We start from the raw sequence: 57,671 nt of genomic DNA, 5'->3' as shown, positions 1-57,671 counted from the left end.
TCAGCGATGCATTGACCATCCGCAACAGCAAATTTATAAACAATACTCACTATTCTGAGGATGGGTGGGCAAATTTTAGAGTTTCTGGATGGACAGATGAACCTGCTGCTGTGGTGGACTTAGATAACTGCCTGTTTGCTGCAAATGTTACCTACGGAGGAGCAAGGGACATCAATCTTGGCAGGCTATCGGGTTTGAGTATTACCAATTGTACCTTTGCTAATAATGTTGGAACATATCCTGATTTCCTGTATTTATTGAGTGTTGACTCAAGCAGAATCGTGAATAGTTTGTTTAGTAATAATAGTGCCGCCTACGAGATTAGAACTGCTGATAATACTCTTGTGGAGAACTGTCTCTTTTCTCGTACTAATGACATCTACAGGACATACAACGGGATGCCATTGAATTGGGGCAGTCATAATATCACGGGAGCTAATCCCTTATTTGTTGGAACTGATCCTTCTCTTCCAACTTCCTACTATCTGTATGCCGATGATGTGAATGGATATTCTCCTGCCATTGACGCAGGTACCCTTAATCCGGAGATTCTGCCTTGGGGCTATACGATTCCCCAATATGATGCCTTTGGTTTTAACCGGGTCTATGGAGCCGGGATAGATATTGGTTGTTACGAATCCCCGGGTTACACAGGTTGTGAAGAAGAGCTTAACTCACCAGCAAGTGATCTGCAATTGGCAAATTATCCTAATCCCTTCAATCCCAGCACTACGATCTGTTATAGTGTACCCAAGGATGGTGAAGTTAGTATTAATATCTACAACGCCAAAGGACAGCTTGTAAAAACTTTGGTAAACGAGCAGAAGAATTTGGGAATCCACAGTGTAGTATGGAATGGTAATGATAATAATGGCAACAAAGTATCATCTGGCATATACTTTACCAGAATTATCGCTGATGGAAAGACCTTGACAACTAAGATGCTGATGCTAAAATAGCATTTGTATATTAATGTGGAGCGGTGACAAGCCACCGCTCCCTGATAAAATAAGTGGAGATAGCATGAAAAGATGTTTCACCTTGGTAATAATCCTGCTGCCATTGATCTGTTTAAGCGTTCCCAGGTTGCTATCGTTATGGCAAAATTAGGTAGGCATGGTCTCATATCAAATGTCACAAATTGATATATGTAAGTAATGATTAGGTTAATATTAAGACATGGAAATAATATGGTGAAGGTGAAAAATGAACCTAAGATCGATCCGTAATAATGCTAGAATGTTACTTCCGTATTTGAAAAAGCACATATATATGCTATCAATAGCATCTACATTGGCAATTTTTTGCGCATTTATGGTCTTACCTTTACCTCTGATAACCAAACATCTTCTGGATGTAAGCATACCTAAGAATGATATTAAGGAATTTGTTATTATTGGACTACTAATTCTCGGCTCAATAAGCTTAATCGGAGTATTACAGTTTCTAAGTGACAAGATATTCTTCAAGTGTAACCAAGAGATTATCTTCAGTATTAAAAGAGACCTTCTTAACCATGTTTTTTTTGCTCCAATCAGCGAAACCAATACACGAGGTTGGGGTTATTATATATCCCGTATAGAAGATGACACTGAGAGAATAAAGGACCTCTTTGCTGACAACCTTTTAAATATATTCACAACCACTTTGAGAGTAATCATTACTCTAATAGCATGTTTCTTTCTATGTTATCAGCTTACTTTGATCTTTATCCCGATATTGCTTGTAGTTACATTGAAAACGGTTCGCTATTTAAAAAATATTAATCAAGAACTGCAAGTATTATATGAGAAACAGGCTGAGAAATCAGAAAATCTAGGTGAGTCCCTTAATCTGTTGACTTTTTGTCAATATTCTGCAAATTTCAGCTATCCTTACAACAAATATGTTAACACTATGGGGCTATATCTGTCTTCATTACAAAAGTATACTTTCTTCACCTATACATCACAAATGCAAAATGTTATCATTATTTCTGGATTGATGAACGCAGTTGCTTTTGGGATAGGTGGAGTATTTATTGCTCTCGGTTATACTACTATTGGATCACTCTTCGCATTTCAAAACTTTGTATTCAATGTCTCTGGAGGAGTACAAAGCCTTGTTAGCATGATTTTTAATCTCGAACAGGCCAGTGTTTCATTTAGTAGAATTAATGAAATCAAAAGCCTACCCCAGGAAGTGCCTGATCAAAATGCAAATAACCTGAGGATTAACTCTATAAGACTCGAGAATATCACTGCAGGATATAATGATACTCCAGTAATGGAGAGTGTTAGCTTTGAAGTTCATCAAGGTGATAAAATTTTAATAAGCGGACATTCAGGATGTGGAAAATCTACTATTTTGAAAACTTTAGCTGGTTTCCTAAAGCCGATTTCTGGTAGTATCTACTTCAATGATACCCTCGTTAACATGCATGATATGTGCAATTTCAGGCCGAAGATGGGTGTTGTTGAGCAGGAACCTTACATAGCGGACGATACTGTCAGCAACAATATCAGGATCGTATCACCAGAAAGTAGTGATGAAAATGTTATGCAAGCTGCAGACAAGGCTTATGTATCAGAATTTACAAACAATAACAACCTTGGATTGGACATTTCTGTAGGACCCAATGGCAATAAACTCTCAATAGGTCAAAAACAACGCATAGCTATAGCGCGCGCAATTATAAGAAAACCAGATCTGCTGTTATTGGACGAACCTCTTTCTAATGTAGACCCTCGTAGCGAGGAATTTATCCTGGAAACTATCAGGGATATGCCATCGGATACGATCGTGTTCATGGTATCCCATAAACCAGTGAAAGAAGGCATATTCAACATAAAAATCAATATTGATGATAAAAAGATCATGTTTACCGTATAAATGTATATGTTGCCAATACATTTTGCCATGATCTGTTACTTGTTAACCACATGATGAAGCAATATTTCAGTTGCTAATACAATTTCGCTTGCACAATTACAATAAACGATTATATTGTCTTCAGAGTTTACAAACTGGAAGTAAACTTGAACCGCGTCCATCCAAACAGCCATAAACGATGCAGTTAGCGGTGATATAGTTTTAGTTCATCCAGGACGCTACTTTGAAAACATAGACCTTTCCAATAAGAGCAATCTCATTCTAACATCCTTGGAATATACAAGTGCCGATACCAGCTACATCAGCAGCACGATAATAGATGGTAGCAATGGCAATACATCTACCATCCTCTGTTATGAAAATGTGGTTGATTGCACAATAAGAGGTTTTTCCATTACGGGGGGTAAGGGTTATGAATTCCCAAGTGCGGCAAATCTCTTCCAGGTGAAGTAGCGGCAGTATACTGATTTACCGGAATAACACAAACAATTAGGAACCTGGATATTTTTGACAATCATACTACTAAGAACCTGAGAAACAATGAGTTGAAATGGATACCAATATATGGGACTCAACTGAATTTCTGATTGACAGAATGATAATAACCTAAAAGTAGTTTTGTTATCATTATCACATCCGAAAAGCATACAGATTTATAGGATAACTCAATAATATAGTTATTATAGGCAGGCGAATGATTACTGACTTCCATGCAAAGGACTATGCATACGAGCTTAGCCGTATTGGAGAAGCAGGTGTAAATAGAGTAGGTAGAGCTCTATTTGATGCCTGTGTTGATCTAAATCCCCATCAGATTGAAGCCCTGTCTCAGCGAATGAAACAAAAAACTAAGGTTACCACTCTTTTCACAATCTACTGGAAAGTAGTGCTAATTGAGGAAGAATATTTGAAAAGGATGTGGAGTACCGAGGAGGTGTAAGATGGAACAAAAGAATCTACCTGCAAAAAGCGAGTTTTTACTCTATCAAAGCAAAGATGGCAAGACAAAGATTCAGACGAGGATTTATAACGAAAGTATCTGGTTATCCCTAAAAGAGCTCTCGGAACTGTTTGGAATTGATAAGTCAGGTATTAGCAGGCACTTAAAGAACATTTTTGAAACAGGAGAATTGACTCGGGAAGCAGTTGTTGCATTTTTTGCAATAACTGCAAGTGACGGAAAAACATATAAAGTAGAGCATTTCAATCTGGATGCCATAATATCCATCGGTTATAGAGTGAACAGTATTATAGGTACCCATTTTCGGCAATGGGCAACCCAAAGGTTAAGGGAATATATAATCAAGGGCTTTACTTTGGATGATGAACGCCTGAAGCAAATGGGAGGTGGCAATTACTTTGATGAGTTGCTTGCCCGTATCAGGGATATCCGCTCCTCAGAGAAAATATTCTGGCGTAAAGTGCTGGATATTTATGCTACCAGCATAGATTATGACCCCAGGGCAGAGGTTTCCCGGGACTTCTTTAAGGTCATCCAGAACAAGATGCACTGGGCAAGTCATGGACATACGGCAGCAGAAATCATCTATGCCAGAGCAGATGCCCAAAAGCCCTTTCTGGGGCTCACCAGTTGGAGTGGAGAACAGCCACGGAAGACAGATGCCGAAATTGCCAAGAACTACCTGAATGAGCAGGAACTGGATATCCTGAACCGGATTGTCACTATGTATCTGGATTTTGCGGAATTACAGGCATTAAACAGGAAACCTATGCGGATGCAGGATTGGATTATCAAACTGGACGAGTTTCTTAAACTGAACGGCAGGGATATTCTGAAACATTGTGACAAGGTATCTCACGAAGAGGCACTGCAAAAAGCCCGCCTGGAATATGACAAATGGCAGCAGGAACAGCTTACCCATCCGACTGAAGTGGAAAAGCACTTTGTGGAAGTGGTTGAAGAAGTGAAACAACTGGAAAAGAAAAGCCCCAAGAGAAAAAAGTAATGGCACGCAAAACTACTCTAAAAACCCATAAATTTACCAATAAACTGATCCTAAAGTAATCCTTAGTTGCTGGATACTGTCAGGGACCCCCAAATAAGAGCTAAAGCTCCGAGGTTATGATCCAGAAGAGTATCTAAAGAAAAATGTGGTTTTTATGGAAGACCCTAGTTACATAGATAGTATGATTAGTTTAATAATATAATCTATCTTATATAGTTTTCATCTTGATCTTACATAAGTATTTTCCGGTCCACTGCGGATTCCGGTGCAAGTAGGGATCCGGATAAAATTTAGCTGCAGGTCTGTATTTCCAAGATAGTAATCAGCATACAAAGTCCTTGACTGAAATACTTGTTTGGGAGATATTGTTTTTGTTTTTCAGATGAAGAGAAAGGACGAAATTCAAGGTAGCGAAGCGAATGAAAAAAAATAACGCAGGCAAAAGTGTTCTGAAAGGGGGATTTCCTTTTGCGGTTTTTGTATTAAGCGCAATTTTGGGAATTGCTTCGCGCAAAGGAGCAAATATTTTGCCGCAATTTTTTGTTGCTTATACCGGCGATACAATGTGGGCTTTGGCTTTTTTTGCTATTTTTAGGTGGCTTTTTCCCCGGCAAAGAAATTGGGAGATAGGGCTGATTACCTATAATTTTTCCTGTTTAATAGAGCTTAGTCAATTGTGGCATCCTGCCTGGCTGGAAACAATTCGTGCCACGCTTATCGGGGGTTTGCTTTTGGGTTTTGGTTTTCGGATAAGTGACCTGTTTTGCTATTTTGCGGGATGTCTATTGGGTTTTTGTATATTTTCCTTAGGTAAAAGCAGGGGGAAGCGATGCAGCATTATCCGGAGAAGTAAATTGCTTAAAAGAATAACCCTTTCCTCTTTTTTTGATTGACGAAAATGCTCTCTTTGGCTAAAATGGAATAAAATATGTTTAGAGATAAGGATAGATAACCTTGGAGGTAAAAAAAATGCTGCAAGGAACTTATGTTGCCCTGATTACTCCTTTCAAAAATGGCAGTATTGACTGGACTGCTTTGGAAGACCTTATCCAGTTTCATCTGGATAATGGAACAACCGGTATCTTACTTTTAGGAACAACTGCGGAAACAAGTGCTTTGGCTTCCGATGAAAAAGATGCTCTGTTGCGTTTTGCTTTGAGAAAGATTGACGGCAAGTTACCTGTGATAATTGGCACGGGAACAAACAATTTGCATCAGACCCTGGCTGCCACTCAAAAAGCAAAAGAACTGGGAGCTGATTATGCTTTAATTATTACTCCCTATTACATCAAGCCCACGCAAAAAGGAATGCTGGAATACTTTGGCACGATTGCTTCCAAAGTAGATATTCCCATTGTAATTTATAATGTCCCTGGAAGGACGGGAGTAAATATGACCGCAGCTACGACTGTTGAACTGGCAAAGACCTATCCAAACATTGCAGGAATTAAAGAAGCAACCGGAAATTTAGTGCAAGCAACTCAAATTGTGCGTGATGCCCCGGAAAATTTTTCCCTTATGTGTGGAGAAGATGCTTTGAACCTTCCTTTAATTGCAGTTGGTGCGAAAGGAACTATTTCCGTTACAGCTAATGTGGCTCCTAAACTAATGAGTGAACATATAGCTACTTGTTTGCAGGGTGATTTTGTTACTGCTGCTAAACAACATCAATATTTGGCTCGCTTAAATGAAATGATGTTTATTGAAACCAATCCTATTCCCGCAAAAGAGGCACTGGCAATGATGGGAATAATATCTTTGGTTTTCCGCAGTCCGATGTGTCCTTTACTGGAAAATAATCGTGCTCTGTTAAAACAATGTTTGCAGGACTATAAATTGATATAAGAGGTGATAAATGAAACAAAAAAAGTTGCTCTCCGGCTTCCAGCTGATTGAAAAAAGGGAAATTAAAGAGATAAAGACCACTGCTTACCGCTATCAGCATTTGCAAAGCGGCGCTGAACTTATTCACTATCAATGCGCTGATAATAACAAGGTTTTTATGATTGGATTCAAGACAGTTCCGGAAAATAACAGCGGCTGTCCTCATATTTTGGAACATTCTGTCCTAAACGGAAGTAAAAACTACCCCGCCAAAAGTACTTTTATGGAACTGGTTAAAGGAAGTATGAATACTTTCGTTAATGCTATGACTTTTTCCGATATGACCTGCTACCCCGTAGCCAGCACAAATGATAAGGATTTTATAAATTTGATGCGGGTTTACCTGGATGCAGTATTTTTTCCCAATATATACGCTGAACCTAATATCTTTCACCAAGAGGGCTGGCATTTGGAATTAACTGCTGAAGATGCTCCCCTGAATTATCGCGGAGTTGTTTATAACGAAATGAAAGGTGCTTTTTCTTCTCCGGAAAGTAATATCGGCAGGAAAAGCAAACAGGCACAATTCCCTGATACACCTTACGGTTTTGAAAGTGGAGGCGATCCTGATGCGATACCGGAACTTACTTATGAAAAGTTTCTTGCCTTCCACAGCAAATATTATCATCCCGCAAACAGTAAAATAACCCTTTACGGAGATATGGATATTGAGCAGGCGCTTAAAGTTATTGATGAGGAATACTTATCCCAATTTGAAGATAATCAGCAAAAAGTGCAAGTTCCGCTGCAAAAACCCTTCAGTAAAACCAAAGTTTTGAATATGGAAATCCCCGTTGAAGAAGGCAAAAATATTGAAGACCAATATTATCTTTCTTTGAACTGGACTTATGGACAAATTACCGATAAATATCTGCCTCAAGCATTAAAAGCATTAGCCGAAATGCTGATGGATAGCCCTGCTTCACCTTTAAAAAAGGCAATTCAGGAATCCGGCTATGCCAAAGACAGCTCAATTTCCGTGGATGAAGATATGCTGCAACCAACTATCTTTCTTCTGTGTAAACAAGTGAAACAGGAAAACATTGATGCCCTGGCAAAACTGATTAAGCAGGAATTGAAAAGAATAGCGAAAGAAGGTTTGGATAAAAACCTGATTGAGGCAGTAATCAATAAAACGGAATTTTCCTTGCGGGAATCTGAATATAGATACTATCCCAAGGGTTTGATTTATGCTCTTAATTCCCAAGGACTTTGGATGCATAACGGCAATCCTTTGGATAAACTTGCCTTTGAACCAATGCTGAAAGAACTGCGTAAGGGATTGAAAGAACCCTATTTTGAAGAATTGCTGGAAAAGGCATTGCTGAAAAATAAACATTCCAGCCAAATTACCTTTGTTCCTGTTCCCGGTTTAATTCAGAAAATGGAACAGGAAACCGCTGATAAATTAGCTGCGCTGAAGAAAAAAATGAAGAAAAAAGAAATCGCCAAACTGATTGAATTTAACCGGCAACTGGTAAAATGGCAGGAAGAACCCGAAAAAAGAGAGAATCTGGAAAAGATTCCGATGCTTTCTTTAAAAGACCTTAATCCTCAAGCCAAACGCTATCCCACTGAAGAAGAAACCTGGAATGGAATTAAGGTGCTGAAACATCCGGTAACCACAAATGGAATTGTCTATTTTAAGACCTACTTTGACCTTGCTTATGCAGAAGAAGAAGACCTGCCCTGGATTGAACTTTACACTCAATTAGTGGAATGGATGAACAGCGAAAACTATAGCTATACCAAACGCGCTACGGAAATTGACAGTAATACCGGTGGAATTTATTTGGATATAGCTCTTTTTAACAGTTACCAAACCCCGGATGATATTTTGCCCAAGATTGTTTTACGCGGTAAGGCGGTTAAAGATAAATTCGGAAAAATGATGGAGCTTTCCTCCGACTTTGCCTTAAAACCGCTATTTGAAGAACCGGAACGCTTAAAAAAACTGCTGGCGGAATTAAAAGCCAAAAGTGAAGCAATGCTACCTTTCAGGGGACATAATATTGCCATTCAAAGAATGCTGAAACCACTTTCCCAGCTTTACCACTGGACAGATATCACTCACGGATTGGGATACTACCATTTTTTGTGTGACCTGGTAAGTAATATGGATTCCGCCATAGACGAAATAATTGAGGAACTGAACTGGATTAAGAAGACCTTCTTTACTACTCATAATTTACTAATCAGTATTACTGCCGATGCAGAGCTTATTCCTTCTGCCGTAGATGAATTGGGAACTTTGGTAGATTCCATTTCCCCGGAAGCATTTGCTCCTGTGGAAAGTCATTTTGCCGTGCGGGATTTTAACGAAGGTATTTATGCCCCGGTGCAAGTTCAATTCTGCGCTAAAGGGGGTAACTTTTTCCGCAAGGGATATTCCTACAGCGGAAAACTGAGAGTGCTGAATAATATTTTAAAAAACAACTATCTATACCAGGAATTGCGTGTGAAAGGTGGCGCTTACGGTAATATGAGTGATTTTACTTTGGGCGGTTATGTATTCTTTGTTTCCTACCGCGATCCGAACTTAAGAGAAACCCTGGAAATATATAATACCATACCCGAATTTTTAAGGAATTTTGATTGTAATAAACGGGAATTTGATAAATACATCATCGGGGAAATATCCTTGTTAGATTTTCCTCTAACTCCTGAAGGAATTGGCGATAAAGCCGATGAGGATTATATTACCGGCTTCACTTTTGAAGATAGACAGCAAATCAGAGATGAGGTGCTTGCCGCAAAAATTGAAGATATAAGAAACTATGCCGAACTGGTGGAAGCGGTTATGAGCAAAAATCATTATGCTGTTTTCGGCTCGGAAACCAAAGTGAAAGAAGCAGCCGAACTTTTTGATGCGATAATCCCTGCACTTAAATAGCTTCAGGTTACTCTCCGGAGGGAAATGAAACAAAAAGATAAAAAGAAGACAAGACGCTGGACGGAAAGAATAAAAAATGTCCAAATACCTGATCCGGATTTACTGGATGACCTAAAAGAAAAGGCAGAATTTAAGACCGCTCGCATCAGTACAAAAGCAAATAAGTCCTATAAAGAAGGACTGGAACTGGTGACAGGCAGAATTCTGGAAATTAAAAGTAACTACCGCTATGTGGTAGATATTAACGGTGAAAAAGTAATAGCCAAAATGAGCGGACGCTTGAAACAATTTTTGTATCAAAGCCATACAATTGCTGCTGTAGGTGATTTTGTAGCCGTTGATATTGCCCCTGCTGCCGAAAAACGCATTGAAAAAATTTTGCCTCGGTGCTCAGCTCTAATTCGTTATGGGACAGGAAGTTTTCAAAAAGAGATTATCCTGGCAGCTAATATTGATCAGGTAATTATCACTTCCTCCTGGAAAAAACCAAGATTTAAAGCAGGACTGATAGACCGCTATCTTTGCATTGTAGCTATTCAGGGTTTGGAACCGATTATAGTCATTAACAAAATAGACCTTCTAAAAAAAGAAGAGGAAGATGAATTGGCAAACCAAATTGCCTATTACCAAAGTTCAGGTTATACTTTAATTTGCACTTCTGCGGTTACTGGTAGCGGGATGCAGGAATTAAAGGAATTGCTGAAAGATAAGGAATCGGTGTTTACAGGGCACTCGGGAACCGGAAAGACCTCTTTGATAAACTATTTGGAACCCTCTTTAAATCTTCCTACCGCAGAGGTTAGTGATTATAATGAAAAAGGTAAACATACCACTTCCCAGTCAACTCTAATTCCCTGGAGCTTTGGAGGTTATCTGTTAGATACCCCCGGCATAAAAACCATCTCTTTACACAGTGAAGATAAACAACATATCCCTAAGGTTTTTCCCGGTTTTAACCGCTTTTACAGTAAATGCAAATTCAACAATTGCCGCCATATCAATGAAGAGGGCTGTGCTGTTTTGGCAGCGGTGGATAAAGGTATTATTCCTTATGAACGCTACGATAGCTATCAATATCTATATGCGAGCTTATAATGCAGAACTTTGCCGTTTACATCAATCCTGCCTTCAGCGATAAAAAAAGTATCTACAACTTGCTGGAGAAATTGCGTAATCATTCCGATGTAAATTTCTTCAGCATAGATACCATTCCCGATTTACCTAAAGAACTGTTTAAACCCTTGCCCAAACCGGCAAACCGGAAACACATAGATTGCATTCTGGTTTTCGGAGGAGATGGCACTATTTTGAAAGCCAAGGACTTGGCTCTTTTAACCGGAGCTCCGATTTTAGGTATTAATCTCGGCTATTTGGGTTTCCTTTCGGAAAGTGTGCTGCCGGAAATTGCTTCTTCCATTCAGAATTTAAAACAGGGGAAATACCGTCTCCTGCAAAGAATGTTGATTGAATGCCGTTTGAAACGCGAGAGGAAAATTATCTATGAAGCATTGGCATTAAACGATGTTGTAATTCATAAAGCGGAAAGCCCGGGACTAATTCACATCAGAATTAAAGCCGGTGGACGCTATGTTTTTGATACCCGTTGCGATGGAGTGATTGCTGCAACTCCTACCGGTTCAACTGCTTATTCACTTGCAGCCGGGGGTCCTATTTTAGCTCCGGAAATGAAGGCAATTGTTCTGGCACCGCTCAATCCCCATATTTTAGCTATCAGGCCTATGGTTTTTCCAGCAACGGAACATCTATTGATGAAGGTTTACGGCTTAAGCCAAGCAGCAATGCTGCAAATTGACGGTCAAAACTCTCAAGCCATTTTGGAAGGGGATGAAGTTTTAGTAACCGCCTCAGAACGCAGCGTTTCCTTTATAAAACTCTCTAATCGGACTTTCTATCAAATCCTGCGCAGGAAATTGAATTTAGGCAAGTAATGTTAACCGAGCTTTATCTGAAAAACTATCTGCTGGTGACTGAATTACGCCTTACTTTGGATAAGGGCTTAACTATTATCAGTGGTGAAACAGGAGCCGGTAAATCTATTCTGGTGGGCTCAATTTCTTTAATTTGCGGAGAGAATTTACCCGGCATTGAGGCATTTGATAAAAGCCAGCCCATTTATCTGGAGGCAACTTTTAATATTAAACAAGCTAAAGAACTTAATTGCTTCCTTACGGATAACGGTATAGAAACGGAAGACGAGCTGATTGTAGCCAGAGAAATAAGCCCTAACGGCAAATCTGCCTACTTTTTGAATTGCCGCAGAACAGCTGTAAGTTTACTGAAAGAATTGAAGAATTACCTGATTGACTTTCATCACCAGCGTGATCAGCAACTCTTATTATCACCTGCCTATCAACTTGATTTACTTGATTCTTATGCCGGTCTGTTACCCCTGCGAGAGGAATTTGCCACTTCCTATAGAGAAATGAAAGCAGCAATGAAAACACTGGAAGAACTGAAAGCAGAAACAGATAAGCAAAAACAGATAAATGACCTATACCGCTATCAATTTGAAGAACTGGAAAATGCCAAGTTACACATCAATGAAGATATAGAACTGCAAAACGAATATGAATTGCTTTCTCATACCGGGGAAATAACAGAACTCTGCGAACAAATTACTGCCGAACTTTTTGAGGGGGAAAATAGCGTTTTTGATGTTCTTAGCGGTTACTTAACCAAACTGAAACACTATGAACACTTCAATGCAGATATAAAAAATGCCGCCGATTGTCTGCAACAGGCATTGGAAAACCTGCAGGAAGCAGCTAATAATCTTTCCGGTACCAAAGAAAAAATCTCTTTTGATCCTCTGCGTTTGGAAAAAATCCAGGAGCGTTTGGATTTAATCAATTCCCTGGCGTATAAACATAAAGTTCGCAGTATTGAAGAATTGCTGCAACTTTTTACGGAACGCGCTGCCCAAATTGCCTCTTTTGCAGATAACGAAAAGAAAATTGCGGAACTTACCCAAATCCTGCAAAAGGACTTTGCCTTCCTGCAAAAAAAAGGCGAAGAACTTTCCTGCAAAAGACAAAAATCAGCGGTAGCACTTAGTAAGGAACTACAGGAAAATATCCGCACTCTAAGCATTCCCGAAGGAATATTGGAAATTAGGATTGACAAAAAAGCTGAGGATAATTTTTTAATTTCAGAATACATATCTGCCGTTACAGAGAGCGGACAGGATAGCGTGGAATTTCTTTTTTCAGCTAATCCTGGTTTTGAATTAAAATCTCTGGCTGCAGTAGTTAGCGGTGGTGAATTATCCAGAATTTTGCTGGCAATTAAAAAAGTTCTGGCATCCCGATTAGAGCCCAAACTGATTATTTTGGACGAAATTGAAGCAGGAATTGGAGGCAAAACGGCTACCAAAGTAGCTGATTTTATTGCCCAACTGGCAGAAATGCAACAGGTGCTTTGTATTACCCACCTGGCACAAATTGCTGCCAGAGCATCTACGCACCTGGTAATAGAAAAATTCACCCAAGGGGAGAAAAGCTTTGTGGATATACGCAAAGTGGAAACTGAACAACGCTTGGAGGAAATAGCCAGAATGCTGTCCGGAAAAATAACTTCCACAGCACTAAAACATGCAGCAGAACTAATAAAAGATATAAATAAAAGAGGTTAATGTGAATAAGAGACAAAAACGCAGAGTAAAAGGGATTGCGGTATTTATCGTGTTCCTTGCCTTGGCTGCTTCAATTGTTCAATGGCAAGATAAAGCAGGTAAACATGAGACCTACGATTTTAAGCCCGCTCAGAATGATTATCGTGACCTTAAATTTCTTAATAAAGCGCAAATATCATTTTCTTCTCCCAATATTGATCAAGCGAAAACAGTTATAGATAAAATCATTAGCGAACATTCCCTCAAACAGATAAGAAAGCAAAGTGAAAGCTCGTTTGGTGCTTATATTTTCAGTGTTCCTAAAAGAGACCTTCCTGTCATTATAGAAAAATTGCATCGCGTTGGTTCAATAAATTCACAAGCAGAACATATTGATACTGCCTTGGTGAACATTGATTATGAAAGTGAACTTGTTCGTTTACAGGGTTATGATAAAGAACAGACAGAGTTAAATAATGTCCGCTTTCCTACCGATACTCAAAACAGGCGCAAAGAAGAGTTGCATTCACTAATCCAAAACACGCGCTCCAATCTGGATAAGCTGAAGGAAGCAGATAATGTTCTTCTCTTTATCACCTTGGTGCCACAACAGAAAACCAGTTCAATAGAAGTAACAATTAAATCTTTAGCTCTCATTTTTATTAACTGGCTTATTATTTTTGCCGTGGGAGCCGTTCTTATTTATTACGGAACCCGTTTGTTGATGTATTTTCTTTCCGCTTTAGGAGTAAAAGGTATTGGAGCTGGAGGTTTAGGCAGTTCTTATCGTTATGGTGGATACGGAGGTTATTATAATCGGTATTACAATCGCTATAATTACGGTCATGGCAAGCGGAAAATTAAACGGATTTATAAAGACAAAAAAACTACTCCTGAACCTGAAGATGAAAATAATATAAAGTTAGAAGAAGGAAAGCAGTAAATGCAACTATCTCCTTGGCAGATATGGATGATTCTTGGAATAGGGTTTATCATCATTGAGATTTTTGATCCTGCCTTTTTCTTTTTTTCGCTCGGAATTGGAGCTATTGTAACTTCTCTGCTTTCTTTGATTCCTTTTTTGGGAAATAGTGTTCCCCTGCAGATTCTAATTTTTGCCGTTCTCAGTTTTATCTCCTTTCTTCTTATGCGCAAGCTGGGTAAAAAGCTTTTATCCAAACCGGGTGGCAATACCAATGTGTATGCTTTAAAAGGGCAGAATGGCTTTGTTACCAAAGAAATTCCTGAAGAGGGGAAGGGCTATGTAAAAATTGGAGGCGAGGAATGGTCTGCCATTGAAATTGATAAGAAGGCAGTGGAACTTGGAGCTAAAGTTATAGTAGAAGGTATTGAAGGTAACAAAGTAATAGTTAGAAAAATCCAGTAAGAACTTTACTCCCTGGCTATTTCCTTTTAAAGAGTGAGGTTTAGTATATCTCTATGCCCTACGCGTTTTTTTATAACCTCAAAATTCTCTTAGTCCTGTTTATCCCATACCTATTTTATCAATTTAATCCGTGATACTTATAGAGAATCTTATACTCCAACCCGCTTACAGAATTCGGCTATAGGGCATTTTTCGCATTTGGGTTTGCGGGGAGTGCACAAATTTTGTCCAAAAGCAACCAGATAGGAATTGAAATTCAGCCAGTATTTCAGCGGCAGTTTTTGGCGCAGGGTCATTTCGGTTTCCAAAGGTGTCTTTGTTTTAATATAGCCCCAGCGATTGCAAATTCTATGCACATGAACATCTACGCAGATGGCAGGTTTTTGAAAAGCAACGGCACGCACAAGGTTAGCCGTTTTTCTACCAACGCCTGGGAGCTCCAGTAACTCATCTATTTCTGCAGGAATTATGCCCCCAAATTTTTCTTTCAGCACCTTGGGTAATTCCTTCAAATGTTTAGCTTTAACTCTATGAAAGCCAACAGGAGTGATTAGAGCATCCAATTCATCCAAGGGAATATTTTCCAGGTCTTCCGGTTTTTGCACTTTGGTAAAAAGCTTTTCCGCTGCTTTAGCGGTAGTTTCATCTTTAGTTCTGGCGCTAAGAATGGTAGCTACCAGCACTTTGAAAGGGTCTTCAGTTTTAATTTGAATAAGGTCAACAACGGGTGTTTTAACACTGTAAAAGTGTTCTTGCAGGCGAGTTAGAACAATGTCTATGTCTTTGTTTTGCATCATATCTCCTTTATCTTAAGTGGCAGCAGAGATGCCGGTAAAAAAAGTTATTGCCTAAAAAATGGCTTTCATAAATCTTGTCAACCGAGAAGGAGAAATAGATGTGTGGACGTTTTGCCCAAGTTATTAAAGATCAAGAACTGAAAAAGATGACTGATGAACTGAAGCTCAAAGAGAGCCAGGAACAGCTTGAATTGAACTATAATGTTGCTCCTGCTAATACTGTAGCTGCAGTAGTTGCCAATAGGGATATCCGTTATCTGGGTTTTTTCCGTTGGGGTTTAATTCCTTCCTGGAGCAAAAATATTCCGGAGCAGCCACTAATTAATGTTCGCAGTGAAACAATTCTGGAAAAACCAAGTTTTAAAGCATCTTTTTTACGCAGGCGTTGTTTAATTCCAGCCAATGGATTTTATGAATGGCGTAACACAGATAAGCAACCCTTTTTCATAAAGGCAAAAAGTGATAATCTACTTTATCTGGCTGGTATTTATGATACCTGGTATGGTCCTGACGGCAGCGTTATTCCTTCTTTGGGTATAATCACCACTTTTGCCAATGATTTTATGCAGTCCCTGCACCCCAGAATGCCTTTTTTGTTAAATTCTTCTTTCTATGATTTATGGCTGAACCCTGAAGCCCAAAATCCCCAGGAACTGCAAAAATTATTGCAGGTTCCTGCGGAATTGGAGCTGGAAATGTTCCCCGTTAGCAAAAGGGTAAATAAACCGAAAAACAACTATCCGGAAATCTTAAAACCGATTGTGCTGTAGGCAGGCGATTATGATTTTTATAAGGCAAAGGATATGGAAAACTTAAAGAAACAGATTCTAATTGTAGATGACGATTTAGCTATACTGGATTGTATCCGAATGAGCTTACAGAAAGATTTTTCCTGTAAAATAACTGCCTGCAGCAATTCCCAAGAAGCCCTGGAACTGCTGGAAAGCAATATTTTCAATGTAGTTATTTCCGATATAGCAATGCCCAATCTTTCAGGATTTCAGCTTTTGGAATATATCAATAAACTAAATCCTAATATCCCGGTAATCCTGATAACCGGAGAATCCGATCCTGATAAAATACGCTCTGCCGTTCAATTAGGTGCTTTTGATATTCTTCACAAACCTTTTGAACTATCTGATTTACATATTTCCGTTAAGCAGGCATTGCAGAAAAATTCCCTCTTGCTTCAAAATGAAATGTATCGTTTGAACTTAGAGAGCTTGGTGGAGAAACGCACTCAGGAACTTTATGCTGCTCAGAATCAACTGGAAAAAAACTATTTGAACACTATTCATGCGATGGTAAATGCTTTGGAAGCCAATGATGTTTATATTCGCGGTCATTCTGAAAGAGTTACTGTCTTAAGTATTATGCTGGGAAAAATGATTGGATTGGATTCCGAAGACCTTAAGCTTATCCGCTATGGAGCCATCCTTCACGATTTAGGCAAAATCGGTATTGACTATACTGTTCTCAACAAAATTGAGCCCTTAACTTCCTCCGAATATGATCTGATCAAGCAGCATCCCGTTATCGGGGCTAAAATTATTAGACCCATCGGTTTTCCTGTCCCGGTTAATGAGATCATTATTCAGCATCATGAATGGTATAACGGAGATGGCTATCCTTATGGTTTAACCAGCGATCACATCTCCCCTTTAGCCAGAATTGTAACTATAGCAGATGCCTATGATGCAATGACCAGTAAAAGAGCATACCGTAAATATCTGGAACCCTCGGAAGCCAGACAGGAAGTGATGAATAAAACAGGAACTCAATTTGATCCTGAGTATGGCAAGATTTTTTGTAACTATTATCCTCAGATTATTGAACCCGTTAGCGATAGTCCCTCCATTCAGAATCTGCTGTTTGATATATAATAAAGATAAATAATTAGAATATAAGGAGTTATAATGGTACAAATTATTACTGCTGCTGAAACAGCCATTATGATTAAACCAGGTAGTAGAGTTGCCATTGGCGGTTTTTTAGCTGTTGGGGCTCCGGAAACAATCATTGATGCAATGGTTGAAAACGGAAATAAAGACCTGCATATCATTGTTATTGCTTCCGACTGGGAAGACAGAGGCGTTGGTAAACTCATTGTAAATAAAATGGTTAAAAGCGCTCAGGTCTCCCATATGGGTACCAATAAAACCATTCAGGCACAAATGAATGCCGGCGAAATTGATATTGAACTCGTTCCACAAGGGACGCTTATGGAAAGAGTTCGCGCCTTTGGAGCCGGGTTAGGTGGTGTTTTAACGCCTACAGGACTGGGAACAATCGTTGCGGAACATAAACAAATTATTAGCATTGAGGGCAAAGAGTATCTTCTGGAAACGGCTATTCCGAGCGATTTTGCTCTCATTAAAGCTTATAAAGCAGATAAATTGGGAAACTTAACCTACCGTAAAACAGCCCGAAACAGCAATCCTATTATGGCTATGGCAGGGAAAATTACGATCGCAGAAGTTGATGAAATAGTGGAAATTGGTGAATTAGACCCTGAAGATGTAGTAACCCCGGGTGTTTTTGTAAACTATCTTGTTTTATCAAAGGAGAACTGAAATGGCACAAGACAAAAGAGCAATGATCGGAGCCCGTATTGCCAAAGAATTTCAAAATGGTGATTATGTAAATTTGGGTATTGGTTTACCTACTGAAGCCGCAAACTATATTCCGGAAGATGTGCAGGTTATTTTTCAATCCGAAAACGGTCTTTTAGGTGCAGGACCTAAACCCCCTGAAGGACAGGAAGATAAAGATATGATCAATGCCGGGGGTGGATATATCACTTGCATTCCGGGAGCCAGTTTTTTTGATTCTGCTACCTCTTTTGCTATTATTCGCGGAGGGCACATAGATGCTACCGTTTTAGGCGCTTTGCAAGTGGATCAGGAAGGGAATTTAGCTAATTGGCTAATTCCGGGAAAAATGATTCCTGGAATGGGTGGAGCAATGGATTTGGTTACAGGAGCGAAAAAAGTTATTGTAGCAATGGAACATTGTGATAAATATGGTAAATCCAAAATCCTGAAACAATGTAATTTACCTCTTACTGCTAAGGGCAAGGTAAACCTTATTATCACCGATATGGCTGTGATAGAAGTTTGCTCTGATGGACTTTACTTGCGTGAAATTGCCGAAGACCTTACCATTGAAGATGTAATTCAGGCAACGGAGGCAGAACTGATTATCCCGGAAAGGGTAAGCACTTTTTAACCTTCCGCATTTCGTTATAATCTCGTCTTGGCATAGAATCCGGATAATTTCTTGCTTGATTAGTTGTGGTAGTGATGTGGTGGCGATACTCGGCAAAATACCAGGATAGACCACCCTATCTCTACCACAACTAATCAAGCAGAAGATAGGTATCCTCTCAGTTTTAAATGAAAAAGTGATAGGTTATGCTAATGTAAGGGAGAATCCCAAACGAATACATCAAAATAGCGGTAATATGAATATAGAAATAAGAATATCAGCAAAAAGAGGTCTCCCGGTGGCATTCAATTTCTATTTGTTATTCTTTGTTTCCCTTATGTATTCTTCCACTAAATACAGGTCGTCCCGGCTGATTTCCACTTCCATATAGATTCCATCTTCATTATAGTCCTCACTGATAATTTCTGCAAGGGAGTGCAATTTGGAAACAAGAGCTGTCTTTGGATAAGGAATTTTCAGCTGCACAATCCTGTTACCTAAAAGCATTTCTTCTACTTTTACCAGTAGCTTATCTATGTTTATGCTTTGTGCAGCCGAAATAAAAACCCCTTCCGGAAATTGGCGTTCCAATAGAGAGACGAAAACTGTATCCACTTTGTCTATTTTATTGAAGACAAATATCTGCGGAATGGCTTCAGCTCCGATTTGCAGCAGCACCGAATTTACCTGCTGAATATAATATTCAAAGCGGTCATCGGAAACATCTACTATCTGCAACAGCAGATTGGCATCCTGCACTTCCATCAAAGTTGCCTTGAAAGAAGCAATTAGATGATGTGGCAGTTTGGAAATAAAACCTACCGTATCCGATAGCACAACTGGATGTCCGGTAGAAAGTTTCAGTTGCCTGGTAGTGGAATCCAGGGTAGCAAAAAGCTTATCTTCCACCAATACATTGGCTTTGGTTAACTGATTAAAAAGGGTTGACTTACCGGCATTGGTATAGCCCACCAGACATATTTTGCGAGCTTTTTCCCGTTGCTTGCGTTGTGTTTCTTTCTGATGCTGGATAGCTTCTATCGCTTTGTTGATTTTTCGGATTTTATCCTTAATCAGGCGTCTGTCAATTTCAATTTGTTTTTCTCCCATTCCTCGGGTAGCGGTTCCACCTGTATTTCTCACTCCGCCGCGTTCTTTATCAAAATGCTCCCACATCCTTTTTAAGCGTGGTAGCTGATATTCCAGTTCAGCAAGATGAACTTGCAGCTTTGCCTCGCGCGTTTTGGCATGTTTATGAAAAATATCCAGGATAACTTCTGTGCGGTCTATCACTGTTATTTGAAAGTCCCTTTCCAAATTGCGTGCTTGAGAAGGTTCCAGTTCGTCGTTAACAATCAAGATATCTGCCTGTGCTTGCATCATTTTCTGGCTTAAATCAGTTAAAAAACCTTTGCCAAAATAGGTTCCTCTATCGGGGGAGTTTCTTCGTTGCCGGTAAGTTCCTAAAACCTGAATTCCAGCCGTTTCCGCTAAGCGTTCCAGTTCTTTAAGCGATTCTTCAATATCTTTATCGGTTTCTGCCGGTTTTGCCAATGCAGCTAAAAAAGCTGTCCTTTCAGTCCTTTCAGCTTGTTCCCAGTTTTCAGGTTCCAGCTCAAATTCGTCTATTGCGGTATATTCTTCGTTATTCATAGATTCCTTATATCTTGTGCTAATAACTGCTGTCAAGTAAAAATGAGGTTTTGCGCTTTTCTATTGCTGCAATAACAGCAAAATAAGTAATATTATTTCAAGATTGTAAGCAAAACATTGTCTTCCAAATAGTCCAAACCTTGCTGAAGCGAAGCTTCGTGGTCACTATACTTGTCTAATTCTTTTATCCGCGTAATCCGCGTGAAATCAGTGTAATCTGCGGGAAATAAACCTCCTATTTTTTAGGTAAAGTAGCAATATTAACTTTGGAGTATGCATTCTTTGGTTTAACACTCCAGCCCGTTACGCTATCATAATGCAGGGTGGTTACAGTCCATAAATCTCCGGTATCAGCTAAATAACCATAATAATTTACAGGTGTAAGTTCTGATTGACGCACAACTACTACACAATTGGTCCCGATAGCATTTTCATAATCGTGGTCACTATAATAATGAACCTGCACGAGGTAGTCACCTGGAATTACGCTTGCGGAAGTGATATTTTCAGGACCATAACCATTTGTATCATCAACATCAAGAGCTAAACCGCTTGCTGTTTGGCGATGAGCATAATAACATTTTTCTCCGTTGGGGTCGGTAATCCAGAAATCAACATCCGTTCCTGAAGTATCCCAGGTGAGAGTACAATGCAAAGCCATTAGGGGCACCAAAGAAGTAAAAGTCATTGTATCTTCAGCGGTTAAACCTCCTGAGACGGCAATCACATAAACCGTATGAGAAATTTCTGCTGTTGAACCATTCAGAACAACTGCCTGGGAAAACCATCCGTTATTCAAATTCATTTCAAGGGAATGTTCACTATCGTTATCCAATATCAATAGGGCAGAAGTTAAGCTGGGATTAGCTATTTTTCCTGTTATATTCACAATACGATTGGTTACTACATTGCTAATTTCATTTATTGTCACATAAAAATCTACCGGCAGTTCTATAGAATCACTAATCAGGACAATGTCATTGTTCTGATTCTGAGCTGTGAATTGATACTGCAGAGTTATTTCATTCATACTCATTTCGCTATTAATTCTAAGCGGGACATATATAGCTAATGTTGTTCCTGCAGATATATTAACAGCAGTGGAATTAAACAAAGAGGTGAAACCGTTTCCGGAAGGAATATTATGATGGCCGCTAAGGGCAGTTGTTCCTGTATTAGTTACAAAAAGCTCAATAGTTATGTCTTCACCTGGATTCAGCTTATTATCTGCAAAATTTTCATTAACAATGTCCCAATCGTCAATAGCTAACATTCCCCCTGAAGAAGTAAGGGAAATACTTCTTGTTTTATGATTGTTAAGATTATCCGAAATATCTACCGAAATTGTATATTCCTTTTCTTCAGTGGGAGTAAAAGTCAGTTCTGTTCCATTAGCACTAAACCCGGTATAGGAACCCCCGGAAACAGTCCACGCAAAAGAAAGCTCCTGCCCGATTGTGCTTACGCAGGATAGATGGGAATGAACAGGATGATTTACTGTAATACAACCTTCTTGAACAGTTAAATCCTCAATGATAATGGGGTTATCCGCTAATTTTAATAATTCTGCCGTGAGATTGGTAACTGTAGTTTTGGCAATATGCAGATTTTCATACACACCTCGTATAAAACCTTCTGCTAAAGCAATAATATGATATTCACCCGGGGGTAATGGTTGTTCCAGATTTTGGGGAGCATTCATTATAACTGTAATCCGGGGGTCATCATCAGGCATATTGGCTTTGGAAATAATCAGTGTTTTACTCTCCGTAACAGGAAAATCAATATGCATAGTGCCGCAGTCAGCAGTTGTTTCATCTTCATCCAGCATTTGGTTCATAACTTCATTCACACATTCACCAGGAGTTCCTCCATAAGCATCACCAACAGCTTTCACACCCGTTTCGCCAAGTTTTTTGGCTGTTTCGGCAGTAGCTTGGCGTTCGTCATCACTCCAAAGCATAACATCTCTTCGCATACCCATTTTTACAGGGTCTTCGTCACTCATATTCAAATAGGCGTTTGCTTTTTCCTGAGGCGTAGAACCAGGCAAATCATCATAAGGAATGGTATTACTGCAATCTGTAGGGGAAGTTACAGGATTCCAGTGTAAAATCATCTCCCGAATTTTTGCATCCCGAGAGCTATTTCGTTCCTGGACGGCTGCTGCAAATCCGGAAATTATGGGAATACCGGAATCAGGATCATTTAATACCTGACGGATACTTTGTTTACCGCTCATCACTTGCCAACCGGAACGAACCATCTTTCCACCTGATACTACTGTATCCTTCGCTTTGTTATATACACCTTTGGCGATATCGGTTAATAAGTTCTTGCTCCCGCCATAAGGAACTATAGCATTTTCCGCTTGAACCAGAACATCAAATTTTCCAGCTATAGCATTACTCTGGCTAATATAATCCTCTACCATAGCGTCTATTTGGGTAAAGGCATCACGACTTTTCTTTTTACTTCCCAAATTGCGAATGGCATTTTGCATCTCATTCATCGTGCCATCATGCGCCTCCATAAGGGAAGTAAGGTCTGTTTGATACTGCCAGTAATTATTCAAGGCAACTGTGATTTCCGTATTGGCAGGGGGCTTATTATTATCATCTTTGTCACAGGCAGTGAATAAAAATAGAAGCAGGATTGCGACGAAGGTAAAAGTAATCTTAGTTTTCATTTTTCCTCCTTTTACTTAGGTAAAAAGCAACAGGGTGCATAAAAAAAACGGTTAAGTAGAACATCTGTTTATTCTCCTATCTCATAGATAACCATCTTCTTACTATAAGAGATGACTGTTACTTTTTTATATCTACTACATCTTTAGGTAGAACACAATTATTAAAATAATCCGGAATTAGTTTCTGGCAAGTAATAAAATCTGCTGGAGGATTAATGAGAAAATCTGCCCCATCGCTTTTATAGTTTCTTCTTAAAAGAGGTTTCAGGGCAGAGCAAGAAAAAGAAAGCATAATATGCTACAATAGAATTAGTTGCGGGGTTATGATAAAAATAGCTTGCCAATTTTAGAGCAGAAAAAAAAATGAAAAAGAAGAATATTCTGTGGCAAAGGGTTTTTTACCAGCCACATTCCGATAAAGCAAAGAGATGAATATATGATTAAAAGAGTTCTAATTACAGCAGTTTTGCTATCTGCGGCTTTTTGTTCCGCTCTGGATTTTACTTATGTGGAGATGGAAAATTACGGTTCAGCTGTCAGCAGAATTGTTATAGGTCTATACGGGACGGGAGATTATAAAGTTATTGAAGGTAATAACCGGGTGGAAATCAATTTAGACAATACAAATGCCAATAATGTAAATATTCAGTATCAACCAGGGGGGTTGGTAAATGCTATTGAGCAAATTGACAATAAGATGGTTATTCCTGTTTCCAGCCCCTATCTTCTGGAACAGATGATTTTGGATTCTCCCCAACGATTAGTTCTGGATATTATTGTTGCTAAACCTGATAAGCAACAAAAATTAGAGCTTGCTGATTTTTATGCTTCTGCCGGAAAACTGAACAGTGCCGATAAAATTTACTACGAACTATCTAAAAGCTATCCTGAAGATTATGCAATACTGTATAAATGGACTTTACTGCTAAAACAAAGAGGCAGTAACCGGATAAATAACATAGCTGCCAAAATTCCGCAAAATTCAGAGTATTATCCTTTAGCCCAGCAAGTTTTGACGGGAAATCAGATCCCCAAGGCAGCACAATGCAATCCTGCAGAGAAAACACAAATTGCCGGTAAGACAGTATGCGACCAAGAAAAAGCTGAAACTATTATCCCCAAAGCACCGGAAACCGGTAAAACAGCTAATACTATTCAGGATAAGAAATTACCCGCTACAAAATGGATGCGGAAATTGATGCTGCTAATCATCCTAATTTTGTTATTAATACTCATCTATCACCTCATTGCTAATTTAGGCAAACGCAAAAAGAAACCAACTTTGGACTTCAAGATGGAATCCGAAAATAAAACAGAAATTCCTGCTGAGGAAAATAAGACCCTTGTTCTTATGGTGCAGCGGTTGCTTGATTCCGGTTGGAAGAACAGTGAAATTGCCAGGGAATTAAAAATATCAGAGGAGGAAGTGGAACGCCTGATGCAATTGCGTCATCAGGATGAATCCTGATTTATTATGGTTAAAAATGTTTGTTTGACAGCCCTAATGCTTTTTAGTGCATTACTACCTGCATTAAGCTATATTCCGGGCTCTGCCTTTAATCCGGAAATTCAAACCGGGTTAAAACCAAGTTTATTAAGCTCTCCTCTCCCTGCTAAAGATGATAGTATTTCTATTTATAGCAATGGATTATATTTACCTTTTGTCCCGCTGTCTCGTTTTGGGGATGCGGTTTTGGATATTTGCCGGGTAGGCAATGCTAAACATTCACTTATGAGCTATCAAAGTCCCGACTATAAGTTTAATGCCGAAATAAATGCTATTGCCGGTTTGGAACCGATGAAGAAAGATGAAAGCTGCAGTTTTCTCTATGGCGGTTTGCTGCTAAAATCGCAATATGGAACCCGCTTGGAAATGAATACTAACTGGTGGAACGGCATTTTTTGGGGCAATCAGGAAGCAGCAGAAACTTCCTGGCTGGTAGATGGATACTATAAACCAGCGGATGAAAAATTGAACATAGATAACCTTAGCGGTGATATCAGTTACAATGCCAGGAACTTGACTCTGGCTTTAGGACGCGGGAAATTTCCCGTGGGCAATTCCATCAGCGGCAGTATCATTTTAAGTGACGAGGTGAATGACTACGGTTATATCTTAGCTGAAGGCAGAGCAGGTATATTCAGTATTTCTTTTTTACACGCATCTTTAGTGGCAGATAGCACGGAAATTTACGGAAAACTTTTACCGGAAAAGTATCTGGCATTGCATCAACTGGGTTTTCATCCCTGTTCCAATCTGGATTTATTTTTAGGAGAAGAAATAATCTACGGTAACCGTTCACCCGAACTGAACTACTTTTTGCCGAATGCTTTCTGGCGGGCAATTGAACATAACCTTTGGGATAGAGATAATGTAATGATTTATGCCGGAGGCAATTATAGACCGGTGCAGCCGTTATTTCTCTATGCCCAGGTGTTGATTGATGAATTTAGCTCCAGCAAACTTTTCAGTTCCTGGTGGGGAAATAAATATGCTCTGCAGAGCGGTATGCGTTGGAATGTTCCTTTTGCCTTGCCGCAAAGTCCTTCTGCAGATATAACTACGGAAGTTACAGCTGTGCGTCCTTTCACTTATACGCATTATTTGATTCAGACAATGTTTTCCTCTGATGGCAGACCCCTTGGTTATCCCAAAGGTTCCAATCTGGTAGATATTTCCTGTCTTTTGCGTTTACCCTATAAGGATATTCTTCTTTGGCAGGGAGGTGTATCTTATTGTAAACAGGGGAGTTTTGGTAGTGACTGGCAACAAAATTACCACGCTGTTTTTCATACAGCAGAAGAAATTGATGAAGGCACGGCACATTGGTTTGAAGGCACAAAAACAGAAACTATCACCCTGAAAAGTAATCTCCTGGTGGATATTTTTGCACACCACCGTTTGTTACTTGGTTTTGAAACCTGCCACACTAAGGATTGGCAAAATACCGTTTATTCTGCCTGGCAATTCATTTATTAGAGGATTAACAATGAGAGTAGTTGACCGCCTGGAATTTCCAAAACGCTATAAACCAAAGCAGTATATTCTGCTAATTGTTATTCTGCTTGTTATTCTGGGGATTTATATTCAACGCACGGGAGTAAGAAAAAATGCATCCCGAATCCAGATTAGCGATATCCGCATCAGTAATTTCGGCAATCAATTTATAGAACTGGAATACACCCTTGCCAATACCGGCAAAAGAGACCAGGAAATTGCTTTAATGGCAAAGGTTTGGGATACTGAAGGCGAAGAAATTGCCAGTGCTTTGTTTAGCGTTAAAGTGAAGGCAAATAGTAAAGCCAGGCGTTCCAAAATGCTGGATAAACTGAATCGGGCTTTAAAAGATGGGGAAAGACCTTATAAAGCGGAAATATCGCTTTGGACAAAACACATACCTTAATTAGGTAAAAGATACAGACGAAGATAAAAAATTTATGCAGATTGGTTAAATTAAGTTGATTTTTCCGGAGGGTTGGCCTCCCGGTTAACCACAAACGACAAGATGTCTTTTTTCCGGAGGGTTGACCTGCCGGTCAACCACAAACGACAAGAATGTCTTTTTTCCGGAGGGTTGACCTCCTGGTCAACCACAAACGACAAGGATGTCTTTTTTCCGGAGGGTTGACCTCCTGGTCAACCCTAAAACGCCAAGGATGTCTTTTTTCCGGAGGGTTGACCTCCCGGTCAACCACAAACGACAAGGATGTCTTTTTTCCGGAGGGTTGACCTCCCGGTCAACCACAAACCACAAAATGTCTTTTTTCCGGAGGGTTGACCTGCCGGTCAACCACAAACGACAAGATGTCGTTTTTCCGGAGGGTTGACCTCCTGGTCAACCACAAACGACAAGAATGTCTTTTTTCCGGAGGGTTGACCTCCTGGTCAACCACAAACGATAAGGATGTCGTTTTTTCCAGAGGGTTGACCTCCCGGTCAACCACAAACGACAAGAATGTCGTTTTTCCGGGGCATAAGGAAAATCTACTAACCTGAAGATGGAGAAAAAAATAGATGGAGGCAAACCGCAAGGCACCTGCTCCTTTTTTGTTACCGGTTTTGTTTTGGACTATCGGTATCATTCTGGCTAAATATCTGCAACCGGAAATATATCTGCCATTAATTATTGCAGGCGCTTTGGCAGTAGCTGCCATCTTTATACGCAAAATACGCCAAATTTTGCTTTTACTGCTGTTTCTGTTTTTAGGTATGCTGCGGTTATCTCTTTGCCAACAGGATAGTTCGCAGCTGAAGATATTATTGCAGGAAAAAGAACCGCTGCAGCAGGAGATAACTTTTAGGGTGGTAAAGGTTTTCTCCGTGGAAGAAAAACGCTATGCTGTAGAGCTTGATTCTCTTGCCTCTTTTCCCCTGCAGGAAAAAATAATCCTTTCCTCCAGTGAAACATTGCTTCCAGGTAGAACTTATCGTTTATTGGCAAATCTTTATCCCTTAATCCGAGACCCTATTCTGGATATTTATCCGGCTCAATATTCCGCAATTGCCTATCAGTTAAGTAAATCGCAAGAGTATCCTAAACTGGAAGTTAGCGCTTTAATTGGCAGGTTGCGTTATAAACTGCTAAGTTCGCTGGATGTCAAATTGGGTAGTGATGCCGATTGGGCAAAAGCATTGCTATTTGGGGAATCGGGGTTAAGTAAGGAATATCTTACTCAGCTTACCGGAGCAGGAATCATTCATTTAATTGTTGTAAGCGGAATGCATATCTGGTTTATCTATTTGATTTTAGTTTCGCTGTTACGGATGTTTTTTAGCAGAGAACTGGCAGAATTTCTTTTCTTACCGATAATTTTGCTGTATGCTGCACTCAATAACTGGGCTCCTTCAGTTACGCGTTCAATAATAATGATAGCGATAGTAATTTTAGCGCGCTGGCTGCAAAGTCCTGTTTCCGGAGCGCAAACGCTATCGTTATCACTATTCATTATCACTCTGCTAAGTCCTATGCAATTGTTTAATATTGGACTTCAGCTTTCCTTTGTTTCGGTGCTGGTAATTTTTTACGGTATGCCCGGGTTTTATCTTTTTTCAGCGGAAAAGAAGCTTAGTAATCCGTTATATAAAACTCTGGAGGGAGCAAAAGACGGCATTTTGCTTTCGGCTTTAATCTCCATAGCCATCACTCCTTTCACGCTATATCATTTTGGCACTGCTTCCCTCAATGGAATAATTGGCAATACCTTAGGCATTCCCTTGAGTGGCATTTTGCTTCCGCTTTCTTTTCTGGTGCTGATTTTTCCCCGGGGCTGGTATTTAACCAGGGCTTTTGTGTTGGTTTACAAAGCGGTTAATACCCTTTGGATAAAATGGATGCAGTTTTGTTATAATTTGCCTTTCTCAATTTCTGCCAATTACTTATCTCTTTTTCAGGCATTGGCTTTAGCAACGGTTATTTTATGGGGCTTTTTGCTTATCCGGGCTAAATTCAAAACGGCTTTAATTGCCACCCTGCCAATGTGTGTGCTTGTTTCCGGCTTCATTTTCATTCCCTTTCTCCATAAATCCGAAACCAGTGTGTATGTTTTCAATTGCGGTGTAAGTGACTGCACGCTAATTCATTTTGCCAATGGAGAAACGATGTTGATTGATACCGGTGGCACCTATAAAAAAGGGTTTGGGGAAAGTTTTTTAAGCACAGGCGAATATTCACAAGACAGCTGGCTAAACCGCAATTTACTTCCCTGGTTAGGCAAGAAAGGCATTGCTCAAATTGACTATCTGGTTCTTACGCATTTACACAGTGACCACTGCGGAGGTCTGATAACCCTTTTAAATAATAAAAAAGTAGGGCAGATATTTGTTAGCGATGAAAGCACGAAACAGGATTTCTGGAAAGTCGTCAGGCAACAAAAATCCTTTCCGGCTGTTAAAATCAATACTATTAGTGATACCTGTTCTTTCGTTACAGACAATGTAAAGCTGAAGTTTCTTCATCCCGATAAGTTTTATAGTCCCCTAAACGAAAATAACTCCTCTCTCGTGTGCCGCTTAGATACAAAAAAGGCAAGCATTCTTTTTACCGGCGATATTGAGAGTGAAGCAGAAAACTATCTGGTAGATAATTATGCTCCGGAGCTGAAAGCGGACTATCTAAAAATTCCTCATCACGGTTCACGCAGTTCCAGTTCTGCCTCTTTTTTACAGGCAGTTAACCCCCGGGAGGTTTGGATAACTGCTTCCCGCAGAAATATATATCACTTTCCTCATCCGGAAACAATGCAACGCTTACAAAAGCAACAAACAAAAATCCTCAGCACCGGAAACGGAACTATCAGAAAAATGATTGACAGCAGAAGTAACTAAGATAAAATGCCTTTTGAAGGATGGTAAAATGCAAAAGTATGTAAAAGAAGCACTGTTCTTAGACAAACTATTCGCCTTGCTGGATACCAATGGCGAAGTTATGGAAACAGTAAAACACCAAAAATTGAATAAAAAGCATTACAGCTATGAGGAGCTGTGTACACAAAATTGCAATACGGAAAATATCCTGAAGGCAATTAAAGGTAATAAAGCCCTGGAAGCAAAGTTAGAAGGTCTTTTTAGAGAGCTTCCTTTGTTGCCGATAAAGCATTTGAAGACCACTGAGTGTTTGGAGTTAAATGAACTATTTGAAATAAAATCATTCCTTTACAGCTATTTGCAGCTGCAGGAAAATCTGAAACAGCATAAACTGGATAATCAACATCCTTTGCCGGATTTGCAAAATATGTTTTCCCTGCTTGATCCCGAAGGCAATAAATTACCTACTTTTCGGATTTATCCTTACTATTCTATTTACTTAACAATGCTTACTTCTAAGCAATTTTACATTGCCAATGCTCTGAAAGAACTACGACACAGGGATTTGGAACAAGCTAAAAGAGACCTTCAGATGCCAACTTTGAAGGAGGAATTTACCCTTTCACGCAACCGGAAAGAGCAACTGGAGGCAATCTTAGCATCCAAATATTTTATTGTTGTTTCGGAAGGACTGGCAAATTATAATTTTCGCCTGGCTGATTCGGAAGAAGCAACCGTTCTAAAAGCTCAACTGCATCAGCTCTCAAAGGAAATAACCGAAGAAGAAAATCAGATTTTAGCCAATCTTACCTCACAAATACAAACTGACTTCAATATTTTTGAACTTGCTTATGGCAGCATTGGAGAATATGCCTGGGATTTTTGTCTGGCTAAATTTGCCGCGCATTATTCCTGCTGCTTTCCTACTCTAACTCCTTCTTTTACAGGCATTTTTCTTTCCGAGGCGGTAAATTTGCCGCTGCAACTTTTTCTGCAAACGCTTAAGCGTAATTACCAGCCCTTAAATATTGCGATGAGCCAAAAGGATAATTTGATTACGGGACCCAATATGGGGGGAAAAAGCACCGCGTTAATAACTATCGGTCAGATGTGTGTTTTGGCTTCTTTGGGAATACCTATACCTGCCCAAAAAGCTAAACTTCCGCTGTTTGAGGAGGTCTATTACAATCACGATTCGGGCGAAAACAGTGAGACCTTAAGTTCCTTTGCCCGGGAAGTAGTTTCGCTTTCCAATATGCTGCAACGCAAAGGGCAGAAACTTATTTTACTGGATGAATTTGCCAAAGGCACCAATCCTGAAGAAGGTGAGGCAATTTGTGTAGCTACGCTTAAGTATCTGATAAATAGTGATAACACTATCATTTCTGCCACTCATTTCAGTGCTCCTACAGAACTTGCAGGTTTAGCACACTTTACCATCAAAGGAATTGATGAACAAAGCTTTAAGCGTTTGGAAAAAATGCAAGATAACAGTTTGGAAACACGCCTGGCGCTTCTTGCGGAAGCAATGGATTATTCACTTTTGCCTGTTTCCCGAAAAACAGCACCTCCCCAATGTGCAATTCGCATAGCGGGAATTTTGGGTTTACCTGCAGAAATTTTAGCGGAGCTAACAAAGGAGTAAGATGGCAAAAGTCCTTCCCCAAAAAGTTTTGGAACTGGCTTTAGAAGTAGGACGCATCATTTTGCAAAGCGGAGGTAACACCAATCGGGTAGAATTGATGATGCGTAAGGTTTGCAATTGTTTTGGCTACCCCGAAACCGAATCGTATGTAACCCCTACAGGCATTTTTATCAGCGTTAAAGATGATGCGGGGAATATCTTCACCAGTATTAAAAGAATAGATAACAGGCGAATAGACCTGGGCAAAATCACTCGCATCAGTAGAATGGTAAATTGTATGGAAGTGAAACCGCTTTCCGAACAAGAACTGCAGGAACAGCTTGTTAAGTTTACCTCTGAACTGGATGAAATAGAACATGAAAATCCCTGGCCCCCCTGGTTGAAAGACCTTTGTGGAGGAGGGACGAGCGGATTTTTCTGTTTGCTCTTTGGCGGTTCCTGGATAGAATTTGCGGTTGCTTTTTTCATTGGCACAGTCGTTACTTTTGGCTTAAAATATCTGGAAAGATTGGCTTTTAATAACTTTCTGCTGAATGCCATCGCTGCTGCGCTAATTGTTATGCTGGCAAAGACCCTGGATATCTATATACCTTACATTCGGTTGGATAATATTATTATCGGGGGAATAATGTTACTGGTGCCAGGGCTTTCCATTACTAATGCCATCCGCGACACAATGAGCGGAGATCTTGTTGCCGGAACAGCCAGAGCCGTAGAAGCACTTTTCATAACTGTAGGAATTGTAGCTGGAAGTGCCTCAATGCTCAAAATTTGGTCTATGTGGGGTTACTGATGCGTCCCTTTGATGCTTTAACTTTTATGCAATTTACTTGGTCTTTTCTGGCTATTTTGGGCTTTTCCATTCGGACTAATTTAAAAGGGATCAGGATTATTTTTACGGCTTTAAGCGGAGGACTTTGCTGGGCTTTTTATTTAATCACTTTATACTATAGCAATTCAATGCTGTTTTCAGTGTTTATAGCAATTATTTTGGTGTGCATCTATTCTGAAATTGTTGCTCCGCGTCTAAAAACACCGGTTTCTGTTTTTGTAACCTGTGCCATCATTCCTTTGGTTCCAGGGAAGGGACTTTTTAATTCTATGCAATTATACATTGCCGGGGATAATCTGAATGCATCCAAAACCATTTTACAAACCCTGCTGGTTGCGGGAACCATTTCTATTGCGATTGCGATTGTATCTTCGGTAACCAATTTAATAAACAAACTAATGAACAGATTTTAGGAGGAATTATGTATAAATCGGTTAAACAGCAACAATTAGAACAAAGAATCTTAAAACTGCTTTCCGGTAAAGCACTTAAAGCGGCAGAATGGCTTTTTGCCAATCCGGATTTGCAGGCAACGCAAGAATATGCCAATATTGTTTCCATAAAGCGTTTGGGCTATAATGATCACGGTCCTGTTCATATGCGAAAGGCAACTCTGAATGCCATCAAAATGTTTAAACTGCTCAATCAGGCGGGCATCAAAATGAATCTGGAAAAAGAAGAAGCGGGAACCGCAGACGATTCTCTTACAGCTGTAATTTTGGCTTCTTTATTACACGATTTGGGAATGACCATTGCCCGCGAATCGCATGAACTGCTTTCCATCCAGCTTGCTATTCCCTATATAGATGCTGTATTGAATAACTTGCTTTCCGAAAATGAAAAAATGCTGAAAACCGCTATTCGTTCTCTTGCCATTGAAGGTATTTTTGGTCACATGGCAACTCATAAAATTCATTCCTTGGAGGCAGGTTTAGTGCTTATTGGCGATGGCAGTGATATGGAAAAAGGTAGAGCCAGAATTCCTACTATGCTTTCTTCCAAAACCAGGGTGGGAGATATTCACAGAACTTCCGCTTCTGCAATCCAAAAGGTGAAGATTTTTCCGGGACAGGAAAAGCCCATCAATATCACTGTGGAAATGAATGCTTCGGTTGGCTTTTTCCAAGTGGAAGAGGTCTTCTTCCCGAAAATTAATATCAGCCCTGTGAAACCCTATATTGAACTTTATGCCGGAGTAACGGATAGAGAAATGCTGAAGTATTTGTAAGTCAAGAAGTCCCGAAGTCAAGAGGTCGAGAGGTCAAGAGGTCGAGAGGTCAAGAGGGCGAGAGGTCGAGAAGTCAAGAAGTCGAGAGGTCAAGAGGACAAGAGGTCAAGGGGTCAAGAGGTCACGAGGTCGAGAGGTCGAGAAGTCGAGAGGACAAGGGGTTAGGGAACAGAAAAGCCAAAAGGTATTTTTGGGAAAAAAAGCAACTTAAATTAACTCATCCATTCTAATTGTCTTCTAATCAAATAAAAAAATCTGCGAAATCCGCGTAATCTGCGTGAAATAAAATCCGCGTAATCTGCGTGAAATAAAATCCGCGAAATCTGCGGGAAAAAATCCGCGAAATCTGCGGGAAATAAAACTTTGCAGGAAACAACAAGCCCACAGACCCATGCCTACAGACCCTATTCCACCCTCATAGCCCAAATATATAAAGATTAGGATAAATTGTATAAGCAGGGTTCGTGCCAAACTTGTCGGCGGATATAACACATTGAAATATATATCTGTTATGGATTAGAGCAAAGGTGGGGTTGGGGTAAAATTTACCCTATCATTTTTTCCCTGGTGCCGGTTTATAATTGATAGCATTCAAAGCTAAAGATTTATTATAGAATGCAATATATTAGCTAACAATTTGTGAGGCATTTACTTATTTGTTTGATATGCATTATTCCCCGCTAAGTTGATACTATTATGTTTCTTTAAACCTTCTTTAAGGACTCTTTAACAAAGTTAAAGTATTATTAAAGGATCGTTAAAGAGTCGTTAAAGAACTGACCAGGCAACAAGTAGTTAAATTAAATCCCCAAGGTGTTTTATTATTTGGGCATCAAGATATTACTTTCGTTGTTCTATTGGATGCACCCTGATTTTTTATTATCAAAGGACGCAATTATCATTATTTATGGCTTGTCCGTGAGAATATTAGATAAGATATTTCCAATCTTCACATTGCGGTTAATTTTAGATTACTACTTTGCGGTGATAATAGGTTCTATCTATATCGTCAGTGCCCGGGCAGGGATATTTTCAGAGCTGCTATTTTTTTGAAAAGGTTTGATTTATCCATCTGTAAATGGTGTGCTGCCTGGCGCATATTGTAGTTATAGACCCTTAAAACATTTTCAATATATGCTCTTTCAAAACTGGTAATTGCTTTACGCAAAGAGCCGAATTCTCGTTCATCCAGATTGCTGTCTGAGGGTGTGGTAAAATCTACCACGGTCAAGTGGTCATTTTTGGCAAAAACTACCGCTCTTTCCAGTGCATTTTTCAATTCGCGCACATTGCCTTCCCATTTTTGTTCACAAAGCCAGGAAACGGCAGAAGGGCTGATTGGTTTCGGCTGAAGATCATTACGGCTACAAAATTCACTCATAAAATATTCTGCCAGAACAGGGATATCTTCAATCCGGTTTCTTAAGGGAGGAATATTAATTTCAATCGTATTCAAGCGATAGAGCAGGTCTTTGCGGAAAAGATTATTTTCCACAAGTTGTTGCAAATCCTGATTAGTGGCGCTGATGATACGGGTATTAATTTTCTGGACTTTCCCGCCTATTTTCTGAATTTCGTTTTCGGAAACGACGCGTAAAAGTTTTGCCTGCACTTCTAAGGGTAATTGACTGATTTCATCCATAAAAATAGAATTATCATCAGCAAATTCAAAATATCCCCGATGAGCTTTTATAGCTCCTGTAAAAGCACCGCTTTCATAACCGAAAAGTTCAGCTTCAAAGAGTTCTTTGGGAATGGAGGCACAATTTATACTGACCATATTTTTTTCGCTATATTTACTTAAGCGATGAATAGCATGGGCTGCAAGTTCTTTTCCTACTCCCGTTTCACCGGTAATTAAAACGGAGCAGTCAAATTTGGCAGCTTTACAAATATTATCGTAAAGAGTTTGCATTGCGGCAGATTTTCCCTGCATTCCAATTGCTGCCAGATATAAGCTGTGCATTTGTTTTTTCATTACCAGGGAGTCATAGATTCGTTCCAAACGCAAAAGTAAATGGGTAGTATCTATCGGTTTTTCGATAAAATCCTCAGCACCTTTTTGAATTGCCTTCACGGCATCGGGAATATGTCCGCTCCCGGAAATCATTAAAACCGGTAAATCAGGATAGTTTTCGTGGACCTTAGATAATAGGTCAAAACCATCATAGAGAGCAGGAAAACACATATCCAGCATCATAATGTCGTAATCATTTTTTTGTAACAGGACTTCAGTTGTTTCAATGTCAGGTGCACAGTCCACAGCATAGCCGTTTTTCTTTAGAAAAGCGGAAGTTAATTGCAGAAAAACATAATCGTCATCCGCAAGAAGGATGTTAATTTCCAGCATCGGTAGCTCCTTTTAGCCAGATGCTGACTACTGTGCCTACATTTTCTTCACTTTGAATACTCATCAACCCTCCCATAGAGTCAATTATTTTCTTGGTTTCAGGAATGCCGATACCCGTTCCGGACTGATTGGTAGTGAAAAATGGTTTCCAGATATCTTCCAGGTATTTTGCCGGAATGCCCTTACCGGTATCTTCAATTTCAATTAAAACTCTTTGCTGCCCTTGTGGAGATGAAGCAAGAGGAAATTCTTTAACGCTGATATGCAATGTTCCTTCTTCGGGCATTGCCTCTAAAGCATTATTTATAATATTGGTAAGCGCTTCTTCAAAACGAATGGGTTCTATATAGGCAGAAATGGAAGTTAGCGACCAGTTTTTAATCAATTTGATATTTGGCGGAAACTGAATCCTTGCCAGGCAATGTTCAATGGAAGGAATTATATCCTGCAGTTCCAGTTGATAATCCTGCAATTCTGTAAACCGCTGAAAAGCATGGGTAAAGATCCGAACCTTGTCTATTTCAGAACGGATAATTTGATAATAACGGATGTTTTCGGGGTTTGCATCTATATCCAGCGTTTCCAAAACGAGCAAAATATTGGTGATATGCCTGCGGACATGATGAGAAAGACGACGCGCTATTTCTGCCCACTCCATTTTTTCAGCTATTGCACTTTCTTCAGTATAGGGTCTAATAACAATAGCATAAAGCTTTCTGCCGGAAACTCTATGCACAAAGTAAACCTGATAAACTTTGCTTTGCGGATTATTATTTAGAGTGCCAATATAAGTTCCCGCTTTCAGGTTTCCGCTGCAAAAATCCCTGAAGGGTTTAACTAAAGAGGGGAAAAAACTATCCAGCAGCAGTTTTTGGGGTTCTTCAGAATTATTGTAGAGTTCTCGGATTTGGAAATTAAAATGCTTGATTTTGCCTTTGCGGGTTACAAGTAAAATGCCGTGCTCAAAACTGTCTATCAGTTTTATAGTGGCTTTGCGGCAATAGAAATTGCGGATTAACAAACCAAGGTAAAGCAGTAACACCAAAAGGAAAAGAATAAGAGCATTTGCCTGGAGCAAAGAAAGCAAAATGGCAAAAGCGGATAGGGATTTGTATTCATAAAAGCTGATTTGTTTATTAGTGCCAATTGCTATTAACGGATTAGTATCAAATCCGGTGCTTACGAGATTTGCCCCAATAATAATTTCGGCGGGATAAGGATTTCTAATTCTTGCTTTACGATAATAATTCCGGTCTAAAATCTCCAGAGAACCATCTTTCTTTTGCAGAAATAATTCTTTATTACCGTCTCTATCCAGGTCTCCAATATCCCAGATTTGACTGATAAAACCCTTATAACTATGCTTTACGGGTTTCAAATCGGTATCCAGAATCAGTAATCCTTCTTTCGTATCTACCAAATGCAGGTAATAATCTGAAGTGCTGCCCATCTTTTGTAAAAAATGAGGAAATTGAGTTGGTTCCAGAGTGGAAGGAAGTTCCAAAGTTCTGTCTTTGATTAGTCGTTTTCCGTTCCAGCTTAAAACAGAGGCAATATTATTGTGTTTTTCAGCTCCCCAAGTGCAATTTACGGCATATATTTCTTTAGTTCCATTCTGGTCCACATCAACGGATTCAAGATAAATTCTGCCATAACCGCTAAATACTTTATCCTGATATAAAACCTTTCCCCGGGTAGAAAGAACAACCAGCCATCCACTGCCGTCATCCAAACCGTTGATAACTGCCTCGGTATTTCTTAAGGCATCGTTAGAAATAATAATTTCCTTACTGCCGTTGCCGTCAAAATCATCCCATAAAATACTTCTGGCAATGCAAGGCATATCATATTGCCATTTTATTGCCCCGGTTTCAAAATCGTATAAAAGCAAACCCCTGGGTCGGGCTGTAAAAAAGTCCACTAAACTGCAGAGTAATTCGGTTTTTCCATCACCATCAATGTCTTCCAGCATTTGAGGAACAATATGACCGTTATAAATATAATCTGCTTTACCTTTTGCTCTATCAGTCCGTTCTAAAGAGGCAAAATATTTGTCTTCTCTGCGCAAAGGAATTTGCCAGAGATATTTCACTCCCATTAAATAAAGCGAATCGGCATCGTTACTGCTAATAAACAACAAGCGGTCATTATTTCTTTTATCAATTAGGGTATGCAGGTCTAAAATTTTATGGGAGAGATTTATTTGAGAAAGGGCTTTGCCTTGCAAGTCGTTTATTATAACGGAATACAAATTTGCATCGTAGAGAGAATGACAAATAAGATAATCTGCTGCTTCATCTTTAAGATTGCCTGTTCTCCAACCGGTGAGAGGAACATTAGATTGATACATCTCTTTCAAGACAAACTGGTGCGTATCAACTTTCCGGGTTAGCCAACAACCACTACACAAGCAAATACATAATGACATTAATATGAATTTAGTTTTCATCTTCCAAGCTATAAAAATCCTTTTCTGCTTTATTTTCAATTTAAGTTTTTCTGTCAAGCGAAAAAATGGTGAACGGTGAAGGGTGAATGGTGAACGGTGAAGGGTGAATGGTGAATGGTTAACGGTGAAGGGTGAACGGTGAAGGGTGAACGGTGAAGGGTGAACGGTGAAAGGTGAACGGTGAATGGTGAAAAGTGAAAAGTAATACCCATTTTCTCTTTTACTCTTTTACTCTTTGTTCAAATCTCTCTTTAACTCTTTTTCTCTTTGTTCAAATCTCTCTTTTACTCTTTTTCTCTTTGTTCAAATCTCTTTTTTACTCTTTTTCTCTTTGTTCAAATCTCTCTTTTTCTCTTTTACTCTTTTTCTCTTTTACTCTTTGTTCAAATCTCTCTTTTACTCTTTTTCTCTTTGTTCAAATCTCTCTTTTACTCTTTGTAAAAAATATCTTTCGGTGTCTTCGGTGTCCTCGGTGGCTAAAATAAATTATCTCGCCATCTCACCTTTTCGCTTACTACATTCTCAATTCTCAATTCTCAATTCTCAATTAACTCTCTTTTCTCTTTGTTCAAAATCTCACTCTTTTTTTAACAAAGACAGCAGGCGTTGATTAAGCTCCGCTATCTGTTTTTTCCTATCGTATTTATCTGCCAGATACTGGAATTGCAATTCTTTTTCTCTATCGGCAAATAACTTTTCTATACAGGATTTGATTGCTGAGGACGATTCCATCGGGCAGATATAATTTTGTCCACTTTCTTTTAGTAGTTCAGCGGCTTCACCGTTAGCCGGAATAAGAGCCAAAACAGGTTTTTTCAGGCGTAAATATTCAAATATTTTACTGGTGAGAGTTCCCTTGGGGCTATCGGAATTTATCAAAAGCAGTAAAGCATCGGAAGCAAGCATAGCGTTTAATGCATCTTTATGGCTTAGCTGAGGGATTATTTGCACCAGATTTTCTATTCCGCTTTGTTTAATTTCCTGCAGAGTTTCAAGGTGATAATTTCCATAAAGACGCAGGGAAAAGTTCTGCGGGAGTTTATGTTCGTTTTGCAAGTCCTTCAATGCTTTCAGCAGCCATTTTAACGACCTTTTGGCATACAGCGCGCCAAAATAGCTTAAAACATATTGAGAGGGGTCTTTCGGCACGGGAGTGATAGCTGCGAAATCTTCTTCATCGGGTCCGTTGTAAAGAATAAAGGATTTAGCCATCAGATTTTTGCCAAACTGCTCACTAATATCTTCAGCGATACCTTTAGTAGCGGTTACTATTAAAGACGCATCCTGCAGTAGCTTTTTTTCCGTGTTGCGTGCATAAAGTCGGTTCAGATAATTTCCCTGCAGATTATAGTCCTTTAAAAGAGTCCAGTAATCCCGCATTTCCAAAACATAAGGCAGCTGAAAGCTTTGGCTTAATTTTCTGGCAGCGACAGCAGAAGAAAAGGGACCGCAGGAAACATAGATTAGGTCATATTTTTCTTCAGCCAGAAGTTTTCTGCCTTCTTTCAGTAAATTGGGCAGCCACAACACCTTATCGTCCAAAGGATAAAGCCGTCGGAGGAAGAGTTTGTATCGTTCCGGCGTATTATGATAGATTTGATTGGAGGCATTTTTATTTTTACCGCTTATTTTTTCCAGAAGGGACATCGGGTCGTAAGAAGGAATATGGAAAATCCGGTGGTGGCAGCTTTCTGCTAACAGACCGTTATCGTAATAGTTATACACAATATTGCCGACTGTAAGAACATCAATCAGGTTACCATTTTGGCTAAGGTATTTCACATTCTTTATGTTGCGTAAAGAAGCCGGTCCTGCCAAGGGAGGGTAAAAATAACTGATAAAAAGAATGTTCATTTGCGGATAAGTCCGTTAACTAATTTAAACAGTTCCGGCTCAAGGGCTTCCCAATTATATTTACTTTCAGTTAATTTAAGGCATTTTTCGCTCATCGCCTTATATTCATTTTCATTTAAAGCCAGCATTTTAGCACAGGCATCAGCTAATGCTTTAGCTTGATATGGGGCACAAATACCTAATCCGTTTTTTTCTATCAGTGCTTTCAGCAAAGGGGTTTTGATGGTAATAACTGGAAGTCCTGCAGCCAGATATTCCAATACCTTAAGCGGAGTAGAAAGACGCAAACGCTTATTTTTAGGATTAAAAAACCACAGCCCGAACCGACAGCGTTTTAGCAAAAGGCCTATTTTTTCTGCCGGAATCCAGCTTTGATAATAAATAATCGCATTCAAATTATATTCATTGATGCTTTGATTGAAGCGTTTTTCGGTTTCCTGCTTAAAGAATTTACCCAAAATTAGCACTTTCAAAAAAGGGAAATTACTTTTCAGCAGGGAAATCATCTTTAAAATTTTAAAGATGCCACGCTCTTCGGTTAAGCCACCAATATAGATAAAATCAAAGTTCATCTGACATAGCTGTTCCAGAGAACCGGGTATATTGCATTCATAATCCCAAACATTTTTCACCGGATAATTCGGCAGCACTAAAAATGGCTTGCTTTTATTTCCTCTCTGCAATTGTTTTTGCATCTCCAAATTTACCGTGAAGACGGCATCGGCAATTTTCATTAACCGCTTTAAGCCGCATTGATATATTAAACAGGCAGGAAAACGCAAAAACCGGGGAAATCTTTCACTGAAAGAAATGGCAAAGAATTCATGGACATCAAAAATAACCTTAAAATGCAGCTTTTTTTTCATCGCCCAGGCAATTAGCAAAGTTAACGGCTCCACACATATAAGCAGCTCCGGCTGCAGTTCCTTTATTTTTTTGCCTAAATGCCAGATAGCATACCAGCGAGAAGAAACATCCACCACCATTTGATAGGGATTGTGAGTGTTATTTACTACTCCATTAGTAGTAATTATATATGTTTCATACTTTTTGGCTAAACTTATGCCCAGTTTATAATATAAACGCACATCATTTGTTGGATGAGCGTTAGAAACAATGCATATCTTCATTATCGGAGTTGCCTCTTCATTTATCCATTTTTTTTAACATTCTTATGCGCTGTTTTTATGTCAAGGGGAAATGCGAATTTTGCTCTTTTCATTATTAAAAACAGGGCAACAATAATGAACGATGAGGACACCGTCCTTCCGGAAGAAAAAAAAGGTGTCTCAGCGAGCTCCGACTACACAAAATTGTAACCGGAAGTAGGTTTTGACTTACTGTCAAAACCTGGCTCGGTTTACATCGTGAAATTTACGAGGGGTTTACGCCTCCATCGCGATCATTATGTTGCCTTTTGGGCTCGGGCAAAGGGCAAAGAGAATAGAGTTTATACTACCCTGTTTTAAAAAATAGGGTGATAGAAAAAAAAGCGGGTTTTATCTTGACAGTTTTTTATAAACCGGAATTAGCATATAGCTTGAATCTCAGAAACAAAAACATAAGTGACGGAAAAGTGATAAATATATAGGAGGAGTTCTTCTATGGCGAGTGAAATTAAACCCTTCGTTCCTGATTCTTATCGGAAAATAGATAAAAGTGCCCTTGTCTTCAATCCGGAGCAAGGCAAAATCTATCATTATACGAGGTATAGAATAGAAGTTATACGCCTTGCAAAACCCTATCCTGCAGCATATTCTAAGATCTTGAAGAATAATAATTGGCAGTGCGATATGCCCTATAAACCCTTTCCTTTTCTATTTACGCCTCCCAATCTTCGGAATTTGGAAAGCCCGGTTTACGCCATTCGGAAAAATGCTTTGCACAAAGCGACTATCTATAAAAACATTGTTGCTTATGTAGGCAAAGAGCAAGTGGATTTATTGAACCGTTTTCCCGATCGTTATTGGTTTCTCTATTGCCTGTTAATTAGAGGAGGGAATTATGCTTTTGAACTGATGCAATCCAATCCTGCCTTGGGTTATTTACTTGGTGCTCACGCTATTTTTCATCCCTTAAAAAGCAAGAAATATTGGCAATCGGCAATGCGACTGGTGAAAATTAAACGCAAAGACATCCTTGCCTATTTTGGTTTTCCTGCTTGCGAAACAATGGTTAAGACCTTTGCCAAAATAAAGCCGCAAAAGCTAAACACTAATCTCTATTTTATTCTTAGAACTTCTTTACAAAACAATCCTGCCTTGCTTAGGCAACTCTCTTTTTTTCCGGTGCACAATGCTTACAGCATAGTTCTTGTCTGCCGAAGAGAGGAAAAAATGATTAGCTATAATTGTATTGCGGAAATCGCTACAATGAACGAAGAAGAAGTCGTGGATATCAGTCGTCTGATTAATGATATTAACCGAATGTATGCTATTTGTGAAACAAATGGGATACCGATTAAAAAACCGAACTTGAAAAATATAACAGAGATAAAAACCGTTCACGATGAGTTGGTAAATCAGATAATTAAGCTGAAACAGATAAATCACACCCAATTTCCTGCCGGAATAGCTAAAGATATTAAGTGTGATACCCTTTGGATTGAACATATTCACAATTCCGTGGAACTCTATATAGAAGGTGAGGAAATGCACCATTGCATATATTCTTATCTTTATGATATTAGCGATAGTTTCTCTTACGCGGCTAAAATGCTTTATCCTGAACGCCTTACAATTCTTTATCGTAGAACCCGATTTGGCTTGGAGTTAGTTGATGCCCGGGGAAAATTTAATGCGCTTCCCGCCAATGAAAGCTTTTACCTGATTAATCTTTGGCTGCAAGGTAATTTTGCTGAACAGACGGCTTTGCCGGAGGAAAAATCACTTTCCTCTTAAGGAAATTTGATTTGACAAAATAAAGCTTAATAAGAATGTGCTTTATTAAGTTAAAATCAATACCCGCAATAAAAAACAGGATAGAGAAAACACAAAAATAAAGTTAAGAAATAGAGAGGATAACTGATGCAATCCACAAAAGATGCAATCCAGGGCTTACTGGAAAAAGAAGAAAAAATACTTCAAATGGGTGGTGAAAAAGCCATTGCCAAACAAAAACAGGGGGGTAAATTAACAGCCCGGGAACGGCTGGGACTTCTTTTTGATGAAGGCACTTTTCGGGAATTGGATATGTTCGTTTCGCACCGCTGTGATAATTTTGGTATGGAAAAAATAGAAATCCCTTCCGATGGCGTTATTACAGGTCATGGTTTAGTAGATGGTCGTCCTGTTTTTGCTTTCAGTCAGGATTTTACTTCCCGAGGTGGTTCTTTGGGAGAAATGCATGCTGCCAAAATCTGCAAAATTATGGATATGGCTTTAAAAAGCGGAGTTCCTGTAGTGGGCATTCAAGATTCAGGTGGGGCAAGAATTCAGGAAGGAGTTGATGCTTTAAAAGGTTATGGAGACATCTTTTTCCGAAATTCCCGTGCCAGTGGAGTTATCCCTCAAATAACTGCAATTATGGGTCCCTGTGCTGGTGGAGCTGTTTATTCTCCAGCAATGACGGATTTTGTTTTTATGGTAAAAAACACCAGTTTTATGTTTATTACCGGTCCCGATGTAATTCGTGCCGTAACAGGCGAAGATACAAATCAAGAAGAATTGGGTGGGGCAATGGCTCATAACAGCAAAAGCGGCAATGCCCATTTTGCCTGTGAAAACGATGCCGATGCCATTGAACAGATAAAAGTTCTGCTCTCCTATCTGCCTTCCAATAATATGGAAGAACCACCAAGAGTTCAGAACCTTGATGACCCGTGGCGGGTATGTTCAGAATTGGATTCCATAATTCCTGATGACCCAAAGATGGGTTATGATATGCGGGATGTTATTCATAGCGTTGTAGATAACGGTATCTTTTTTGAGCCCCATTATTATTATGCCCAAAATGTGATTATTGGTTTTGCGCGCTTAAATGGAAGGGTAATTGGTATCATAGCCAGTCAGCCAGCTGTTTTAGCAGGGTGTTTAGATATTGATGCTTCCGATAAGGCAACGCGTTTTGTGCGTTTTTGCGATGCTTTTAATATTCCCTTGGTAACTTTTGTAGATGTGCCAGGATACCTTCCCGGAACTCATCAGGAGTGGAATGGAATTATTCGTCATGGAGCAAAACTTTTATGGTGTTATTCTGAGGCAACAGTTCCCAAATTGACAGTCGTTACGCGCAAGGATTATGGAGGCAGCTATATAGCTATGAGTAGCAAACATTTAGGAGCGGATATGGTTTTTGCCTGGCCTATGGCAGAAATAGCTGTTATGGGTGCACAAGGCGCTGCTAATATTATTTTCCGCAAGGAGATTAACTCTGCAGAAAATCCTGAAGCAAAACGGCAGGAAATGATTCAGATTTATGAAGCGCAATTTAATAATCCTTATGTAGCAGCTGAACGAGGTTATGTGGATGCTGTTATCGTCCCTTCGCAAACCCGTAAACGCTTAATTGACGCTCTGGAAATACTTTGCACCAAGAGTGAAAGTTTGCCCCCGAAAAAACATGGGAACATTCCTCTATAATAGAAAAGGGAATTGAACGATGAAAGACAATAAAGAAATTGCCGCTATCGGAGCTGTGATAGCCCTCATTCAAAGTGAAGAAACAGCTATAACTTTTAAGGAACCGCAAAGAGGAATTCCCTCTCAACCCTATACTGCTTACGGTAGAGCATTAACAATGCAATATCGCGATTTAACGCAAAGAAGAATAATTAAAAGAAACAGATAAAAGGAGACATAAATGGATAAACATAGTTGCGTAGAAATGACTACTATGCATTATGAACCGAACCGACCCAAAGCGGAAAATCCTGTTAAAGTTCAGGATTTAACTTTTCGGGATGGGCATCAGTCACTTTTTGCCACCAGAGGCAGAACCGAAGATATGCTAAATGTGGCAGAACTGATGGACCAGGTTGGCTTTTACTCTATGGAGGTTTGGGGCGGAGCAACTTTTGACACTATGCATCGTTACTTGGGAGAAGACCCCTGGGAAAGAATTAGAGTGCTGAAAAAACATATTACCAAAACCCCGTTTTCAATGTTATTAAGAGGACAAAATCTGGTTGGTTATCAAAATTATGCGGATGATGTTGTAGAAGCATTTGTCCAGCGCTGTTGCGATAACGGCATTGATATATTTCGGGTGTTTGATGCTTTGAATGACTTTCGCAATTTTATAACCGCAGTTAAAATCATCAAGAAAAACAAGAAAGCATTTGAAGGCGCAATCTGTTTTTCTTTAACCGAACAAAGAATGGGTGGCGATATTTATAATATTGAGTATTATGTAAGTAAAGCCAAACAACTGGAAGAGCTTGGTGCTGATACAATTTGCATTAAAGATATGGCAGGCATAGTTGCTCCTTATGATGCTTACGAACTTATTAAGGCACTGAAGGAAAATGTGAAAGTTCCTGTTCATCTGCACACCCATTTCACTTCCGGGATGGGGGACTTGGCTTTGTTAAAAGCTATTGAAGCAGGAGTTGATATTATAGATACTTGTGTAGCACCCTATGCTTATAGAACTTCTCATCCGGCTATTGAACCCCTGGTAATTTCTCTTTTGGGAACCAATCGGGATACCGGTTTTGACATCAAACTTTTAAACAAAATCGGCAAAGCAATGGAGAAAGATATTCCTAAGTATATGGAATTTGCTGATACTACCAAATTCTCCATAATTGATACCGATGTAATAATTCATCAGACCCCGGGCGGAATGCTTTCCAACCTGGTAAATCAATTACGCCAAATGGATGCTTTGGATAAGCTGGACGATGTGTTTAAGGAAATTCCTAAGGTGAGAAAAGACCTGGGTCAAATTCCTTTAGTTACTCCTACCAGTCAGATTGTTGGTATTCAGGCAGTTAATAATGCCTTGTTTGATAAATATGAAGGTGAATATTCCCGGATTACGGAACAGGTGAAAGACCTTTGTTATGGTCTTTATGGAAAAACTACTTTACCCATCAATCCGGAAGTACAGAAAAAAGCATTGAAAGGTTATCCTAAAGGCGAAACACCAATAACCTGTCGTCCCGGAGATGTAATTCCTCCTGCTATGGAACAAGTTCATAAAGAATGCGAGGGCTTGGCTAAAAGCATTGATGATGAGCTGATTGTTGCCCTCTATAACCTCACCGGCAAAAAGTTCTTAAGAATTAAATATGGCTTGGAACCAATGCCGGAAGATATGAAGCCCAAAACCCTGGAGGATATTAAAAAAGAAGAAGAACTGATTGCTAAAGCCAAAGCAGGTAAACTGATAGAAAAAACGGAACCGCAGGATAAACCTAAAGACCTACGTCAGTTTGATGTTTTTGTGGATAATACTTATTACCTGGTAGAGGTCTCTGAAAAAGGAGCAACCCCCAAAATTATCAGTTCGCATCCTGCACCCCAAACTTCAGACCCGGTAACAAAACCGGCTAATAATTCAGGTTCCCCGGTTAAGCCATCCAATCCTGCTCCTGCACCAAAACCTGCTCCCGTAGTTAATTCTGAAGGCGGAACCAAAATAACTGCCCCGATGCCGGGAATGTTTATCAGATATGAAAAAAAACCTGGTGATTCTGTTAAACAGGGAGATACAGTCCTCGTTTTGGAAGCAATGAAAATGTATAATAATATCCCTTCTCCGGTTGATGGAGTGCTTGTGGAAGCACCTTTTAACGGAGGAGCTAATGTTGCCAAAGGGGATGTGTTAGCAGTTGTCAAGTGAACGGTGAACGGTGAACGGTGAACAGTGAACGGTGAAGGGTGAACGGTGAAGGGTGAACGGTGAAGGGTGAACGGTGAAAAGTGAAGGGTGAAGGGTGAACAGTTATGTGTAATTATAAAAATATGCAGGTTTGGAAAGTGAGGATGTTACTCTGTGCGGATATTCATCAACGGACACAAGAATTTTCCGGGTTGGGACAGTATGAACTTACTGCCCATCTCAGAAGAACAGCTCTTTCCATACATTGCCCCTTAGTAAGGAGGTAAAATGCAAGTAAAAAGTCAAATAATGGACAAAGACCAAATGGAGCGTTCCCTGCAAAGAATGGCTCACGAAATTATTGAACAGAATCGCGGGTTGGAAAAAATCCGTCTGGTGGGTATTCGTTCGCGGGGAGTTCCTTTGGCAGAACGTCTTTCCAGTTATTTAAAGCTTATATCCAATCAGGAAGTTCCGGTTGGCATTTTGGATATAACTTTATATCGGGATGATCTTTCTACGATTAGTCATCAGCCGGTTATTAAGGGCTCGGCAATTGATTTTGAGATTGAAAATGCAGTTGTTGTTCTTGTGGATGATGTTCTTTACACAGGAAGGACGGTTCGTGCCGCCATTGATGCTTTAATGGATTTTGGCAGACCGAAACACATTCAGCTGGCTGTTTTAATTGATCGGGGTCATCGGGAACTGCCTATTAAAGCGGATTATGTAGGCAAAAATGTGCCCACTTCCAAAGAGGAAATAATTAAGGTCTCTCTGGAAGAAATTGATGGTGAAGATAGTGTTAAAATCGTTTTGGTATAAATATCAGGAACGCTATCAAGAAATAAAATCAGTGCTTTGTGTAGGGCTGGACCCTGAACTTGGGCAGCTTCCGGAAAGCGCAAAAAAAACCGCCAATCCGATTTGGGAATTTAATCAAGCCATTATTGAATCAACTGCTGAATTTGCTTGTGCTTATAAGCCCAATTTGGCATTTTATCTGGCAGATGGAATGCGCGGTTTGGATGCCCTTTATAAAACGGTGGAATTCATTCCGGAAAATATTCCTGTGATTTTGGATGCGAAAATTGGGGATATTGGCAATACTATGACTGCCTATCTATCTGCTTTTTTTGCTGACCTCAAAGTGGATGCCATCACCTTAAATCCTCTTATGGGAAGCGATGTTATGCAGCCGATTCAAGAAAGAAATGCTTTTGCTTTTGTTTTATGTTTAACTTCCAATCCTTCAGCCGCCGATTTTCTGAAAGAGGGTATGGCAGAAAAAATAGCTGACTGGTTGCAGAATTATCCAAAGGAGAATTTCGGAGCCGTGATAGGTGCAACTTATAGTGCAAATTTAAAAGCAATGAGAAACTTACTACGAAACAGAATATTGCTAATTCCCGGAATTGGAGCTCAGGGTGGAGACCTGAAAACAGTTTTACAAGAGGCAAAAGATAGTTTGGCAACACCCAATATTTTGGTCAATAGCTCAAGAGGCATCATTTTTGCTTCCCGGGGAAATGATTTTGCCTCTGCTGCCGGGAAAGAAGCAAGAAGATTAACCCTGGAAATGAAGGATGCTTTAAGCAAGGAGTAGTTGCTAAAAAAATAGAACTCAGATAACTGGACAACTTGGATTAGCAGAATTGATGAAATAAGTAATATTACAGTTAAGCTACTTCTTAATCCGTAACATCCCTGTTGCATATCTCTGTTGTCTAATTTGCTTTTTCTTGTTTTTCGCTTATTTTTTATATGGAGCTTACAAGGAGTTTGGTTTACTTTTTTTTTTACTCTTTTTAAGGAAAGAGGAGGCGAAAATGAAGAATATTTTTATCTTTGCCCTACTGATTTGCGCAATATCATGTTCTGCCTTTCAAGTTGATGCCTTCGGACCTGTGGCAGAGGACTTTTCTTGCGCCAATTTAGATCAAATGCCCGCGAGTTTTGGAATTCTGATAAATAATCAGAAAAAACTTTGCCTTTGGGAAAATGGGGTCTGGAATAGTTATTCCTATTTTGATTCAGGTTTAACTATTAGAGGCACTTATATGCTGAATGCGGATACGATGCTGGTTGCTATGGGAGATTTAACTTTCAGCGATGGCATTTATAACTTTGATGTTAACACGCATAACTGGCAACTGAATGAATGGTTTATAATGCCTAATTTTGTAAAGTTCAATCCTAATAACCAAGTGTATTATGTAGGTGAAAGGGATGGTCTATATCGTTCAGCGGATGGACATAACTGGACCAGGATAACCTCCTTGGGCTCAAATGTATGCAATTCTATTGCCTGGTATGAAAGTAATATCATAACTAATATTGGTCAAATGGTTTATTATTCCAATGATAACGGACTTAACTGGCAGCAATCCTCCATTAGTAATCTGCGTGGTTTCAGGTTTAGTGATAATGGAGCTCTTTATGCCATTATGGATGTAACAAGTGATTCGGATGGACTTTGGCTTTCTAATGATTTTGGTGCGAATTGGACAAATATACACTATACTTCTGCTCTTTCTTGCATCGGTCCTGTTTACAATGGTAATGTAACCTTTGGCTGGGGAGAAAGTAATGCAGAAAGCAGCTTTGTAGGTATGTTGAATTCTTCAGGGGAGATAACCTATTTTAATCATCCTCTACTTAATGCCCCGGTTAAACAGATGGATATCTTTCCCTATATCAATACCCCTTCTTTTTATGTTTTGAATTCCGGGGGTTGTTTCTTTGTAACCGGTTTTTTGGTAGGAAATGAAGACCCGGTTAGTCCTGAAATTCCACCCGCAAAAATATCCGCATTTCCCAATCCGGCAATATCTTATGCCGATATTTATTTAACTAAAACCGGCTCTGAACCCTGTGCACTGAATATCTATAACCTCAAAGGTCAGAAAGTGAGAGATTTGAAGGTTACAAAAACATTAAATGAACAAACCCTATCCTGGGATTTGAAAGATAATCACGGTTTTCCCGTATCTGCCGGAATGTATCTTCTCGTTTTGCAGGATACAAAAGGAAACTGCCTGGCAAAAACAAAATTAGCTGTAGTCAAATAAACGGTGTGGGTTTTGGCTTACAATTTTCACCCGCCTTCAATGTAGCCACACCCCAAACTTATAGTTCACTTACAACCGCTCTTTAGCTGATCTGCAAACCTGAAAATTGTGAGGTAAAACAAATAATACTCTCTGGTTTCTTTATTCTTTTTCTGTCACCAGATATTTGTTTAGCAGTTCCTGTTTTTTGGCGATTTGCGGCGGATGAGATTCCCGTATCGTTCCCATATCGCGATACGAGAACGATACGGGAGTCATATCGGAAGGTTATTGAGAAAAAACGGGAATTTATTTGGTGTTCAGAAACCTGGCAAACACTTTTTCAGACCCGTTGAATTCAGAAAAAGGATTTGACAGATATCCACTTAAAGCGGATTGTGCTTAAAACTATCCTGCGAATGATTGCAAACAAAGGAGAACTAATGCCGGGAATAAATTGCCTGATAAACCCTAAAGGCATAACACAGCAGACCCAAAAGACGGTGGATGATTACCTGCAAAGCTTTGGGGACACTTTTCCACATCTGAAATTAGTATCCCTTTTACCTTGCAGAGAAGTGCTGATAACAATTTCGCAGCATAAGGGCTATCAGGTTCGGACAGAAGAATTTCAGGGCTGGCAAATTTTTCACGAATTACAGGAGAACTCCTTTTTAACACCCGCTTTTAAAGATATTTTAGAACAACTACAAAATCCTGAAACTGCGTTACCTGCTTTACAAGATAGCTGGAAAACAAACCTCAACCAAATTAATAGCGGTTTTTTCCTGCTTGCCGTAAACCCTGTTTTACACAAAATAATCTTTGCCAATGATGCTTTAGCCCGTCTTCCGGTTTACTACACAAAACAAAATGAAGGTTTTATTTTGGGTAGAGATATTTCTTTTGTGAAGGCAATCAGCAATCAGTTGGCTTTGAATCCGCTATTTCTGGCTTTGTATCTTTCCCTGGCTTATGTTCCCGGACGAGGCAGTTTTTATAATGAAATAGAGACAATAGCAGGTGGAACTTTAGGGATATATGATTGGCTAAGTGACAATTTACAAATAAGTTCCCAGCCGGAATTGAGGTTTGTAGAGCCCAACTATGGTATTTCAGCCAAAAAATGGCTGGCAGAACTTGAGGAAACATTTACAACTATATGTAATTCTTACTCTTCAAAATTGCCCGAGATAATATCTTTAAGCGGGGGAATGGATTCGCGATGTGTGGCTGGAGCGCTTAAAAGAAATAATCTTGATTTTGCTGCTATTTCCTTTCTGGATGCTGATCATACAGCGAAAGACGATGTTTTAGTTGCTATGCAAACAGCAAAATTATTGGAAAATCCCCATCAGATTTTACGGCTTTCTCCCTGTTCTCCTGAACATTATGAAAAGTTATTTTATCTGAAAGCGGGCATTAATTATCTATCTGTAACTATGTTTCTGCAATATCTGGAAATGACTTTGGCTCTGTATCCGGAATCTGCTTTATTTTTAACCGGTGATGGCGGCGATAAAGTAATGCGTTATCTTTTGCCCGATAAGCAATTAACTGACGAAAAACAGTGGCTGGATTATTGGTATAATAAGAATGCTGTTTTTTCTCCAAAGGTAGCTGCAGAACTATTTTGCATTCAACAGAAGGAGATGGAAGAATATCTCCTCAATCTTATAACCACCTATCCCACCATGGATTATAACTATAAATATGCTTATGCTCTTTTAGCTGAACGTTCTGCGCGTTGGGCTTTTGAAGGAGAAGACCGCAATCGCTATTACTTTCGTTCCGAAACCCCTTTTTTGGATTACAGGTTTTACCGGTTGGCAATGCAGATTCCGATGGGACAAAAGAAGGATAATCTTTTATATTATCGCTTTTTAGCCGAGCTTTCTCCGGAGCTGGCAAAATTAAAGTATGCTCATCATCAATGGTCTCCTGCCAAAATGCAAAATCCCTTCTACCGCTGTGTAGTAAATAAAACACGCAACTTCCGCATTCAATATAGAAAACCAAAAGCAGACATTAAGTTGCAACCGAAATTTGCGGAACAGGAATATTTAACAACCCAAATCCTGAAACAATGCCCCAATTCCCTTCTTCAGGATATTATGCCGGGGGCTAAAGATATTATTACAATAGAATACCTGCAAAAATTAACCCCAAATCAGCTCGGAACTCTATACACCTGCCTCCGGGTTATTACAGATAAGTGTAGTCGGAGCTCGCTGTAGCTTCGCAACTATAAATTCATTTTGCGGAGGAACAGCATCCTCCGACTACACTATAGACACGGACTTTTAGTTGGCAGGATGCTACCCTTCCAACTACGGATAAAGCAATTGGCAAGGTTCAGAAACCTTTATCCAATATGCTTTTCCCGGCTCTAAAACACTTAAAGTTCCCCCTGATGAGGGATTCCAAACAGAGGATAAATAACGCACTTCCTGTGTTTTAGATATAATAGAAGCAATGGCACCAGCAACAGGCAATGAATTATCCGGCAAATAGGGGACTAAATTCCAACCGGTATTTAAGGCAACAGGATAGTTTGCAGTATTCAGTAATTGACCCTGAACACTGAGATTTTGAGCAGAAGAATTATGCACCCAATAACCCTTGGCACTTTGTAGCGATGAAAGTGTATTAAAATATGCAGGCATTTCAGGGGCATAACTTTTTGCCGTATCTTTAATCTGCAGAAGGTTACTGCCAAAAACGGAGCTGAAATTATTCGTTCCCAAATTTACATTGAAACTGAGTAAATTCCATCCCGGGCTAAGAGTAATTTGTTGATAGTGAGGAAGTTCACCCATAATTACAGATAGCTGAGTTGCTGTGTTGGCATTAACAACTATTCCGTTAATGGTCTTATCGGGATAGCCACTGGCAGAAATGGTCAAACTATAAGTTCCCGGGCTTAAATACCGGTAAAAATCACCCTTTGAGGGATCGGTTATCACTGTAGAATAGCTGTTATCGTAATTATTAACAGTAATCGTAGCAGATAAAGGATTTCCGTAAGGGTCTTGCACAATTCCGTGAATTCCATACATTGCCTGTTCCAGATAGGAAATCATTGCTTCGTAGTTATAATTCCAATAGTTAGGCAAAGTAGAAGCAGACGGCATTTTAGTGTCGGATATTTCTATAGTTACTTCCCGGCAATGAGCAGAATAATTCATCCAGTCCTGTCTGCCACCTGTAATTACATACCAGTCCGCTCCATTAGATATACCGTTGGAAGAAACGCTGGTAAAATAGCCGGAAGGTCCATTAGCAATAGCATTATTGGCATAAACTAAGGAAGTAGAAATATACCAGTTCTCATCGGGATGAGCTGTATAAGTGTAATCCCAGGGATAATTTACAACCTCTGACCCCCCATGAAAATTAACGCTGTAAACAAAGTGATGATTATTTGCCAAATTCATCATCAAGGTTGCTTCCTGCTGTAAGGGTTGACCGCTGTATTGATTGCCGTTGGGATCAGGAAAATTGCGGTTTAAGTCATAACCGTTGTAATTATATCTTCTGGCTCCGGAAACAGTGCTGTTGCCTCCATAATATGTTCCATCAGGGTTGGTATTGGGGCAAATCCAAATTTCCAGATTATTAACTAAAGCGGTTAAACGCTGATCGGTTCCATAACTGCTTAAAAGGGTATCAATTAAACGCAGCATTAAAACAAAGCCCGTGGTCTCATCTCCATGAATTGTTGAGGAATACATAACTTCCGGTTCCGCTTCCTGAGTGCTTACATTATCAGAAATCCTGGCAAACAGGATGCTGCGTCCGTTAACTGTAGTTCCGGCATTAACGATTTGGCATAAATTGGGATAATTAGCAGCAAAGGAATTCATTGTGCTTACATAACTATCATAAGTAGGATAGCTATCCCAAAGTTTTACTTCTCTTACTTCCGAACTCATTATCGGTTCTGTTAGACATGCTGGAGAAGGCAGGAGTTGGGTTTTTAAGCCCAACTCCATAAAGTTGCTATATTCTTCATCGTTGGCATAAGCATAAACCCAATTACCGTGAATGTTATCAATAGAGATTATTTTGCTTATCTCAGGGAGAAGGGTTTTATTCACCAACTCAAAACGGAAGTAATACTGATTCCACTCTTTGGCTGATAACATAAATGCCAAAAGCAGAAGCAGAGCAATAAGGATGGTTTTTCTCATTTATTTGCCTTTACTGATTTCAATTTGCTCCGCTCTAACCTTGAAGAAACATTTTTGCTGCGTAACAGGAACTTCCCAAAATAAACTTGCCGTAGAATGAACCAGCTGATAAGTTCCGTAGGGCTCGCTGCAGGAATAAATACGATAGTTATTAGCATTCGGAACTGCATTCCAGGAAAGGCGATAACTGTTTTGATAGCTTAACAGATTAACCTGCGGAGGAGTAAGAACAATATTGGTAGTGCCATTCAGGGTAACAGGACTTTCCGCAGAACCATAAACATTACCTGTTTGCATAGTAAGGGTCTCCTGCACAGGATAAACAGTATCGTTGGCGGAAGAATAAATCTTGAATTGAACCATTTCTCCTTCGGCAGCAAGATTTACTAAGATGGTAGAATAGGTAGTTGCTCTATCAATTAACACAATTTCCCCGGTGCCTCTACATTCATTATTTACAAAAGCACCTACCAAATCATTCAGCTGAGCCGGAATTCCTTCAATAGACACTTGGGCATATACTGTAGAAGGATTTATGGGATAAACAACAGGTTGCCAATCAGGAACATTTACAGGATTAACTATCACCGTCACATTGTCATAAGCAGTCAGGTCTGTATCGCTAACTCCAAAAGTAATATTTTCACTACCTACCCAATTTTGGTCTGCAGTGAAAGTTACCTGGGTTCCGATAATACTAATTTGAAGATGAATATTTCCGCTCACCGAAAGGGTTAAAGGATCGTTATCGGCATCGCTGATGTAGGAAGCAAAATTCACATTCAAAGTGCCGTTTTTATCAAAACTGAAGCTCTCCGGCAGATTTATCTGTGGAGAGTGATTACCGGAAGAAACATTCATCGTTACAGGAATGGTTTTTAATGGATGAACGGGATCGTTACTTTGAATAGTTAAAACTGCATTATAAACGCCTTCTGCCATTCCCGCAGCGGAAAAATGACCGTTAATTGTTTGATTACCACTGGCTGTAATAATTCCGCTATTTGGAGTTACAGTAAACCATTCTACAGGAAGAAGAGAACAGGCAAGCGAAATCTCACCGCTTAAAGTATGTGGCTCAGCACCATAAACATCGCCATTTATTGTATAGGGAAGAACAATTGGAGTAGTTAACAAAGCACCGATGGTTACATTTACAGTAGCAGTAGCTGATTCTGAACCCTGAATTAAACCATATCCATAATCAGTTTCACCAAACCAACTAATGGTAATACCTGTTCCGGTTGTTAGATCAGGAATTAAATCTCCACCACTACCGCCAACAAAATTAGTAGCGCTATTAACAGTTACTCCCGCAGGGAAAGTAACAATCACTTCTTTCAGCCATTCTGTATCGGTGCTGGCATTGGTTACGGTGAAAGTCCAGTTAACCGTTGTTCCGGGAGTATATTCCGTTGCGTTCAAAGTTAAAGTAGAGCCCTGAATGCTTTTACTGCCAGTTGTTTTTACAGGACTGATAACTTTATCTCTGCTATCAGTTTCGCTTACTGCAATAGAATAAGTTAATGCTTGTGAACCGGTATTACTGATAGTGAAATTCTGAGTGCTTTCCGCTCCGGTAGTTAAAGTTGCAGATAAGGCATTAGGATTTACTGATATAGTTGGAGGAATGTATCCACTACCTGTAACCGGTAAAGATAGATTGGATTGGGTTTGGCTGTTACTGGAAATTGTAACATTGCCGTTATAGCTGATTGCAGAAACAGGTGAGAAGCTTAAGATATAGTTTTTGCTTTGTCCTGCAGGAATAGAAAAGCTTAAAGTATTACGAATTTCTTTAGCAGCAGCAGAAACGGTATAACCGGTTGGAGTTGTTATAGAACCAGTTAGAGTGGACCCCCCGGTATTTATAATCGTGAAATTCTGGGTGGAAGTTGTTCCTGTTGCTACTGAACCAAAGGAAAAAGAAGCAGGATTTACAGATATTTGAGGGTTACCGGAGACGGCAGTTAAGAATAATTTTACATTAGGTCTATAAACGGAAGATGAACCACCGCTAAACACATTGGTTTGATCAGCAGAATCATTACGCGTAAATCTATAACCATTTGCTATAGAAGTATATTGCACTGTTCCTGTTGAACTGTAACTGCCTATCACACCATAAGCTGTATCAATTAAGATGTTATCCGTTCCATTCCATAAAAATGGCGTGCTTAAAGTCAGCATATTGTAACCGGTTGTGGAAACAGTATAGCTGGCATTAGTATAGACCGTAACCAAATTAGTATTATCAATCCAACTGCTAACATCTGTGGCTGTGGTATGTTTCATTCTTACCACAAAATTCGGCATTGTTTTACCTGGCAAACCAGTAACATTAAATCCCAGCTGAGAGATATATACAGAGCTAACTACCCCGGCGGCATTCAACTCAGCTTTTGTATAAACTGATTGGCCATGCAAGCTTTGATAATAAACATTGATTGGAGATGCTTCATTTGTTCCCGTGCTGGAAGTTCCGGTTCCAATAATTGCACCCGTCTCAAAAACATTGAAAGGTGTAGCTGTAACTGTTGCAGTAGAGCTTGATTCTCCAGTTGCATAAACAGCTTTAAGATAATAGCTGTAGGTTGTGCCATTCACTACTGCCGTATCTGTATAGGTTAGACCGGTAACCGTAGTTAGCAGTGCTGAATTTTTATATATTTTATAACCTGTTGGTTGACCTGAAACAGGTGCCTGCCAGCTAAGAATAACACTTCCATTTCCCGGAGCAGCGGTTAAGTTCTGAGGAGGGTATAAAATACTTGCATTAGGGAATATTTTTATTTGCATATTGGGCAAGCTGGTAGAACCGGTCAAACTTGTTGGAGCAGCCGAATCACTATGACTACAACGAACACGAGTTGTAGTTGCTGTAGTATAAGTCCAGTTAGGATAGCTGGTAGTATATGCCTGGTTACCCTTTACAATCAAAATTGCCAGATTGGAACCATTACAAGTAAATTGAGGGCTTAAATCAACAGACATCCATCCGCTGGTAGCATTATTAGTAAAGGTTCCACTATATACTTGAGTGTATCCTGTGGTAGAATATGTTCCATCGCTCAAAGAGGATTCAGTAGTATTTTTCATATAGATGGTTACTGCTTCAATAGGGTTAACATCACTACCATTGGCTTTATAAAAACCAAGGGACTTAATTGTTCCGGCATATTGAAGTTCTGAAGCCAGGTAAATTGCCTCAAAAGCTGAATAGTTATAATATCTATCCAGAGGATAGGTCTGCGTAGATGTTCCGGTTCCAATAGTAACAACAGTTGGAGCTCCAATTTCCAGATTTTGAGTTTTAGCAGCTGTATAGGCACCGGCTGTAGCACTAAAATTAAGTGCTGCTAAAGTTCCTTGACTCATTGAAGAGGCAGCACTGATACTAAAAGTAAGGTTAGCACTGCTTCCAGCGGTAATAGCGTTAAAACTGGCGGAACCATTATTGATAGTTATTCCAGTGGTAGTAGAGGTTAAAGAAGCTGACCCGGCAAGGGAATTAGCACCTCCGGAATTGTTTAAGGGAATGCTTAAAGTTGCTGTTTCCCCGGGATCAAGATTACCGTTATTATTTCCTGTCGGGTCACTGATAGTTATATTTCCGAAAGCAAGAGCAGGAGCAGCAAAAGTTTTAGTAAAATTATATTCCCAGGTATTAGTTCCGGAAGTGGTAGTAATTTTGAAGTTTGCCTGCAGCTGGTCTAAAATATTATTAGCCACAGTAAAACTGAAAGCATTATTTTTTACTAAAGTTCCCCCCGCAGCAATAGCAGCAAGGGTTTCCGTTCCGTCAGTGATTGTTATTCCGGCAGTTGAACAGGTTAAAGTAGCGGTAGCGGAACTGGAGGCAACTTGACCTAAATTTTTGAAAGTTACACTATAGTAACCGGTATCGTTATATTCAGGAATGTTGTTATTACTATCACTATAGGTTACACTGTCAACACTGATATAGATGGCATTCCCATATTTTTTTACCGGAACCTTATTTTCATTTGATGCTGGTCGAT

General features: G+C 39.5%; 44 protein-coding genes (1 of these 44 running past the window's edge). 34 read left to right on the top strand and 10 right to left on the bottom strand.

Translation table 11 applies throughout. The annotated features are described in order from the left end of the window. The 13 genes from PLE33_03120 to PLE33_03060 form a co-directional block, all read left to right on the top strand. On the top strand, positions 1-959 hold the 3' portion of the coding sequence (locus tag PLE33_03120; protein HPS60237.1) for a FlgD immunoglobulin-like domain containing protein. Its footprint begins 1,432 nt before the window's first position; the window shows 959 of its 2,391 coding nt (coding positions 1,433-2,391); its start codon lies off the left edge, out of view; it ends in the stop codon at positions 957-959. A 280-nt stretch (positions 960-1,239) separates the two neighbouring features. After that, positions 1,240-2,871, top strand: coding sequence for an ABC transporter ATP-binding protein (locus PLE33_03115; protein HPS60236.1), 1,632 nt, complete (start codon positions 1,240-1,242; stop codon positions 2,869-2,871). Positions 2,872-3,141: 270 nt separating this feature from the next. Further along, the gene (locus tag PLE33_03110) at positions 3,142-3,324 is read left to right on the top strand and encodes a hypothetical protein (GenBank protein HPS60235.1); all 183 of its coding nucleotides are present in this window, start codon (positions 3,142-3,144) and stop codon (positions 3,322-3,324) included. A 241-nt stretch (positions 3,325-3,565) separates the two neighbouring features. Beyond that, positions 3,566-3,811: a hypothetical protein gene (locus tag PLE33_03105; protein HPS60234.1), complete on the top strand. Its 246-nt coding sequence runs from the start codon at positions 3,566-3,568 to the stop codon at positions 3,809-3,811. A gap of 1 nt (position 3,812) precedes the next feature. Further along, complete coding sequence (locus PLE33_03100; protein ID HPS60233.1) at positions 3,813-4,838, top strand: virulence RhuM family protein; 1,026 nt, start codon at positions 3,813-3,815, stop codon at positions 4,836-4,838. A gap of 419 nt (positions 4,839-5,257) precedes the next feature. Continuing rightward, entirely contained in the window at positions 5,258-5,731 is a 474-nt protein-coding gene (locus PLE33_03095; GenBank protein HPS60232.1) for a DUF2809 domain-containing protein, read from the top strand. 76 nt (positions 5,732-5,807) lie between these two features. Next, on the top strand, positions 5,808-6,683 hold the full coding sequence (gene dapA, locus PLE33_03090) for a 4-hydroxy-tetrahydrodipicolinate synthase (protein ID HPS60231.1): 876 nt from the start codon (positions 5,808-5,810) through the stop codon (positions 6,681-6,683). Positions 6,684-6,693: 10 nt separating this feature from the next. Further along, on the top strand, positions 6,694-9,615 hold the full coding sequence (locus tag PLE33_03085; GenBank protein ID HPS60230.1) for an insulinase family protein: 2,922 nt from the start codon (positions 6,694-6,696) through the stop codon (positions 9,613-9,615). A gap of 24 nt (positions 9,616-9,639) precedes the next feature. Further along, the gene (gene rsgA, locus PLE33_03080) at positions 9,640-10,710 is read left to right on the top strand and encodes a ribosome small subunit-dependent GTPase A (protein HPS60229.1); all 1,071 of its coding nucleotides are present in this window, start codon (positions 9,640-9,642) and stop codon (positions 10,708-10,710) included. Next, the gene (locus PLE33_03075; GenBank protein HPS60228.1) at positions 10,710-11,564 is read left to right on the top strand and encodes an NAD(+)/NADH kinase; all 855 of its coding nucleotides are present in this window, start codon (positions 10,710-10,712) and stop codon (positions 11,562-11,564) included. The genes rsgA and PLE33_03075 overlap by 1 nt, the downstream gene beginning before the upstream one ends. Next, complete coding sequence (recN, locus tag PLE33_03070; protein ID HPS60227.1) at positions 11,564-13,267, top strand: DNA repair protein RecN; 1,704 nt, start codon at positions 11,564-11,566, stop codon at positions 13,265-13,267. The genes PLE33_03075 and recN overlap by 1 nt, the downstream gene beginning before the upstream one ends. Before the next feature lies 1 nt (position 13,268). Continuing rightward, on the top strand, positions 13,269-14,189 hold the full coding sequence (locus tag PLE33_03065) for a hypothetical protein (protein ID HPS60226.1): 921 nt from the start codon (positions 13,269-13,271) through the stop codon (positions 14,187-14,189). Then, positions 14,190-14,633: an NfeD family protein gene (locus PLE33_03060; GenBank protein HPS60225.1), complete on the top strand. Its 444-nt coding sequence runs from the start codon at positions 14,190-14,192 to the stop codon at positions 14,631-14,633. Positions 14,634-14,782: 149 nt separating this feature from the next. Here PLE33_03060 and nth read toward each other — a convergent pair whose 3' ends face one another. Then, positions 14,783-15,427 carry an endonuclease III gene (gene nth / locus PLE33_03055; protein ID HPS60224.1) on the bottom strand — a complete coding sequence of 215 codons (645 nt, stop codon included), beginning with the start codon at positions 15,425-15,427 and terminating at the stop codon, positions 14,783-14,785. 101 nt (positions 15,428-15,528) lie between these two features. Between nth and PLE33_03050 the strand changes: the two genes are divergently transcribed. The 4 genes from PLE33_03050 to PLE33_03035 are packed head-to-tail and all read left to right on the top strand — an operon-like array spanning position 15,529 to position 18,658. Further along, positions 15,529-16,200 (top strand): SOS response-associated peptidase, encoded by a 672-nt coding sequence (locus tag PLE33_03050; GenBank protein ID HPS60223.1) that lies wholly within the window; start codon positions 15,529-15,531, stop codon positions 16,198-16,200. A 33-nt stretch (positions 16,201-16,233) separates the two neighbouring features. Next, entirely contained in the window at positions 16,234-17,313 is a 1,080-nt protein-coding gene (locus PLE33_03045; GenBank protein ID HPS60222.1) for a response regulator, read from the top strand. Between the two features lie 33 nt (positions 17,314-17,346). Then, positions 17,347-18,003 (top strand): CoA transferase subunit A, encoded by a 657-nt coding sequence (locus PLE33_03040; protein ID HPS60221.1) that lies wholly within the window; start codon positions 17,347-17,349, stop codon positions 18,001-18,003. A gap of 1 nt (position 18,004) precedes the next feature. Continuing rightward, positions 18,005-18,658 (top strand): CoA transferase subunit B, encoded by a 654-nt coding sequence (locus PLE33_03035; protein ID HPS60220.1) that lies wholly within the window; start codon positions 18,005-18,007, stop codon positions 18,656-18,658. A gap of 291 nt (positions 18,659-18,949) precedes the next feature. On the opposite strand, the gene hflX is transcribed toward PLE33_03035, so the two are convergent. The 3 genes from hflX to PLE33_03020 all read right to left on the bottom strand — a co-directional run bounded on the left by hflX (position 18,950) and on the right by PLE33_03020 (position 23,271). Further along, positions 18,950-20,290, bottom strand: coding sequence for a GTPase HflX (gene hflX / locus PLE33_03030; GenBank protein ID HPS60219.1), 1,341 nt, complete (start codon positions 20,288-20,290; stop codon positions 18,950-18,952). 235 nt (positions 20,291-20,525) lie between these two features. Beyond that, complete coding sequence (locus tag PLE33_03025; GenBank protein ID HPS60218.1) at positions 20,526-22,979, bottom strand: hypothetical protein; 2,454 nt, start codon at positions 22,977-22,979, stop codon at positions 20,526-20,528. Positions 22,980-23,097: 118 nt separating this feature from the next. After that, positions 23,098-23,271 (bottom strand): hypothetical protein, encoded by a 174-nt coding sequence (locus PLE33_03020; GenBank protein HPS60217.1) that lies wholly within the window; start codon positions 23,269-23,271, stop codon positions 23,098-23,100. A 144-nt stretch (positions 23,272-23,415) separates the two neighbouring features. On the opposite strand from PLE33_03020, the gene PLE33_03015 reads away from it, so the two are divergent. The 8 genes from PLE33_03015 (at position 23,416) to PLE33_02980 (ending at position 32,988) form a co-directional block, all read left to right on the top strand. Further along, the gene (locus tag PLE33_03015) at positions 23,416-24,447 is read left to right on the top strand and encodes a hypothetical protein (GenBank protein HPS60216.1); all 1,032 of its coding nucleotides are present in this window, start codon (positions 23,416-23,418) and stop codon (positions 24,445-24,447) included. Between the two features lie 6 nt (positions 24,448-24,453). After that, entirely contained in the window at positions 24,454-25,959 is a 1,506-nt protein-coding gene (locus tag PLE33_03010; protein ID HPS60215.1) for a hypothetical protein, read from the top strand. Between the two features lie 10 nt (positions 25,960-25,969). Continuing rightward, complete coding sequence (locus PLE33_03005) at positions 25,970-26,383, top strand: hypothetical protein (GenBank protein HPS60214.1); 414 nt, start codon at positions 25,970-25,972, stop codon at positions 26,381-26,383. A gap of 611 nt (positions 26,384-26,994) precedes the next feature. After that, the gene (locus PLE33_03000; GenBank protein ID HPS60213.1) at positions 26,995-29,304 is read left to right on the top strand and encodes a DNA internalization-related competence protein ComEC/Rec2; all 2,310 of its coding nucleotides are present in this window, start codon (positions 26,995-26,997) and stop codon (positions 29,302-29,304) included. Beyond that, positions 29,285-30,928 (top strand): hypothetical protein, encoded by a 1,644-nt coding sequence (locus PLE33_02995; protein HPS60212.1) that lies wholly within the window; start codon positions 29,285-29,287, stop codon positions 30,926-30,928. The genes PLE33_03000 and PLE33_02995 overlap by 20 nt, the downstream gene beginning before the upstream one ends. Before the next feature lies 1 nt (position 30,929). Beyond that, positions 30,930-31,721, top strand: a complete 792-nt coding sequence (locus PLE33_02990; protein HPS60211.1) for a threonine/serine exporter family protein — start codon at positions 30,930-30,932, stop codon at positions 31,719-31,721. Continuing rightward, on the top strand, positions 31,721-32,173 hold the full coding sequence (locus tag PLE33_02985) for a threonine/serine exporter family protein (GenBank protein HPS60210.1): 453 nt from the start codon (positions 31,721-31,723) through the stop codon (positions 32,171-32,173). The genes PLE33_02990 and PLE33_02985 overlap by 1 nt, the downstream gene beginning before the upstream one ends. Positions 32,174-32,181: 8 nt before the next feature. Continuing rightward, on the top strand, positions 32,182-32,988 hold the full coding sequence (locus PLE33_02980; protein ID HPS60209.1) for a phosphohydrolase: 807 nt from the start codon (positions 32,182-32,184) through the stop codon (positions 32,986-32,988). 1,009 nt (positions 32,989-33,997) lie between these two features. Here the strand turns inward: PLE33_02980 and PLE33_02975 are convergent. The 4 genes from PLE33_02975 to PLE33_02960 form a co-directional block, all read right to left on the bottom strand. Then, positions 33,998-35,338, bottom strand: a complete 1,341-nt coding sequence (locus PLE33_02975; GenBank protein HPS60208.1) for a sigma-54 dependent transcriptional regulator — start codon at positions 35,336-35,338, stop codon at positions 33,998-34,000. Then, positions 35,325-37,787, bottom strand: coding sequence for a HAMP domain-containing sensor histidine kinase (locus PLE33_02970; GenBank protein HPS60207.1), 2,463 nt, complete (start codon positions 37,785-37,787; stop codon positions 35,325-35,327). Before PLE33_02970 ends, PLE33_02975 begins: the two co-directional genes overlap by 14 nt. Before the next feature lie 576 nt (positions 37,788-38,363). Further along, positions 38,364-39,641 (bottom strand): glycosyltransferase, encoded by a 1,278-nt coding sequence (locus PLE33_02965; protein ID HPS60206.1) that lies wholly within the window; start codon positions 39,639-39,641, stop codon positions 38,364-38,366. Further along, positions 39,638-40,771, bottom strand: a complete 1,134-nt coding sequence (locus PLE33_02960; GenBank protein HPS60205.1) for a glycosyltransferase — start codon at positions 40,769-40,771, stop codon at positions 39,638-39,640. The genes PLE33_02965 and PLE33_02960 overlap by 4 nt, the downstream gene beginning before the upstream one ends. Positions 40,772-41,245: 474 nt before the next feature. Here PLE33_02960 and PLE33_02955 point away from each other — a divergent pair, with 474 nt between their 5' ends. The 9 genes from PLE33_02955 to PLE33_02915 all read left to right on the top strand — a co-directional run bounded on the left by PLE33_02955 (position 41,246) and on the right by PLE33_02915 (position 51,693). Then, positions 41,246-42,541 carry a PcfJ domain-containing protein gene (locus PLE33_02955; GenBank protein HPS60204.1) on the top strand — a complete coding sequence of 432 codons (1,296 nt, stop codon included), beginning with the start codon at positions 41,246-41,248 and terminating at the stop codon, positions 42,539-42,541. Between the two features lie 126 nt (positions 42,542-42,667). Next, positions 42,668-44,221 (top strand): carboxyl transferase domain-containing protein, encoded by a 1,554-nt coding sequence (locus tag PLE33_02950; GenBank protein ID HPS60203.1) that lies wholly within the window; start codon positions 42,668-42,670, stop codon positions 44,219-44,221. 19 nt (positions 44,222-44,240) lie between these two features. Further along, positions 44,241-44,429 (top strand): hypothetical protein, encoded by a 189-nt coding sequence (locus PLE33_02945; GenBank protein HPS60202.1) that lies wholly within the window; start codon positions 44,241-44,243, stop codon positions 44,427-44,429. Between the two features lie 12 nt (positions 44,430-44,441). Next, the gene (locus PLE33_02940) at positions 44,442-46,427 is read left to right on the top strand and encodes a pyruvate carboxylase subunit B (GenBank protein ID HPS60201.1); all 1,986 of its coding nucleotides are present in this window, start codon (positions 44,442-44,444) and stop codon (positions 46,425-46,427) included. A gap of 122 nt (positions 46,428-46,549) precedes the next feature. After that, positions 46,550-46,693 carry a four helix bundle protein gene (locus tag PLE33_02935; GenBank protein HPS60200.1) on the top strand — a complete coding sequence of 48 codons (144 nt, stop codon included), beginning with the start codon at positions 46,550-46,552 and terminating at the stop codon, positions 46,691-46,693. 1 nt (position 46,694) lies between these two features. Then, positions 46,695-47,231 carry a bifunctional pyr operon transcriptional regulator/uracil phosphoribosyltransferase PyrR gene (gene pyrR / locus PLE33_02930; GenBank protein ID HPS60199.1) on the top strand — a complete coding sequence of 179 codons (537 nt, stop codon included), beginning with the start codon at positions 46,695-46,697 and terminating at the stop codon, positions 47,229-47,231. Beyond that, the gene (gene pyrF, locus PLE33_02925; GenBank protein HPS60198.1) at positions 47,197-48,012 is read left to right on the top strand and encodes an orotidine-5'-phosphate decarboxylase; all 816 of its coding nucleotides are present in this window, start codon (positions 47,197-47,199) and stop codon (positions 48,010-48,012) included. Before pyrR ends, pyrF begins: the two co-directional genes overlap by 35 nt. Positions 48,013-48,235: 223 nt before the next feature. Further along, positions 48,236-49,477, top strand: coding sequence for a T9SS type A sorting domain-containing protein (locus PLE33_02920; GenBank protein ID HPS60197.1), 1,242 nt, complete (start codon positions 48,236-48,238; stop codon positions 49,475-49,477). 398 nt (positions 49,478-49,875) lie between these two features. Beyond that, a complete protein-coding gene (locus tag PLE33_02915) occupies positions 49,876-51,693 on the top strand; it encodes an asparagine synthase-related protein (protein ID HPS60196.1) in 1,818 nt (605 codons plus the stop codon). A 93-nt stretch (positions 51,694-51,786) separates the two neighbouring features. Here PLE33_02915 and PLE33_02910 read toward each other — a convergent pair whose 3' ends face one another. After that, complete coding sequence (locus PLE33_02910; GenBank protein HPS60195.1) at positions 51,787-53,649, bottom strand: M14 family zinc carboxypeptidase; 1,863 nt, start codon at positions 53,647-53,649, stop codon at positions 51,787-51,789. After that, a partial coding sequence (locus PLE33_02905) for a gingipain R (protein HPS60194.1) occupies positions 53,650-57,671 on the bottom strand: 4,022 nt, incomplete at its 5' end. It abuts the gene before it with no gap.

The sequence above is a fragment of the Candidatus Cloacimonas sp. genome (assembly GCA_035403355.1).
Classification (GTDB): Bacteria; Cloacimonadota; Cloacimonadia; order Cloacimonadales; family Cloacimonadaceae; genus Cloacimonas.
The sequence above is the reverse complement of the archived record's forward strand: the minus strand, read 5'-3'. Positions and strand labels throughout refer to the sequence as shown.

What these genes read in the sequence shown, in the direction of transcription:
- PLE33_03115 (HPS60236.1), top strand. Translation starts at nt 1,240, where the DNA reads ATGTTACTTCCGTATTTGAAAAAGCACATATATATGCTATCAATAGCA.
- PLE33_03105 (HPS60234.1), top strand. Translation starts at nt 3,566, where the DNA reads ATGATTACTGACTTCCATGCAAAGGACTATGCATACGAGCTTAGCCGT.
- PLE33_03100 (HPS60233.1), top strand. Translation starts at nt 3,813, where the DNA reads ATGGAACAAAAGAATCTACCTGCAAAAAGCGAGTTTTTACTCTATCAA.
- PLE33_03095 (HPS60232.1), top strand. Translation starts at nt 5,258, where the DNA reads ATGAAAAAAAATAACGCAGGCAAAAGTGTTCTGAAAGGGGGATTTCCT.
- dapA (HPS60231.1), top strand. Translation starts at nt 5,808, where the DNA reads ATGCTGCAAGGAACTTATGTTGCCCTGATTACTCCTTTCAAAAATGGC.
- PLE33_03085 (HPS60230.1), top strand. Translation starts at nt 6,694, where the DNA reads ATGAAACAAAAAAAGTTGCTCTCCGGCTTCCAGCTGATTGAAAAAAGG.
- rsgA (HPS60229.1), top strand. Translation starts at nt 9,640, where the DNA reads ATGAAACAAAAAGATAAAAAGAAGACAAGACGCTGGACGGAAAGAATA.
- PLE33_03075 (HPS60228.1), top strand. Translation starts at nt 10,710, where the DNA reads ATGCAGAACTTTGCCGTTTACATCAATCCTGCCTTCAGCGATAAAAAA.
- recN (HPS60227.1), top strand. Translation starts at nt 11,564, where the DNA reads ATGTTAACCGAGCTTTATCTGAAAAACTATCTGCTGGTGACTGAATTA.
- PLE33_03060 (HPS60225.1), top strand. Translation starts at nt 14,190, where the DNA reads ATGCAACTATCTCCTTGGCAGATATGGATGATTCTTGGAATAGGGTTT.
- nth (HPS60224.1), bottom strand. Translation starts at nt 15,427, where the DNA reads ATGCAAAACAAAGACATAGACATTGTTCTAACTCGCCTGCAAGAACAC.
- PLE33_03050 (HPS60223.1), top strand. Translation starts at nt 15,529, where the DNA reads ATGTGTGGACGTTTTGCCCAAGTTATTAAAGATCAAGAACTGAAAAAG.
- PLE33_03045 (HPS60222.1), top strand. Translation starts at nt 16,234, where the DNA reads ATGGAAAACTTAAAGAAACAGATTCTAATTGTAGATGACGATTTAGCT.
- PLE33_03040 (HPS60221.1), top strand. Translation starts at nt 17,347, where the DNA reads ATGGTACAAATTATTACTGCTGCTGAAACAGCCATTATGATTAAACCA.
- PLE33_03035 (HPS60220.1), top strand. Translation starts at nt 18,005, where the DNA reads ATGGCACAAGACAAAAGAGCAATGATCGGAGCCCGTATTGCCAAAGAA.
- hflX (HPS60219.1), bottom strand. Translation starts at nt 20,290, where the DNA reads ATGAATAACGAAGAATATACCGCAATAGACGAATTTGAGCTGGAACCT.
- PLE33_03025 (HPS60218.1), bottom strand. Translation starts at nt 22,979, where the DNA reads ATGAAAACTAAGATTACTTTTACCTTCGTCGCAATCCTGCTTCTATTT.
- PLE33_03020 (HPS60217.1), bottom strand. Translation starts at nt 23,271, where the DNA reads ATGCTTTCTTTTTCTTGCTCTGCCCTGAAACCTCTTTTAAGAAGAAAC.
- PLE33_03015 (HPS60216.1), top strand. Translation starts at nt 23,416, where the DNA reads ATGATTAAAAGAGTTCTAATTACAGCAGTTTTGCTATCTGCGGCTTTT.
- PLE33_03010 (HPS60215.1), top strand. Translation starts at nt 24,454, where the DNA reads ATGGTTAAAAATGTTTGTTTGACAGCCCTAATGCTTTTTAGTGCATTA.
- PLE33_03005 (HPS60214.1), top strand. Translation starts at nt 25,970, where the DNA reads ATGAGAGTAGTTGACCGCCTGGAATTTCCAAAACGCTATAAACCAAAG.
- PLE33_03000 (HPS60213.1), top strand. Translation starts at nt 26,995, where the DNA reads ATGGAGGCAAACCGCAAGGCACCTGCTCCTTTTTTGTTACCGGTTTTG.
- PLE33_02990 (HPS60211.1), top strand. Translation starts at nt 30,930, where the DNA reads ATGGCAAAAGTCCTTCCCCAAAAAGTTTTGGAACTGGCTTTAGAAGTA.
- PLE33_02985 (HPS60210.1), top strand. Translation starts at nt 31,721, where the DNA reads ATGCGTCCCTTTGATGCTTTAACTTTTATGCAATTTACTTGGTCTTTT.
- PLE33_02980 (HPS60209.1), top strand. Translation starts at nt 32,182, where the DNA reads ATGTATAAATCGGTTAAACAGCAACAATTAGAACAAAGAATCTTAAAA.
- PLE33_02975 (HPS60208.1), bottom strand. Translation starts at nt 35,338, where the DNA reads ATGCTGGAAATTAACATCCTTCTTGCGGATGACGATTATGTTTTTCTG.
- PLE33_02970 (HPS60207.1), bottom strand. Translation starts at nt 37,787, where the DNA reads ATGAAAACTAAATTCATATTAATGTCATTATGTATTTGCTTGTGTAGT.
- PLE33_02965 (HPS60206.1), bottom strand. Translation starts at nt 39,641, where the DNA reads ATGAACATTCTTTTTATCAGTTATTTTTACCCTCCCTTGGCAGGACCG.
- PLE33_02960 (HPS60205.1), bottom strand. Translation starts at nt 40,771, where the DNA reads ATGAAGATATGCATTGTTTCTAACGCTCATCCAACAAATGATGTGCGT.
- PLE33_02955 (HPS60204.1), top strand. Translation starts at nt 41,246, where the DNA reads ATGGCGAGTGAAATTAAACCCTTCGTTCCTGATTCTTATCGGAAAATA.
- PLE33_02950 (HPS60203.1), top strand. Translation starts at nt 42,668, where the DNA reads ATGCAATCCACAAAAGATGCAATCCAGGGCTTACTGGAAAAAGAAGAA.
- PLE33_02945 (HPS60202.1), top strand. Translation starts at nt 44,241, where the DNA reads ATGAAAGACAATAAAGAAATTGCCGCTATCGGAGCTGTGATAGCCCTC.
- PLE33_02940 (HPS60201.1), top strand. Translation starts at nt 44,442, where the DNA reads ATGGATAAACATAGTTGCGTAGAAATGACTACTATGCATTATGAACCG.
- PLE33_02935 (HPS60200.1), top strand. Translation starts at nt 46,550, where the DNA reads ATGCAGGTTTGGAAAGTGAGGATGTTACTCTGTGCGGATATTCATCAA.
- pyrR (HPS60199.1), top strand. Translation starts at nt 46,695, where the DNA reads ATGCAAGTAAAAAGTCAAATAATGGACAAAGACCAAATGGAGCGTTCC.
- pyrF (HPS60198.1), top strand. Translation starts at nt 47,197, where the DNA reads ATGGTGAAGATAGTGTTAAAATCGTTTTGGTATAAATATCAGGAACGC.
- PLE33_02920 (HPS60197.1), top strand. Translation starts at nt 48,236, where the DNA reads ATGAAGAATATTTTTATCTTTGCCCTACTGATTTGCGCAATATCATGT.
- PLE33_02915 (HPS60196.1), top strand. Translation starts at nt 49,876, where the DNA reads ATGATTGCAAACAAAGGAGAACTAATGCCGGGAATAAATTGCCTGATA.
- PLE33_02910 (HPS60195.1), bottom strand. Translation starts at nt 53,649, where the DNA reads ATGAGAAAAACCATCCTTATTGCTCTGCTTCTGCTTTTGGCATTTATG.